52 protein-coding genes, 1 tRNA gene and 1 pseudogene (1 of these 54 running past the window's edge) are annotated in these 57,671 nt (G+C 43.9%); 30 read left to right on the top strand and 24 right to left on the bottom strand.

The window, feature by feature from the left end; translation table 11 throughout:
• Positions 1 to 90 precede the first annotated feature (90 nt).
• The 7 genes from CKO50_RS11510 to xerD form a co-directional block, all read right to left on the bottom strand.
• Positions 91 to 183: transfer RNA gene (locus CKO50_RS11510), tRNA-Ser, on the bottom strand.
• Between the two features lie 119 nt (positions 184 to 302).
• On the bottom strand, positions 303 to 485 hold the full coding sequence (locus tag CKO50_RS11515; protein ID WP_010375970.1) for a hypothetical protein: 183 nt from the start codon (positions 483 to 485) through the stop codon (positions 303 to 305).
• A 238-nt stretch (positions 486 to 723) separates the two neighbouring features.
• A complete protein-coding gene (gene lysS, locus CKO50_RS11520; RefSeq protein WP_095728263.1) occupies positions 724 to 2,274 on the bottom strand; it encodes a lysine--tRNA ligase in 1,551 nt (516 codons plus the stop codon).
• 27 nt (positions 2,275 to 2,301) lie between these two features.
• Positions 2,302 to 3,400 (bottom strand): peptide chain release factor 2 gene (gene prfB / locus CKO50_RS11525; protein WP_100053028.1). Its coding sequence is split into 2 segments (ribosomal slippage): positions 2,302 to 3,324 and positions 3,326 to 3,400, totalling 1,098 coding nucleotides; the frame shifts between segments, so codons are not numbered across the junction.
• A 173-nt stretch (positions 3,401 to 3,573) separates the two neighbouring features.
• Positions 3,574 to 5,304: a single-stranded-DNA-specific exonuclease RecJ gene (gene recJ / locus CKO50_RS11530; protein WP_095728264.1), complete on the bottom strand. Its 1,731-nt coding sequence runs from the start codon at positions 5,302 to 5,304 to the stop codon at positions 3,574 to 3,576.
• A gap of 101 nt (positions 5,305 to 5,405) precedes the next feature.
• Positions 5,406 to 6,143 carry a bifunctional protein-disulfide isomerase/oxidoreductase DsbC gene (gene dsbC / locus CKO50_RS11535; RefSeq protein ID WP_095728265.1) on the bottom strand — a complete coding sequence of 246 codons (738 nt, stop codon included), beginning with the start codon at positions 6,141 to 6,143 and terminating at the stop codon, positions 5,406 to 5,408.
• 98 nt (positions 6,144 to 6,241) lie between these two features.
• A complete protein-coding gene (gene xerD, locus CKO50_RS11540; protein ID WP_095728266.1) occupies positions 6,242 to 7,165 on the bottom strand; it encodes a site-specific tyrosine recombinase XerD in 924 nt (307 codons plus the stop codon).
• 80 nt (positions 7,166 to 7,245) lie between these two features.
• Between xerD and fldB the strand changes: the two genes are divergently transcribed.
• Complete coding sequence (gene fldB / locus CKO50_RS11545; protein WP_095728267.1) at positions 7,246 to 7,770, top strand: flavodoxin FldB; 525 nt, start codon at positions 7,246 to 7,248, stop codon at positions 7,768 to 7,770.
• Positions 7,771 to 7,819: 49 nt separating this feature from the next.
• Here the strand turns inward: fldB and CKO50_RS11550 are convergent, their stop codons facing one another.
• Both CKO50_RS11550 and CKO50_RS11555 read right to left on the bottom strand, forming a co-directional pair.
• Entirely contained in the window at positions 7,820 to 9,418 is a 1,599-nt protein-coding gene (locus tag CKO50_RS11550; protein WP_095728268.1) for a response regulator, read from the bottom strand.
• Between the two features lie 129 nt (positions 9,419 to 9,547).
• The gene (locus tag CKO50_RS11555; RefSeq protein WP_095728269.1) at positions 9,548 to 10,252 is read right to left on the bottom strand and encodes a tRNA1(Val) (adenine(37)-N6)-methyltransferase; all 705 of its coding nucleotides are present in this window, start codon (positions 10,250 to 10,252) and stop codon (positions 9,548 to 9,550) included.
• A 67-nt stretch (positions 10,253 to 10,319) separates the two neighbouring features.
• On the opposite strand from CKO50_RS11555, the gene srmB reads away from it, so the two are divergent.
• Positions 10,320 to 11,546: an ATP-dependent RNA helicase SrmB gene (srmB, locus tag CKO50_RS11560; RefSeq protein WP_010606189.1), complete on the top strand. Its 1,227-nt coding sequence runs from the start codon at positions 10,320 to 10,322 to the stop codon at positions 11,544 to 11,546.
• 372 nt (positions 11,547 to 11,918) lie between these two features.
• Here srmB and CKO50_RS11565 read toward each other — a convergent pair whose 3' ends face one another.
• From CKO50_RS11565 to CKO50_RS11580, 4 genes are all read right to left on the bottom strand, one after another.
• Complete coding sequence (locus tag CKO50_RS11565; protein WP_095728270.1) at positions 11,919 to 12,548, bottom strand: hypothetical protein; 630 nt, start codon at positions 12,546 to 12,548, stop codon at positions 11,919 to 11,921.
• A 1,048-nt stretch (positions 12,549 to 13,596) separates the two neighbouring features.
• On the bottom strand, positions 13,597 to 14,802 hold the full coding sequence (locus CKO50_RS11570) for an FAD-binding oxidoreductase (RefSeq protein ID WP_095728271.1): 1,206 nt from the start codon (positions 14,800 to 14,802) through the stop codon (positions 13,597 to 13,599).
• Positions 14,789 to 16,195 carry an NAD(P)/FAD-dependent oxidoreductase gene (locus CKO50_RS11575; RefSeq protein WP_095728301.1) on the bottom strand — a complete coding sequence of 469 codons (1,407 nt, stop codon included), beginning with the start codon at positions 16,193 to 16,195 and terminating at the stop codon, positions 14,789 to 14,791. Before CKO50_RS11575 ends, CKO50_RS11570 begins: the two co-directional genes overlap by 14 nt.
• A gap of 4 nt (positions 16,196 to 16,199) precedes the next feature.
• Entirely contained in the window at positions 16,200 to 16,511 is a 312-nt protein-coding gene (locus CKO50_RS11580; RefSeq protein WP_010371949.1) for a 2Fe-2S iron-sulfur cluster-binding protein, read from the bottom strand.
• Between the two features lie 392 nt (positions 16,512 to 16,903).
• On the opposite strand from CKO50_RS11580, the gene CKO50_RS11585 reads away from it, so the two are divergent.
• Positions 16,904 to 17,131, top strand: coding sequence for a helix-turn-helix domain-containing protein (locus CKO50_RS11585; protein WP_095728272.1), 228 nt, complete (start codon positions 16,904 to 16,906; stop codon positions 17,129 to 17,131).
• Entirely contained in the window at positions 17,115 to 17,732 is a 618-nt protein-coding gene (locus CKO50_RS11590) for a GNAT family N-acetyltransferase (protein ID WP_095728273.1), read from the top strand. The genes CKO50_RS11585 and CKO50_RS11590 overlap by 17 nt, the downstream gene beginning before the upstream one ends.
• A 9-nt stretch (positions 17,733 to 17,741) precedes the next feature.
• Here the strand turns inward: CKO50_RS11590 and CKO50_RS11595 are convergent, their stop codons facing one another.
• Genes CKO50_RS11595 through CKO50_RS11610 form a run of 4 tightly spaced genes read right to left on the bottom strand, consistent with a single transcriptional unit; the run spans position 17,742 to position 20,062 of the window.
• Positions 17,742 to 18,347 (bottom strand): SDR family oxidoreductase, encoded by a 606-nt coding sequence (locus CKO50_RS11595; protein WP_095728274.1) that lies wholly within the window; start codon positions 18,345 to 18,347, stop codon positions 17,742 to 17,744.
• Positions 18,344 to 18,793: an adenylyltransferase/cytidyltransferase family protein gene (locus CKO50_RS11600; RefSeq protein WP_010371961.1), complete on the bottom strand. Its 450-nt coding sequence runs from the start codon at positions 18,791 to 18,793 to the stop codon at positions 18,344 to 18,346. Before CKO50_RS11600 ends, CKO50_RS11595 begins: the two co-directional genes overlap by 4 nt.
• 6 nt (positions 18,794 to 18,799) lie before the next feature.
• Positions 18,800 to 19,546, bottom strand: coding sequence for an SDR family oxidoreductase (locus CKO50_RS11605; RefSeq protein WP_095728275.1), 747 nt, complete (start codon positions 19,544 to 19,546; stop codon positions 18,800 to 18,802).
• 27 nt (positions 19,547 to 19,573) lie between these two features.
• Positions 19,574 to 20,062 carry a winged helix-turn-helix transcriptional regulator gene (locus CKO50_RS11610; protein WP_095728276.1) on the bottom strand — a complete coding sequence of 163 codons (489 nt, stop codon included), beginning with the start codon at positions 20,060 to 20,062 and terminating at the stop codon, positions 19,574 to 19,576.
• 406 nt (positions 20,063 to 20,468) lie between these two features.
• Here CKO50_RS11610 and putA point away from each other — a divergent pair, with 406 nt between their 5' ends.
• The 3 genes from putA to CKO50_RS11625 all read left to right on the top strand — a co-directional run bounded on the left by putA (position 20,469) and on the right by CKO50_RS11625 (position 25,714).
• Positions 20,469 to 24,272 (top strand): bifunctional proline dehydrogenase/L-glutamate gamma-semialdehyde dehydrogenase PutA, encoded by a 3,804-nt coding sequence (gene putA / locus CKO50_RS11615; RefSeq protein WP_095728277.1) that lies wholly within the window; start codon positions 20,469 to 20,471, stop codon positions 24,270 to 24,272.
• 319 nt (positions 24,273 to 24,591) lie between these two features.
• Positions 24,592 to 25,227: a LysE family translocator gene (locus CKO50_RS11620; protein ID WP_069018981.1), complete on the top strand. Its 636-nt coding sequence runs from the start codon at positions 24,592 to 24,594 to the stop codon at positions 25,225 to 25,227.
• 28 nt (positions 25,228 to 25,255) lie between these two features.
• Positions 25,256 to 25,714 (top strand): methylglyoxal synthase, encoded by a 459-nt coding sequence (locus CKO50_RS11625; protein WP_010371978.1) that lies wholly within the window; start codon positions 25,256 to 25,258, stop codon positions 25,712 to 25,714.
• A gap of 44 nt (positions 25,715 to 25,758) precedes the next feature.
• Here CKO50_RS11625 and yegD read toward each other — a convergent pair whose 3' ends face one another.
• Positions 25,759 to 27,117 carry a molecular chaperone gene (gene yegD, locus CKO50_RS11630; protein ID WP_095728278.1) on the bottom strand — a complete coding sequence of 453 codons (1,359 nt, stop codon included), beginning with the start codon at positions 27,115 to 27,117 and terminating at the stop codon, positions 25,759 to 25,761.
• 234 nt (positions 27,118 to 27,351) lie between these two features.
• A complete protein-coding gene (locus CKO50_RS11635; RefSeq protein WP_176474651.1) occupies positions 27,352 to 28,293 on the bottom strand; it encodes a GGDEF domain-containing protein in 942 nt (313 codons plus the stop codon).
• A 287-nt stretch (positions 28,294 to 28,580) separates the two neighbouring features.
• On the opposite strand from CKO50_RS11635, the gene CKO50_RS11640 reads away from it, so the two are divergent.
• From CKO50_RS11640 to CKO50_RS11680, 9 genes are all read left to right on the top strand, one after another.
• Entirely contained in the window at positions 28,581 to 29,363 is a 783-nt protein-coding gene (locus CKO50_RS11640; RefSeq protein WP_095728280.1) for a sporulation protein, read from the top strand.
• A 290-nt stretch (positions 29,364 to 29,653) separates the two neighbouring features.
• Positions 29,654 to 30,592, top strand: coding sequence for a hypothetical protein (locus CKO50_RS11645; RefSeq protein ID WP_095728281.1), 939 nt, complete (start codon positions 29,654 to 29,656; stop codon positions 30,590 to 30,592).
• Positions 30,593 to 30,615: 23 nt separating this feature from the next.
• A complete protein-coding gene (locus tag CKO50_RS11650) occupies positions 30,616 to 31,515 on the top strand; it encodes a DUF350 domain-containing protein (RefSeq protein WP_095728282.1) in 900 nt (299 codons plus the stop codon).
• Positions 31,516 to 31,518: 3 nt separating this feature from the next.
• Positions 31,519 to 33,255, top strand: coding sequence for a polyamine aminopropyltransferase (locus tag CKO50_RS11655; protein WP_095728283.1), 1,737 nt, complete (start codon positions 31,519 to 31,521; stop codon positions 33,253 to 33,255).
• 81 nt (positions 33,256 to 33,336) lie between these two features.
• The gene (locus CKO50_RS11660; RefSeq protein WP_095728284.1) at positions 33,337 to 33,750 is read left to right on the top strand and encodes a DUF2170 family protein; all 414 of its coding nucleotides are present in this window, start codon (positions 33,337 to 33,339) and stop codon (positions 33,748 to 33,750) included.
• Positions 33,751 to 33,765: 15 nt separating this feature from the next.
• A complete protein-coding gene (locus tag CKO50_RS11665; protein WP_095728285.1) occupies positions 33,766 to 34,455 on the top strand; it encodes a PspA/IM30 family protein in 690 nt (229 codons plus the stop codon).
• Positions 34,456 to 34,520: 65 nt separating this feature from the next.
• A complete protein-coding gene (locus tag CKO50_RS11670; RefSeq protein ID WP_095728286.1) occupies positions 34,521 to 35,159 on the top strand; it encodes a DUF4178 domain-containing protein in 639 nt (212 codons plus the stop codon).
• Entirely contained in the window at positions 35,156 to 35,482 is a 327-nt protein-coding gene (locus CKO50_RS11675; RefSeq protein WP_039493660.1) for a hypothetical protein, read from the top strand. The genes CKO50_RS11670 and CKO50_RS11675 overlap by 4 nt, the downstream gene beginning before the upstream one ends.
• A gap of 68 nt (positions 35,483 to 35,550) precedes the next feature.
• Complete coding sequence (locus CKO50_RS11680; protein WP_095728287.1) at positions 35,551 to 35,781, top strand: hypothetical protein; 231 nt, start codon at positions 35,551 to 35,553, stop codon at positions 35,779 to 35,781.
• Between the two features lie 115 nt (positions 35,782 to 35,896).
• Here the strand turns inward: CKO50_RS11680 and CKO50_RS11685 are convergent, their stop codons facing one another.
• The 5 genes from CKO50_RS11685 to CKO50_RS11705 all read right to left on the bottom strand — a co-directional run bounded on the left by CKO50_RS11685 (position 35,897) and on the right by CKO50_RS11705 (position 42,847).
• Positions 35,897 to 36,376, bottom strand: a complete 480-nt coding sequence (locus CKO50_RS11685; protein WP_017216344.1) for an FKBP-type peptidyl-prolyl cis-trans isomerase — start codon at positions 36,374 to 36,376, stop codon at positions 35,897 to 35,899.
• Positions 36,363 to 38,792: a Lon protease family protein gene (locus CKO50_RS11690; RefSeq protein ID WP_095728288.1), complete on the bottom strand. Its 2,430-nt coding sequence runs from the start codon at positions 38,790 to 38,792 to the stop codon at positions 36,363 to 36,365. The genes CKO50_RS11685 and CKO50_RS11690 overlap by 14 nt, the downstream gene beginning before the upstream one ends.
• Before the next feature lie 69 nt (positions 38,793 to 38,861).
• Positions 38,862 to 39,320, bottom strand: coding sequence for a hypothetical protein (locus CKO50_RS11695; protein ID WP_095728289.1), 459 nt, complete (start codon positions 39,318 to 39,320; stop codon positions 38,862 to 38,864).
• Positions 39,321 to 39,454: 134 nt separating this feature from the next.
• Positions 39,455 to 41,590 (bottom strand): TonB-dependent receptor, encoded by a 2,136-nt coding sequence (locus CKO50_RS11700; protein WP_095728302.1) that lies wholly within the window; start codon positions 41,588 to 41,590, stop codon positions 39,455 to 39,457.
• Positions 41,591 to 41,770: 180 nt separating this feature from the next.
• Positions 41,771 to 42,847, bottom strand: coding sequence for a PepSY domain-containing protein (locus CKO50_RS11705; protein WP_255229646.1), 1,077 nt, complete (start codon positions 42,845 to 42,847; stop codon positions 41,771 to 41,773).
• A gap of 248 nt (positions 42,848 to 43,095) precedes the next feature.
• Between CKO50_RS11705 and leuS the strand changes: the two genes are divergently transcribed.
• From leuS to CKO50_RS11775, 14 genes and pseudogenes are all read left to right on the top strand, one after another.
• Positions 43,096 to 45,684, top strand: a complete 2,589-nt coding sequence (gene leuS / locus CKO50_RS11710) for a leucine--tRNA ligase (RefSeq protein ID WP_095728291.1) — start codon at positions 43,096 to 43,098, stop codon at positions 45,682 to 45,684.
• On the top strand, positions 45,668 to 46,180 hold the full coding sequence (gene lptE, locus CKO50_RS11715) for an LPS assembly lipoprotein LptE (RefSeq protein ID WP_095728292.1): 513 nt from the start codon (positions 45,668 to 45,670) through the stop codon (positions 46,178 to 46,180). Before leuS ends, lptE begins: the two co-directional genes overlap by 17 nt.
• Positions 46,180 to 47,223: a DNA polymerase III subunit delta gene (holA, locus tag CKO50_RS11720; RefSeq protein WP_095728293.1), complete on the top strand. Its 1,044-nt coding sequence runs from the start codon at positions 46,180 to 46,182 to the stop codon at positions 47,221 to 47,223. The genes lptE and holA overlap by 1 nt, the downstream gene beginning before the upstream one ends.
• On the top strand, positions 47,220 to 47,855 hold the full coding sequence (gene nadD / locus CKO50_RS11725; protein ID WP_095728294.1) for a nicotinate-nucleotide adenylyltransferase: 636 nt from the start codon (positions 47,220 to 47,222) through the stop codon (positions 47,853 to 47,855). The genes holA and nadD overlap by 4 nt, the downstream gene beginning before the upstream one ends.
• A gap of 52 nt (positions 47,856 to 47,907) precedes the next feature.
• Positions 47,908 to 48,225 (top strand): ribosome silencing factor, encoded by a 318-nt coding sequence (rsfS, locus tag CKO50_RS11730; RefSeq protein WP_095728303.1) that lies wholly within the window; start codon positions 47,908 to 47,910, stop codon positions 48,223 to 48,225.
• Position 48,226: 1 nt separating this feature from the next.
• Positions 48,227 to 48,697, top strand: a complete 471-nt coding sequence (gene rlmH, locus CKO50_RS11735; RefSeq protein WP_010372039.1) for a 23S rRNA (pseudouridine(1915)-N(3))-methyltransferase RlmH — start codon at positions 48,227 to 48,229, stop codon at positions 48,695 to 48,697.
• Positions 48,698 to 48,699: 2 nt separating this feature from the next.
• Positions 48,700 to 50,568, top strand: coding sequence for a penicillin-binding protein 2 (gene mrdA, locus CKO50_RS11740; RefSeq protein WP_095728295.1), 1,869 nt, complete (start codon positions 48,700 to 48,702; stop codon positions 50,566 to 50,568).
• Positions 50,565 to 51,671 carry a rod shape-determining protein RodA gene (gene rodA, locus CKO50_RS11745; protein WP_010606151.1) on the top strand — a complete coding sequence of 369 codons (1,107 nt, stop codon included), beginning with the start codon at positions 50,565 to 50,567 and terminating at the stop codon, positions 51,669 to 51,671. Before mrdA ends, rodA begins: the two co-directional genes overlap by 4 nt.
• Entirely contained in the window at positions 51,671 to 52,444 is a 774-nt protein-coding gene (locus CKO50_RS11750; RefSeq protein ID WP_095728296.1) for a septal ring lytic transglycosylase RlpA family protein, read from the top strand. The genes rodA and CKO50_RS11750 overlap by 1 nt, the downstream gene beginning before the upstream one ends.
• 41 nt (positions 52,445 to 52,485) lie before the next feature.
• Positions 52,486 to 53,644: pseudogene (locus CKO50_RS11755) on the top strand (serine hydrolase).
• Positions 53,645 to 53,808: 164 nt separating this feature from the next.
• Positions 53,809 to 54,087, top strand: coding sequence for a DUF493 family protein YbeD (ybeD, locus tag CKO50_RS11760; protein WP_095728297.1), 279 nt, complete (start codon positions 53,809 to 53,811; stop codon positions 54,085 to 54,087).
• Positions 54,088 to 54,105: 18 nt separating this feature from the next.
• The gene (gene lipB / locus CKO50_RS11765) at positions 54,106 to 54,759 is read left to right on the top strand and encodes a lipoyl(octanoyl) transferase LipB (RefSeq protein WP_095728298.1); all 654 of its coding nucleotides are present in this window, start codon (positions 54,106 to 54,108) and stop codon (positions 54,757 to 54,759) included.
• Positions 54,756 to 55,721, top strand: coding sequence for a lipoyl synthase (gene lipA / locus CKO50_RS11770; RefSeq protein WP_017216358.1), 966 nt, complete (start codon positions 54,756 to 54,758; stop codon positions 55,719 to 55,721). The genes lipB and lipA overlap by 4 nt, the downstream gene beginning before the upstream one ends.
• A 916-nt stretch (positions 55,722 to 56,637) precedes the next feature.
• Positions 56,638 to 57,671: the 5' portion of a hypothetical protein gene (locus tag CKO50_RS11775; RefSeq protein ID WP_095728299.1), read on the top strand. Its footprint extends 10 nt past the window's final position; 1,034 of the gene's 1,044 nt are visible here — the first part of the coding sequence; its start codon is at positions 56,638 to 56,640; its stop codon lies off the right edge, out of view.

The following is a 57,671-nucleotide window of genomic DNA, read 5'->3' on the forward strand; positions in this document are numbered from 1 at the left end:
GCAGGAGGATTCGAACCTCCGACCGCCTGGTTCGTAGCCAGGTACTCTATCCAGCTGAGCTATGCGTCCGTACAAGACAACCATTAAAAATGGCGGAGAGGGAGGGATTCGAACCCTCGATAGGGCTACAAACCCTATACTCCCTTAGCAGGGGAGCGCCTTCGGCCACTCGGCCACCTCTCCGTCTTGTGGGGCGTATAATATAGGTTAGAAAAAATATGTCAAATACTTTTCTTGTAAAAAAGCACTGAATGGTGATAGATTGTGCAGTCTGCTTAGTTACTCGGCACTAACGCCAATTTTTACTCATTTTGTAGAGGGTTAGGATCGCTGTAGGTATTTCTTAACGCACGTTGTTGACGCAAAACTTCGTCCAAAAATGCTTCTTGATAACCAAGCTGCTGAAACTCGGCGATACAAGCCCGATAATATAAAATTCTCGCTTGCTCGTGCTCATCGACATTTTCAAACTCATTATTGCTCATCTTATCGGATTCCCTATTTGTTATTTTTAACGCAGCATTAGAACTTGAAAAAGACTAGTTAGGAAATTGGGATAATCTAGTTTCAAAAGAGAAACAACTTTTATTATGAATAGGTGTTGGCAATAACTACATAATAAAGCTAAGCATTTAAAAATACTGTGAGATTTATCTTACGCAAATAACAGAAAAGCGCCATAAGGCGCTTTTCTAGATGTACTTTCAGATTACGTGAAAATACTTACTGTTCAGCTTGTACTTCAGGACGCATGTGTGGGAACAAGATAACGTCTTTAATAGTCGGTGAATCTGTGAATAACATCACAAGGCGATCGATACCAATCCCCTCACCTGCTGTTGGTGGTAAACCATGCTCTAGCGCACGAATATAATCCGCATCGTAGTGCATTGCTTCATCGTCACCTGCATCTTTTTCTTCCACTTGGCGAGCAAAGCGCGCAGCTTGATCTTCAGCATCATTAAGCTCAGAGAAACCATTTGCAAGCTCACGGCCACCAACAAAGAACTCGAAGCGGTCAGTGATAAATGGGTTTTCATCGTTACGACGCGCAAGCGGTGACACTTCCCAAGGATATTCAGTGATGAACGTCGGTTGGATAAGTCTGTGCTCAGCGACTTCTTCGAAGATTTCACATAGGAACTTACCTGGGCCCCATACACAGTTTTCAGGGATCTTAACGTGAACTTTCTTAGCGTATGCTGTTAGTGCTTCAAAGTGGTTTTCTGGATCTTTGAAGATTTCAGCTTGTGCTTCAGCATCTGGACCATATTGTAAGATAGCATCAGCCATAGACAAACGCTGGAACGCACTACCAAAGTCATACTCAATCGTCTCTGTCACTTCGCCTTCAGCATTCTTCACAGTATTAACAACCGTAGTAGTGCCTAACACGTCTTGTGCCACGGTGCGTAACATGTCTTCAGTCAAGTTCATCAAATCATTGTAATCCGCGTATGCTTGATAGAACTCAATCATAGTGAATTCTGGATTATGACGCGTAGATAAACCTTCGTTACGGAAGTTACGGTTGATTTCGAACACACGATCAAAACCACCAACCACTAAACGCTTAAGATATAACTCAGGCGCGATACGTAGATACATATCAATATCTAGTGCATTGTGATGCGTTACAAAAGGACGTGCAGACGCACCGCCCGGAATAACCTGTAGCATCGGCGTTTCCACTTCCATAAAGTCACGTTCAGCTAAGAAACGGCGAATACCTTCAATCACTTTTGAACGAATACGGAATGTTTCGCGCGTGTCCATGTTAGTGATCAAATCAACATAACGCTGACGGTATTTTGCTTCTTGGTCAGTCAGACCGTGAAACTTTTCAGGTAGTGGACGTAGCGACTTAGTCAGTAGTTCATACTCAACCATGTCGACGTAAAGGTCACCCTTACCAGATTTATGAAGCGGACCTTTAACACCAACGATATCGCCGATATCTAATTGACCATACTTCTCTTTTAGGTCTTTTTGTACGTCTTTTGAAGCATAAGCCTGAATACGACCTTTCATGTCTTGCAACACTAAGAAAGGACCACGTTTCGCAAGCAAACGACCCGCAACAGAAACATGATGATCAAGTTCTACTAGCTCTTCCTTCGATTTATCACCAAACTTAGCCTGTAGATCTTGTGTGTAGTCTTCGCGGCGGAATGAGTTCGGGTGGCCATTCGCAGGGCAATTTTCCCGGATCGCATCTAGCTTGCCACGACGCTCAGCAATAAGTTTATTTTCGTCTTGATTGTGATCTGTCATTGTTTAGCTCTTAGTTTAGCTTGTGGATTAAAGGCCTGATTTCAGGCTTGCTTCGATAAATTTGTCTAAATCGCCGTCTAGCACGGCTTGGGTATTGCGATTTTCAATACCTGTACGCAAATCTTTAATACGTGAATCGTCTAGCACGTATGAACGGATTTGGCTGCCCCAACCGATGTCAGATTTTGCATCTTCTTGGGCTTGCTTTTCAGCGTTTTGCTTTTGCAGTTCAAGTTCAAACAATTTCGCCTTCAACTGCTTCATCGCTTGATCTTTGTTCTTGTGCTGCGAACGGTCATTCTGGCACTGCACTACCGTATTGGTCGGTAAATGGGTAATACGTACCGCAGATTCTGTACGGTTAACGTGCTGACCACCTGCGCCCGATGCACGATATACATCGATACGAAGATCTGCTGGATTAATATCGATTTCGATATTGTCGTCAATTTCTGGGTAAACGAATACAGAAGCAAACGAAGTATGACGACGGCCGCCTGAATCAAAAGGACTCTTACGTACTAAACGGTGTACGCCCGTTTCTGTACGAAGCCAACCGTAAGCATATTCGCCCGTGACTTTAACTGTCGCGCCCTTAATACCAGCAACGTCGCCATCTGTCGCTTCAACGATTTCGGCTTTAAAGCCTTTCGCCTCAGCCCAGCGCAAGTACATACGCAGCAACATGTTACACCAGTCTTGAGCTTCAGTACCGCCAGAGCCTGACTGTAAGTCGATGTAAGCATCGTTGGCATCTTGCTCGCCCGAGAACATACGACGAAACTCTAGTTTTTCCAGCTGCTCAACAAGACCGTTGACCTCTTGCTCTGCTTCAGTGAAGGTTTCTTCATCTTCGGCTTCTACGGCAAGCTCAACCAGACCTTCCGCATCATCGGCACCAGCCACAAGATTGTCGATGGTTTCAACAATCACTTCTAAATTCGATTTTTCTTTGCCCAGTGCTTGGGCTCTTTCCGGCTCATTCCATACAGCAGGATCTTCTAATTCGGCATTAACTTCTTCTAAACGCTCTTGCTTTAGAGCGTAGTCAAAGATACCCCCTAAGAAGCTCTGTACGTTCGCGAATTTCCTTGATTTGGTTAATCACAGGATTCACTTCAAACATTTACCTTTACTCCAGAACTAAATTTGTCGGTTTGTGAATTCACACAAACAGGTCTGACAACGGGTCAGACCATAGATTTAAGCGACCAATAGTATCAAATAATAACCGCGCTTAGCATCCCTTAAAGTGAGAATTTTGGGAGTTTTTTAACAAACTCAGTACGCACATCTCTATTAATTCGATTGCGCCTGAAGTTCACGCACAATGAGCTGCAAATTATATTTACCACGAAACTCATTAATATCTAATTGATAAGCAAATAAAGCATGGGTTGCCTGGAGGTTTGGCCAAGCCCGAACGTCAACGTTAAATGCTATCGCATCAACCAATCGACCTGAACGATGCTTAAGCACAAGTTTTAGATGTTTGTCGCCAACAATACGTTGCTGCACCAACTCAAATACATCCTGAAATACCGGTTCATTAAATTGCTGCCCCCACGGACCTGCCTGCTGTAGTTCAAAAGCAAAATCCATGGTAAAGCAATCGCCCGGCAGTTCACCGTCCGTCAACAGAATGCTTTGCTTTGCTTCTTCGCTCAGCGTCGCACTGACGTTTTGTTCAAATACCTGTTTAAACCGCGCAAATTCAGACTCAAAAATGGTCAATCCTGCTGCCATCGCATGACCACCGAATTTTAAAATTAACTCTGGGTGCTGGGTATTGATTGACTCTAAGAGGTCGCGCATGTGTAGACCTTCAATAGAACGACATGAGCCCTTTATCTCGCCGTTATCGCCTTGCGCAAAAATAATGCACGGACGGTGATACTTCTCTTTTAAGCGTCCCGCCAGAATACCTATTACACCTTGATGCCAATCATCTTGATACAAACACAAGGCATCTGGTACTTCTTGGCTTTTAAGTACTAAACGCTCCAATACCGCTTGCGCCTCATGCTGCATACTTTGCTCAATCTCGCGTCGTTCTATATTTAGACTATCGAGCTCGGACGCAATACGGCGGGCTTGATTAATGTCTTTCGATAACAAGCAAGCAATACCTAAACTCATATCGTCAAGACGCCCCGCGGCATTGAGTCTTGGCGCTAACGCAAAGCCAAAATCACTGGCATTTAATCTAGCATTATTACGGTTAGAAACCTCGATAAGCGCTTGGATCCCCGGTCGCGTTTGACCACTGCGGATCCGGGCGAGCCCTTGGTGTACCAAAGTGCGGTTATTCGCGTCCAGCGCCACAACGTCAGCCACGGTCCCTAGGGCAACAATATCTAGTAATGCCGCCAAATTTGGCATCGCGATATTTTGCTCCACAAAATAGTTTTGCGCCCGTAAGTAATGCCTCAGCGCTATCAGCAGATAAAAGGCAACCCCGACACCCGCGATAGACTTAGATGGGAAATCGCAGTCAAGACGATTTGGATTAACAATCGCATCGGCAATCGGCAACTCATCACCTTGTAAATGGTGGTCAGTAACAATCACCTTTATACCCGCTTGCTTCACGATTTCGACACCGCGAATACAGGAAATACCGTTATCTACGGTGATCACCAAATCAGGTTTTATGGCAACGATTTGCTCAGCCAATGCTGGGCTTAGGCCGTATCCTAAGCTAAATCTATCCGGCACGAGGTAATCCACACGCCGAAAACCAAACTGAGGTAGGCCCTCCATTAATACGGCGGTGCTCGTTGCGCCATCGGCATCAAAGTCACCAACAATCAACACTTGTTGTTGCAAAGAAAGTGCTTCAGCCAGAATTTGGCTTGCAAGCTCGATGTCTTTAAATAATTTAAAATCATGTAAGGTTGCGGCGCTATTATCGAGTTCAACAACCGATTTCACCCCTCTGGCAGCATAAAGCTGCTTGATCACGGGATGTAGTGAAGCCGGTAAATGGCTGTCATCAACCCGCTCTCTTGGCTTAATTTCTGTATGCATACTTTTTCACAAAACAAAAAAGGCCAACATGGCCTTTTACATTCTTTATCTTGCTATCTTATCGAGTTCTCAACACGAACTCCATCGCTAAGCGTGAGTCATTATGACTTAGGGCTATTTGCGTCTAGCATTTGTGCGATAGCTGCTGCAGGTTGATAACCTGGGATCATAGAACCATCTTCAAGAATGATCGCAGGCGTTCCTGAAATGCCAAAACTTTGCCCAAGTTGATAGTGCTCAGCTACTGGTGCTTGGCAGTTTTCAACTGGTTTCACATCACCACCAGCTTTCGCCTCGGTAAGGGCAGCTGCAGCGTCTTTTGCACACCATACGTTTTTCAAATCTTCATAACCAGAGCCACGTAAACCACCACGTGGGAAAGCTAGGTATTTCACGGTAATACCTGCCGCTAAATAATCTTCTAATTCACGGTGAAGTTTGCGGCAGTAGCCACAAGTAATGTCTGTGAATACCGTTATTTGATGTTTTTCATTTTCCGCTTTATAGACGATCATTGAGTCTTCATATTCTGCAATGCCTTTTTGGCGCACATCACTTAACGCGTCTTCGGTAATATTACGACGGTTATCAAGATCAATCATAGTTCCCTGAATCAAGTATTTACCATCAGCACTTGAATACAGCACCCCTTTATCTGTGATCACTGTTTTTAAGCCAGCGAGCGGACTATCTTTGATTTGCTTAACCGTTATACCTAGTCCGCTAAATTGCGTCGTAATTGGGTCTACTTGTGCCGTTGGTGCGACAGGACCCTCAACTTGTTCAGCGAAAGCGCCAAAGCTCAATGCCAGTGAAGCGGCAACAATTAATTTTTTCATTATGTTCTCTCTAAACCTGTTATTTGAGGGGAGCACTCGCCCCTTTGTGTTACCCACTAAGACCGGAATAACCATAAATAATTCCCAAGCAACACAAATTAAGCTCTTGGGTGATGCTGCTGATGCAACGTCTTTAAACGTTCACTAGCAACATGTGTATAAATTTGAGTCGTCGACAAGTCGCTATGGCCAAGCATCATCTGTACAACTCGCAAGTCAGCGCCATGATTCAATAAATGTGTTGCAAAAGCATGACGTAACGTATGTGGCGATAACGGCGACTTAACGTCTGCCAAAATAGCATAGTGTTTTATGCGATGCCAAAAAGTTTGTCGCGTCATACCTATGCCTCGTTTAGATGGAAAGACAAAATCAGTTGCATGCTTAATCATTAAGCCCCGCCCTTTTTTGAGAAATTGTTCAATCCAATGCAATGCTTCTTCACCCATAGGCACCAAGCGTTCTTTGCCTCCCTTACCACGCACAAGTACAACAGCTTGTCTCATGTTAACTTGTTCCATTCTTAGCCCGACTAACTCAGTCACGCGCAACCCCGTGGCATACAAGAGCTCAAGCATTGCCTTATCTCTCAACCCCATCGGATCGTCACAATCCGGGGCATTAAGCAAGGCCTCAACTTCTTGCTCTGACAGGATTTTTGGCAGCGACGGGGTTGTTTTGGGTTGCGCAATAGTATCCAGTGGAGATTGCGCAATCTGTTTTTCTCGCAACCAATATAAATAAAATCTCTTTAATGCACTGATAGCTCGCGCGTTACTCTTTGCTTTTAAGCCCTTATCTATTCTGTGTGCTAAATAAGCCTCGACGTCCTGACTTGTGATCTCCAGTAAAGAAGACACAGAGGTTTCTGCTTTTATAAATAAGAGAAACTTTTCAAGGTCGCTGCGATAGGCTGCAATGGTATTTTCACTGAGCCCTTGTTCCAAAAATAGCGCATCTAAAAAGGCTTCTATATATTGCAGATCGGACAGTGTATGGGAAGTTGCTTGGTGTTCGCTCACAGAGTACCTGTATTAATTATCAACGTCATGATGTAGACTTGCCAACTATAATACCAGCCAAATTGAAAGTGATAAATACAATGCAAATTGGGTTATTTTACGGCTCGACAACATGTTACACAGAAATGGCCGCAGAAAAGATTCAAGAAATCATCGGCAAAGACACAATTACCTTATTTAATATTAAGGACGAGCCGCTAAAACAAGCAGAGAAGTTTGACTTCCTCATTTTTGGTATTTCCACATGGGACTTCGGCGAACTTCAAGAAGACTGGGAGTCTCATTGGGACGATATCGACAGCGTTGATCTGAGCAATAAAGTGATAGCGCTATTCGGCATGGGTGACCAACAAGGTTATGGTGAATGGTTTCAAGATGCTCTCGGCATGCTACATGAAAAAATTGCTCCTCAAGGCGTCACCTTTTTAGGTTACTGGCCAAATTCAGATGACTATGAATTTGAAGCGTCAAAAGCACTTACCGAAGATAAAAGTCAGTTTGTTGGCCTGGCACTAGATGAAGACAGTCAATACGATAAAAGCGACGAGCGTATCGCAACTTGGATAGAGCAAATCATGACGGAATACGCCGAATTAGATGTTTAGCGCAGTAAGCGTTAGCACTAATCCAAAGTGTTAACACCCATCCCTAGTATCATCTGTAAAACTGGCTCAATGCGGCCTCAATTTGAGATAGCTTGTACGGCTTATGGATCACATTATCAAAAACTTCATTTTGAGCTTGAGTTAAGAAAATATCAGCGGTTATCGCCAAGATCGGTAACCTTGAATTTTCTTGTTTGATTAAATGTGCCGCCTCTGTACCACTCATACCCGGAAGGTTCACATCCATAAAAATGATGTCAAAGTGTTTTTCTTTTGCCACTTCAAAATAGGCTTCAGCAGATTCGAAAATATCATAACTACAATTTAGTTTGTCGAGTATCGCAGTGATCAGTAGCTGATTAAGCGGATTGTCTTCTATTACACCAATTTGATGATAGAAAATGGCGATATGCTCTGTTTTTGGCGGCGAAGCGACTTTTACTCCACTTTCGCTTTTGCACGGAATAATAAACACCACCTCAGTTCCTTCGCCCTCTTGACTGGAGACACTGATCCGCCCCCCCATAATATCAATAAGTGCTTTAGTTACACATAAGCTTAACCCAACCCCTAAGTTTCCTCTGCCCTCAAACATACTAAAACGGTCAAATAGATTACTTTGCTCAAGCGCTGAAAGGCCTTTACCACTGTCTTTTACAATAAACTGTATTTCATTACCAATGACATATGCTCTGAGCACCACCTCTTGCCCAGCCTCACTGCTCTGAATTGCAGTGTCGAGTAAAGTCTCTATAACGCGCGACACTTTATCCTTATCGAGCATCAAAGCCTCACCTTTATAGACACCAGCAATAGAGTGCGTAATCGTAATATCGTGTTGTTTTGCCTCAGTAGCAAAGCGAGCAACTGACTGCTTGAGTAGATCGGATAATGAACAAAGAGTGGGCTCAAACTGAACTTTTTCATCTTCAATAAGCTCAAGCTCTAAAACGGAATCAATGACAGTAAGCAGTTTACTCCCTCCTGTTTCTATATTTTGCAGGTAGCTTGTCGTAGATTCAGAAAACCCTTCAGCTTCAGCAGAGTTGAGTAACACATCATTAAAGCCAATGATGGCGTTAAGATGAGTGTGTAATTCATGGCTGATATCAGATAAAAAACTGTCTTTGGAATCATTGAGCAGCTTAAGTACGTTTACTTCTCTGCGCAGTTCAAGTTGCCGAATTACCTGACGACCCAAAGTGGCGAGTGTTTTCCTTTGCAAATCGGTGAGTTTTTTGGGCTTATCACTGATAGCACAAATAGTGCCTACCTTATAACCGCCGGAACTAATCAGCGGTGCACCGGAATAATGGCGGATTTTCGGGCCGCCAGTAACCAGTGGATTGTCAAAAAAGCGTTCATCTTCTAGGGCATCTTGCACCTCAAATACATCTTCTTGCAAAATAGCGTGAGAACAAAAGGAAATATCTCGATGAGTTTCATCCACATCCAGCCCTACTTTAGACTTAAACCATTGGCGATTTGTGTCTATCAAGCTAATAAGCGCGATAGGCGTTTCACAGATCTCTGACACCAGCTTCGTAATTTCATCAAGATTTGCTTCTGCAGCAGTATCCAAGACCTTATAATCTCGCAGCACCCTGAGACGATTCTCTTCGTTATTTGGGATCTCGGCCTTTTTCATGAACACCTACACAAGCGAATTAAACCAACTAAGTACACGTCTATCAGACTACACTTTTGATACGATCATTCGGACTATCTCTCAACTAAAGTGTAGAGGATAAATCATGATACGAGCAAAAAATACCCATCACATTTTTAGGTAAAACTCACGACATAAAGAAGCAAAATCGTTCGTATATTGGTTATCTACGTCGTATATCACCAACGATTGCTCACAGCTTAGTTGTGCTAGGTTTTGTTTTCCGATCAGTAGCAATCTGCGAGAGTAAGATTTACTCGGAGTGGTTTTAATCGCACAGCTTGAAACAAGAAACCAATTTCGCGCTTTGGCAAGCTGGCAAAAAAGCAGACTCTCTTGATAGGGTAAAATTACCGCAAGTTGCCCAGCATCCGTTGTGAACTTTTCGAAGGCATCAAGCAACGCATCAAAACTCAGGCTGTCCGTGTGTCTCGCTCTATTTCTCGCTTGATTTTCTCCTTTCAAACTCGCGTTGAAATAAGGTGGGTTTGATACCATGAGGTCAAAGCGCAGCTCGCTATCAAACTCTTGTATTGCACAGCGATGTAGCTCAATATCAGGCCACGGGCTGTGCTTGATATTAAATTCTGCATCCTTTAACGCATCATCATCAAGCTCAACCGCATGGACTCTACTCGTTGGACTTCGCTGTTTACACATCAATGCGATAAGCCCAGTTCCCGTTCCAACATCAACAATTCGGCTGGCTTCAGCGAGTGGAACCCATGCGCCAAGCAAAATACCATCCGTCGAAACCTTCATTGCCGCATGATGCTGGGTCACCGAAAACTTTTTAAATGCAAACTGAGACATCCTATACCTTTGAGAAAATGCAATAGCAACGTATAATTCCGCTATTGTCCTTTATTTGTGATGCAATATGCAATTTACTGAATTTGATTTAGACAGCAAGCTGATTAGTGCGATTAAAAAAATGGGTTTCGATACTCCCACCAGCATTCAACAGATGGCTATTCCTGAAGCGCTAATTGGCCGAGATATTCTCGCCAGCGCACCAACCGGTACGGGTAAAACCGCTGCATTCTTGATCCCTGCGATTCAGTATTTGCTTGATTTCCCTCGCAAAGAGCCAGGCTTTGCCCGCGTACTTATCATGACGCCAACACGTGAACTTGCCTATCAAATACACGAGCAATGTGAACTCCTTGCCGCAGGTGTCAACCTTAAAATAGGCGTGGTAACTGGCGGTATCAATTACGGCAGTCACAAAGAAATATTCGAAAAGAACAATGATATTCTCATCGCAACGCCTGGTCGTTTGATGGAATATCTTGAAACCGAGAACTTCCACGCAGAAAACGTTGAGCTACTGATCTTAGATGAAGCCGACCGCATGCTAGATATGGGCTTTCGAAAAGAAATGCTACGTATTTGCTCTGAAGCAGTTAACCGTCGTCAATGCTTTCTGTTCTCTGCAACCCTTGAGGGCGAAAGCGTTGAGAAGTTTGCTGAACGTATATTACAAGATCCAGCACTACTTGAAGCCACGCCATCACGTAAAGAAAAAGGTAAAATTCATCAGTGGGTTCATCTTGCAGATAACTACGAGCATAAAGTCAATTTGCTCGCACAACTGCTTGATGACGAAGAAGTAACCAAAGCGGTTATCTTCGTAAAAACGCGTGAACGCCTAGAAACACTTGTTGGCGAGCTATTTGCCAAAGGCATTAAAACCACTTGGCTACGTGGTGAAATGCCACAAGACAAACGCATGGCTGCAATGGCAAGTTTTCACAGTGGTAAGACGAATATCTTAGTGGCAACAGATGTTGCTGCCCGTGGTATCGACGTTGCGGATATCAGCCACGTATTTAACTTTGATATGCCACGCACCGCAGATATTTATGTACACCGCATCGGTCGTACAGGCCGCGCTGGTAAAAAAGGCACCGCGGTTTCTTTGGTTGAAGCCCACGATGTTGAAATTTTAGGGAAGGTTGAGCGTTACACCGACCAAAAACTTAAGCGCCGTGTAATTAAAGGCCTCGAACCTAAACATAAAGAAGCAAAAGCACCGAAGAAGAAAAAAGATCCGGTGAAAATCAAGGCGAAAAAGAAAGCCGCTAAGGTTAAAAAGAAAAAATAATCCAAAAAACCAGCGTCAATACGCTGGTTTTTTTATGTCAATCTGAATAAGTGCTAAGCTGATAGCCCTTAACTTGCTATGTTAGATTTGATTGGTAGAACTTAGTTAAATCTAACGGTCGTATATGCGCCAATAGCAGGCTGTGGTAACGCCGGATTAAGTATTTACTTCACTTTCTCAGCTTTGATGTTAATAGTGATGGGTGTGACTTATTTTTATCTAACTTGAATACGCCAATTAGCCGCAAGCTCCCTATCTTACAGTGCTGAAAGGACCTGTGTGGTACCAACATTACATCTTCTACAAATAATAGTGGGTGTCATCGATGATGCTAATAATAGTGGGTGTCATCGATGATGCTTCCTATTTGTATTACATTTCAACCACAGTTGCTTTTAAGCTACTGCCAATCCACTCAATTTTATTTAATGTTAACTTGTATTGCTTTTTCTCAAACTCATATACCCAAGAGCTACCAGGTTTAACCCCTTTCTTTTCGAGACTTTCTTTGCCAGGCAGAAATAGATAAATATCAGCGGTATAATCTGATGCTATTTGAGAAACGCCAATGGTTGCATTAGTTAAAGGATCTGTAAAAGACTGCCCCATTACAAAGTTTTCCGAATATGAGTAAAGCTCTTTCTGATTGCTAGAATCATGAGCGTTCTTAGTAGAGCCTGCAGCATTCAGAGGTCTCTCACTGAGTTTTTTTTCGAGAGCCTGTATTTTATTTACCAAAGCTGGATACGAAGTTGCTTCACTAGAAAGCCACTCTTTAAGTTGCTTATTTTCATTTGATAAATCAAGAATCTTTCCCTCTAAAACACTTACTTTCGCTTGCAGCTGACGATTCACCGACTTTTCATTATCAACTTGGGACTTATATAGGTTTATTTTATTTTCGTCGATTACAAAGTAAGACGCAGCCCAAGTAGCTGCTATTACAACTAGCGTGTAACTAATAATTGACTTCGTCGGATTTTCTTCAAACCAATTAGACATTTCGACTCTCAATTTTCACATAACATTTTAGTATTTATGCGACACGCAGTTTGTGTTGCATAATCGCTTGTTGGACTGAGCAGCTACCCGCTCGATGTGGCTGGGTTGGTGTTATTTATGCTATGGACTTACTTAGAAAAAGTAGGCTTTTTATAGACATTAGCCAAATCAGTTGGTTTGAACAGCTAATCTATTATTAATTAAGCTTTCCCTGCATTGCTCAGCGCTTATTATGTATTCATTACACCTAAATTTGCCTTAATAAGCAATTAAATTTTTACGCGTACAGAAGCCGCTAGCCTGAGCAATTAAGCAGGTTAACTACTTGATTTTACAAAGCAGCCATAATCAAACATACCCTCCTTGGCTGCTATCAAAGCGCATCCATGCGCTTCTCGTTCATTCTTTTTAAACGACGCGATCGAGCGAACCAAGAAAACGTCGCCCCAGCATCACACTCAATCCTCAAACCCTAAGCTGATATAGTGCAACCGCCTTGTAAGGCACATCCCTATGCCAGACAAGACTTGACCGACATCCTGTCGGCACATTGCATATCGGCTCATGCTTTTCGGGTGTGATGGAGGGAGATTATTTTTGACTGCGAGTTCTAGTTTTTCTCTCAAAGCAGCAAATTTGCCTGCAAGCACCAAACAAAACTATCAGCACCGTTTTCCTCCCTCATCACACCCGAAAGTAAAGTGACAATGAGTCATTTCAACGCATGGATGCGTGAAAAGCTGTGACAGGGCCAAGGATGGCCCTTACACGGCGGTGACGTTCATATTGGCAATTTGCTTGAGGAGTCAGTGTGATGTTGGGAGTGCCCTTTCTTTTGCATACTTTTCTTTGGGCATCAAAGAAAAGTATGTCGTAGCCCATGGATGGGCGTCGAAATCAGTCAGGAGGACGGGCTGACTTGATACAATCGCAAGGGTATCACCTCGGTTTAGTTTTTTAGGCTTGCGTAATTGCACCTTCTATCTTGCCTTAATGGAATATTCATTAGTAACTAGATATATCCCATTAAGACAACAGAATCAAACGCTTATTCGAACCTTTCAACGCGAAATGGAGCCAAGTCAACAGAGGTAGGTTTGCCTGTCATGAGTTCAGTAATAAGCGTGCCAGTAATGGCCGACATTAAAATCCCCGTCCTAAAGTGTCCACACGCATTAATATAGCCTTCCACTCCATCGACAGGGCCCAAAATTGGCAGCTCATCCGGTGTACCGGGTCTAAGCCCTGCCCAACAACGTTTAATACTCGACTCTTTAAGAATAGGTAGACACTTCATAGCACCTTGTGACAACTCGGTGATTTTATCCAAACTATTGGTGGTGTCGAAGCCTTTTTCCTCCGTTGAAGAGCCAATTAAAATCTCGCCGTTGTCTTTTTGTGCAATGTAGCAATCACTGGTACTGATACAACCATTTAATACTTTCGGCATACGCTCAGACAGCACAATTTGACCCTTAACCGGGTAAACTGGCATGTGTTTCCCTGTCGCTTGATGGTAAATGTCATCCGCCCAGGCACCAGCGGCATTAATTAAGGTCTCACAATGCAGGCTTTGATCTTGCGTCCTCACGCCTATCACTTTATTGCCTTCACGCAGTACGTCTAGCACTTCGGTATTCAAAAATAACTCAACACCATTTTGACGCGCCCCCTCAGTGTACGCATCAACTAACCGGTATGGGTTTACCTGATGGTCGCAAATAAAATCTATTGCACCAATTGCATCTGGGGTGATGTAAGGTTCCTCTTCACGTAATTGCTGTTGGTCTAACCACCTGATCTGCGAGGACAAATTGGGGATCCCAGACACTATGCTATCTGCATATATTTCATCATCGCGATTGTACATAATGAATTTAAGACCGGTACGTTCAAACTTAAAGTCGACATCGTGTCTGGCCAGCATTTCTTCATGCAGTGCTGGATATAACTCATTTGATTTGAGTGCAAGTTCAAAAAAGCATTCTGGTAATTGATGCGGCCGCAATGTTTCCGCAGCTTCGGTATCGCCTTCACTTTGGAGCTTAGACAAGGTTTTGAAGAAGATCACACCACAGCCAAGTCCAACCGACTCACCAATTGCCCATAATCCACCCGCAGATGCACGAGACGCGTTACCCGGCTTCTTTAAATCCACTAACGCGATTTTTAGGTTGGTATCGCGGCTTAAAAAATAGGCACAAGCCGCACCAATTACACCGCCACCTGCGATAATGACATCATACTGCTTCATGGTTTTTCTCCAGTAAAGTAAATGGAATTGGGTCAAGTGGAAATCTTGGCCTTATCACGCCCAGCGTACCTAAGTGCCCTGCCGCATGCAGTCGATCTAACGCATAGCTAGAACACATTTTTCCTTGGCAGTCTCCCATGCCAATACGGGTTCTCATTTTCACGCTAGATAAATCTTTTGCACCTTGTTGCAATGCTAAATCGAGTTGCTGGCGCTTTACTTGTTCGCAGCGACACACCACAGTATCTGCCTGGGTTAACGCAAGCAGCCCCTCTCGGAGCGCCGAGAAGCGGTCAAATCCTGCTCTAAACTTCTGTGTTTGCTTACGCTTAGTTTTGAGCTTGCGCATCCGCGTGTGGAAGGTCGATTCGCTTAAACAGGCTTGTTCATAGGCAAGCATGGTTGCGGCCATTTTCCCTTCAATGATAGCCGCTTCTGCACCTAGCAAACCATTGGTGTCACCACAGACAAAAATTGAATTTAAGCTACTGCGTAAATTGTCATCTAATAAAGGCACATAACCATTCGTGGTGGTGTACTGATGAGAAACCCCAAGTAGCATGGCAAGCTGGGTGCGGGCAACAAAACCATAGCCAACCCCTAGACTATCCACGGCTAAATGCTGTGCTTTTGACAAGTCCGCATGCCAATGCTCATCGTAAGGCGCTACGGTAACACTAGAGAGTTTTTCTTGGCCTTCTGCTTTCACAATGCCATAACCATACTTGAACGGAATATTATGCTTTTTGAGATACGCCAACATACTCAATCCCGAAAGCGTAAGCTTAGGTTTATTGAGCAGCGCCACGGTCTCTTTCGCCAGTTCACTAAAGCGACTCGCTTCATATACGCCAACCACTTGTGCACCGGATTTATGTAACTGGCAAGCAACCAGTGGCAATAATGGTCCAGTTCCGACTAACGCCACTTTTTTCCCTGGTCGAACTAACCCACTTTTAAGCTGAAGTTGCATCCCGCCCATTAACATCACACCAGGTAACTGCCACCCTTCAAATGGCACACTGCGCTCATGACAACCAGTTGCCAAAACCAACTTGGTGTAATCTATTTGTGTTAACTGATTTTCTGTTTGCAACAGCAAACCGCTCTCACCCTCGGGCCCAAGCACTTTGGTTTGTAGTTGTAGTGTTATATCTTGTTTATGATGTTCGTAGCGTACCTTTAGTGCAGCCATCGCACGTTTAAGATTTTCATCTAAATGAGGAAGCTTACTTGCTTGTCGAAGTGGCCCGCGATAGATCACCCCACCAATTTTTGGTGCTTCATCCACTAAAGTGCTAGTAATGCCATATTTAGCCAGCTCAGCTGCACAGCTAACGCCTGCAGGTCCTGCACCAACAATAACGATTTTTTCTTTTTGACAACTAGGCATCACACTATACTCCAACCTGCTTGAAACGATTTTGTTTGGTTTCAACCTGCATATTGGGTTGTACTAAGGTTTGGCAAGCCTTTTGTTTATGTTGTTTGTTTATTGTTACCTGACAACAATGACAAACGCCCATACCACAATAAGCACCGGATACGGCTTCTCGATCGCTTTCCATGATTTGCTTGTAGTTCGCCGCAAGCAATACAGACAACACGGTTTCACCATCGCATGCGTTAACCGCAATGTCGTCAATTTGAATTTGGAACTGTAACCCCTCAGGGTCTGTAATATCTTGGGTTCTGGATAATTCAGACATGAAAAAATGCTCCTTCAATAAAGTCGCACAAAGCCTACTATCCAAATATTAAAAATAAACATTTTATTTACTTTATTCACCTTAATTTGATCCAAATTAACTTTTAAGCACTCTTTCGCTAATTCTGTTCAATTCGGTGCAAATGCTGCACCCACCTCACTAAAGCAGTGCAATGTGAACGTACTTACAGACCAACAAAAATCACATCCTATTGATATTAAATAATTTTAATTTCTGGCACAGTTTTTCCTTATCCACTGACACCACAAAGAAAGGAGCGTAATTATGTACACTTTATATCAAACGATGTACTTACTTTGGCATTTGGATGTGAGTATCTGGCCTGTGCACGATACAGCAACAAACCCAGTAGATGTTAAGGAGAAAGCGCAATGACACTTGGCAAACTAGACACAGCAGTGCACGCAGTAATGAACGATATGCTCACCCCATCACAAGCCGCAAAAGCCTATCATGTGCCGCAGCGAGCACTTTACGAAGCACTGCGACGCTCCCAAGAGAAACAGCAAACTCGATGGCAGAAATTAATGCATGAAAAGGCAAGGCTTGAGCAAAGTCTGGCTCGGATAAATAAGGAACTGCATGAACAACTTGTCTAATAGCGCTATGCAGCTTCGCATTATTCAGGCGCCTAGCTTGAAATACAATCGCTTAGATTGTCAGCTTTGGGTAAAACAGCTCAGCGCGCTGACGCAAGCCTGTATTAACCTTGGCGCCTCTATCGGCTTTTTGCCCTCTTCCTCTAGCAGAGCAATACAAAACTACTGGTGGCAGGTATTCGATGCTGTGATCAAGTCGCAAAAGACGCTTATTGTCGCTGAACTTAATGGCGTAATGGCAGGTTGTGTGCAACTCTCTCCAGCAACAAAAGATAATGCTCAGCACCGGGCAGAAGTTGAAAAGCTATTAGTGCATCCAAACAGCCGACGAAAAGGTGTGGCAACAAAGCTGATGCAAGCCATAGAGCAAGAATCTACACGGCAGCAGATATCGTTACTCGTCCTTGACACACAATCGGATTCGGACGCAGAAATCCTATATCAGAGTTTGGGCTTCAAAGTTGCTGGGCAAATCCCTCATTTTGTCAGTGATGAGCGCGGTGACTTCCATGCCACCACATACTATTACAAACTGCTTGCACCGACCTTGCGCAATCGTATTGAGAACGTAGCTCTAGTGCATTGTGCCAATGAATATTAGCAAACCAGTCTAATCAAGCGACTCGCTACGACTTTCGTTCAGGCGATAAAAAAACAGCTTACCGATGTGCTGTGGTGTAGTTACAGCCTCTAAGATTGGCGCAGCGCCTTGCGGTATGCTCATCACATTGGGATTATTGATAGTAAGTCCATCGCGCAGTTTAGTATCTATTGCCCCGGGGCACAGTACCGCTATTTTGTAGCCGTCCTTGTGAAGACCTTTAGATAAGGTCACCACGCCCGCTTTCGCCGCACAATAAGACGTCCAATCTTTGTAACTGTTAAATGCCGCCGTCGACGCCACATTGATCAAATGCACCGCTTTGTTTGCTTTAATTGCAGCACGAGAAATTAAATAAGTGCCGATTAGGTTTACTTCGATGTCACGGATCCAAAGACTTGGGTCAGAGTCTGCCACTAAACTTGAGTAAAGCGTTCCTGCCGCATTGATTACACAGTCATAAGATTTGTCGTCAAAAAAACGCTCAACTTCAGCTGGTTTAGAAACATCAAGCTGCGCGCGCGATGGCGCTTCCACTTCATATCCTAAGCGCTTCAGTTCATCGCTTAAATAAGCGGCAAGACCACCCTGTCCACCCGTTATCAACACTTTCATTTCTGTGGCTCTGGGATTGGATGATTGTCGCTTTGCTCAATCAGCTTTTTATACTGATCGTAGATTTTTTGCTTTAAGTTACTAGAGCTAACGCCAGCACCATAAGGAAAGTAAAATACCTGAACCCCAAGCTCTTTCAGATAATCATATTTTCCCTTCCAATCATCGCCAATCACGAACACATCAATATTTAGATTTTTCACCGTTTCACGATGATCTAAAGTACGTTGTGGAATAGCAAGATCTGGGTCTCTTAACCCTTCGATAATCGCCAAACGCTCTTCAAATGGCACTGCCGGTGGCTTTTTATAAGAACAAACAAGTTCATCGGTACTTACACCAACGATCAACGTGTCTCCTAAACCTCGGCCATAACTAATCATTTTTAAATGATTACTGTGAAATAAATCAAATGTTCCTGAGACATAAACAATTTTATTTTTCATAAATTGCTATTTCCCTCCAGCTAAATCAATAAAAGTTCCTGTAACAAAGCTTGCTTCGTCACTTAAAAGCCAAGCGATGGCATTGGCAACCTCAATTGCAGTTCCACCTCGCTTCAGCGGTAAAAAATCGGCTAGGCGATCAACTCGATTTGGTTCGCCACCGTCGCTGTGGATATCGGTATAAATGCAGCCCGGTCTCACGCAGTTCACACGGATCTGCTCAGCGGCCAATTCCAGAGATAAGCCTCTAGTGAAGCTGTCTATTGCACCTTTTGCAGCCGCGTAGTCAACATATTCATTAGCCCCACCTAAATAAGAAGCTGCCGACGAGACATTCACCATTGCACACTGTGCTGGATTGGCACTCAAACGCATGTGTTTAATTGCTTCGCGAGCACAAATAAAATACGGCGTAACATTATTAGTAAGCATATTGTTGATACGCGCTGCAGTCATGTGTTCAACTCGAGTCTGCGTGTTCAGCACCCCCGCGTTGTTGACCAAATGCGTAACTATGCCAATATCGGTCTTTATCTTTTCAAACATTGCCTCTACAGATTTTTCATCTGTGACATCTGCTTGTAACAAATGCGCTTTACCATTATTACTCAGGATGGTATCAGCAACCGTTTCTGCGGCTTGCACGTTCTGCTTGTAATTTATAACAACGGTAAATCCTTGTTGTCCCAGCAGTTGAGCCGTTGCCGCACCAATCCCACGGCTCGCACCGGTGATAAGTACCACTTTTTGCATCTATTATTCCTTAAACTGGGTCAACAGTTACTGATAGTTCAGCACCTCTACACCCATGTCTTCTTTGACGTGTTCTATCACCATATAAGTATGATTTGTGCCAACTCCAGGTATTTCAACGATTTGACCTAATACCTCTCGATATTGACGCATATCTTGGACTCGGATCTTAACTAAATAATCAAAGCCACCTGCTACCATATCACAAGAAACGACGTTGGGGATTTTTACAATGTGCTGTTTAAACACCTCAAATACCACTTCAGTCGAGCTTTTCAAGGTGATCTCCACATGCGCAACCAAATGCTGACCAAGTTTCGCGGCATTTAATCTTGCCGTATATCCTTCGATATACCCCTCGGACTCGAGTTTTTTTACTCGATCGAGACAAGGACTCGGACTCAAGTTTACCTCTTTCGCCAAGTTTACATTAGAGATCCGACCATTGCGCTGAAGCGCGTCTAAGATTGCTAAATCGATGCGATCTAATACCCGAGTTTTAATGGAAGTCGTCATATCAGCATAAAATTTTGTGAGGGTTTGAGATTACCCGCAAATTTACCGTATTCCTTGAAAATAAAACAGCATATTCTGCTGTCTTTTCGATAGAATGCCCGCGAAATTAACGATAAAGGGCAAAGCAGCTTATTTCAGTCTTTAACGCGGCTTTGTTCGAACATTTAGATTATGCATTCTGGCTAAAATTTGAACCCCCAAATGGGTGTGTTATGGTTAGCAATGTGACTGCATCATTTTGTCGTAATTGAGGCTTCCTATACAAATTAAACTACACTTTCAACCTTTGATTGCCTAGTTTGGCATCAGTTCAGATGTAGTTTTGTAATCTGCACATTAAGGTGTGTGATTCCATAGGCAGGCGCGAATTACATGTATTTTTGACTCCAATTTTTGAGGGTTGCTTATGCTTTATAACGGCGATTTGACAACTAACTGTCCTATCCGACAAAAGATCCGTGATTTTTACCGCATCGATGAGAACGCAGTAATTGATCATATTTTACCTTTAGCTGAGGTAGGCGTTACAGCTCGAAGCCGAGCATGGGAACGTGCACGTCAAATGGTATTGAACATTCGTAGAGATCAAGATGGTCAAAACGGTGTCGACGCGCTTTTAAATGAATTCTCTCTTTCTACCGAAGAAGGCGTGGTATTGATGTGTTTGGCCGAAGCTTTACTTCGTGTACCAGACAAAGCAACACAAGAAAGCCTGATCCGCGACAAACTCGCACAAGGCGACTGGAGTTCACACTTAGGCAGCAGCGACTCGTTATTTGTTAACGCTTCAAGCTGGGGTCTACTCGTTACCGGTAAAATGGTTAATTACTCAGACAAGAATAAAGAAGAACAATTTGGCGTGCTAAAACGCACAATTGGTCGTCTTGGTGAGCCAGTTATCCGTAAATCCGTTAACTATGCAATGAAGATCATGGGTAAGCAGTTTGTAATGGGTGAAACCATTCAAGATGCTATCGATCGTGCCGCTGATAAAGAACAAAAAGGTTATGTATATTCGTACGACATGCTAGGTGAAGGCGCACGTACGATGAAAGATGCAGAGCGTTACTTCCAAAGCTATATGAACGCCATTCACGCAATTGGTAAGGCAGCGAAAGGCCGTGGCCCAATTAAGAGCCCTGGTATCTCAGTGAAGCTTTCTGCTATTCACCCGCGCTACGAATTCACACATCGCGACCGCGTGATGGACGAGCTTGTACCTAAGCTAAAAGAACTTGCAATTGCTGCGAAAGAATACGATATCGGTTTCACGGTTGATGCGGAAGAAGCGGATCGTTTAGATATCTCACTAGATGTCATCGAGGCTGTATTCTCAGACGACGCACTTGGCGACTGGAATGGTTTTGGTCTTGCAGTGCAAGCATATCAAAAACGTGCCATTTTCGTTGTGGAATGGGTGGCTGAACTTGCTCGCCGCGTAGGCCGTAAACTGATGGTGCGTCTAGTTAAAGGTGCTTACTGGGATACAGAAATCAAAACCACTCAACAAGATGGTCTTGAGCACTTCCCTGTGTTCACCCGTAAAGCAACGACTGACGTTTCTTATAAAGCGTGTGCTATTAAGCTACTAGAAGCACGTGATGCACTTTTCCCACAGTTTGCAACGCATAATGCTTACACCGCAGCAACTATTCTAGAAGTTGCCAAAGGCGACAACAAAGGGTTCGAATTCCAACGTTTACACGGAATGGGTGAATCACTTTACGACCAAATCGTTGAAAACGAGGGTATTCAGTGTCGTGTGTATGCGCCAGTTGGTCAGCACGAAGACCTACTTGCTTATCTGGTACGCCGTCTACTTGAAAATGGTGCAAACTCATCATTCGTAAACGCGATTGTTGATACCACTAAGCCTGTTGAGTCACTACTTCCTGACCCTGTAGAAACACTGCAAGGCCTACGTAACCGTTACAATACGCAGATTAAACTACCTATCGAGCTTTATGGCGATGAGCGTCCAAACTCAAAAGGTAAAGACCTAACAGACATCAACGATTTAACACCGTTTAAAGAAAACCTAGACAACTGGTTTAACGAACACCTAATCGATGAAAGCCAAGTACCAGAAGGTCACCTTGCTGTTCGTAACCCTGCGAACCACAAACAAGTGATTGGATCTGTGCCTTTACACGATGAAGCACACATGCAAAGCGTGCTTGCCAATGCTGATGCGGCTTTTGAAAGTTGGTCTCAAACCTCTGTTGAAGAACGTGCAAACTTACTACGCCGTACTGCTGACATCCTTGAGCGTCACCATGACGAACTTGTTGCTATCTGTATTAAAGAAGCAGGTAAAGTAACCCAAGACAGCATCGATGAAGTACGTGAAGCCGTTGACTTCTGTCGCTACTATGCAGCGCGTGCAGAAGAGCTTTCTAAAGATGAGCGTTTTGAAGCTCGTGGCGTGATTTTATGTATCAGCCCGTGGAACTTCCCGCTTGCGATCTTCTTAGGTCAGGTAGCTGCTGCTATCGTGACGGGTAATACCGTTATTGCAAAGCCAGCTGAACAAACCAGTATGATTGCACTGCGTTGTATCGAACTAATGCACACCGTTGGCTTACCTGAGCACGTAGTACAACCGGTTATCGCACGTGGTAGCGAAGTGGGTAAACACATCGTGCCTGACGAGCGTATCCAAGCGGTTATGTTCACAGGTTCAACAGAGACAGGTACGCTTATCTCACAAATTCTTGCTGAGCGTAACGATATTCAGGTTCCTCTGATCGCAGAAACCGGTGGTCAAAACTGTATGATCGTTGACTCAACAGCATTACCAGAGCAAGTGGTTGACGATGTTATTTCTTCAGGTTTCCAAAGTGCCGGTCAACGCTGTTCAGCACTTCGTGTGTTGTTCTTACAAGAAGATGTTGCTGACGGTATCATTGAAATGATCCAAGGTGCGCTTAAAGAGCTACATATCGGCGACCCATCGCTACTATCTACAGACGTAGGCCCAGTAATCGACGAAAAAGCGCTGACCACTTTGACTAAGCACGTTGATTACATGAAGTCGAACGGTAAGCTACTATTCGAAGCTAAGATCCCTGATAACAGCGAGAACGGTGCTTACTTCTTCGCGCCTCGTCTATATGAAATTTCTGATTTATCAGTACTTAAGCGTGAAGTATTCGGTCCGGTAGTCCACGTTGTACGCTTCAAAGCAGATCAACTTGATAATGTGATCGACCAAATCAATGGTACGGGCTACGGTCTAACGATGGGCGTTCATTCACGCATTGAAGAGCGCTGCGAATACCTAGCTAAGATGTCTCGCGCGGGTAACGTATACGTGAACCGTAACATGATTGGTGCAATCGTTGGTGTGCAACCATTTGGTGGGCGTGGTCTTTCTGGTACAGGTCCAAAAGCAGGTGGTCCAAACTACTTAGTTCGCCTTGTGAAAGAAAAAGCGTCACCAGACAACGTACAAATGACAGATCTGACGCCTGATGAGCTAGAGATCCACCACTTCCCAGGTGCCGTTGAGCAAGTTGAAAAACTGATGCAAAACTCTAAGCGTGATGAGAAGATCTGGCGTCGTACTGCGCTTAATGACCGTGTTTCGGCAGTGCGTCAGCTACTTGCTAAAGTGGCAACAGTAGACATCATTGATGAGCTGGCGGATGATTTGTCATTAACGCTTTCTGATGCGCGTGCTCAGCTAAACCGCTTAGAAAAGCGTATGCGTACTTACACAACGCTACCAGGACCTACTGGTGAATCGAACACGCTGCACTTAGAAGCGCGTGGTTGTGTAGTGGTATATGCCGATAAGAGTACGTCGTTCAACTTTTGGGCGATTTCAATTATCACAGCACTTGCTGCCGGTAACACAGTGATCACAGTAGCCTCTGACTTGTTCTATGAAGAAGCATTGGCATTTAGAGATAAGTTCATCTCAACTGGCGTTGCTGAAGGCGTATTCCAAGTAGCGAAGCAAAACCAGCTACAAGCGATTTTGGCACACCCTCACCTTGCAGGTGCTGTTGTGGCTGCGCGCTCTTCACGCCTTGGTTACTTCTCACAGCAACTTGCAGAACGTAAAGGTGCTATCCTGCCGGTGATCAGTGCAGAGTACTACGATACGCTTATCAATCGTCTAGTGACTGAGAAAACCATCAGTATCGATACCACAGCTTCTGGTGGTAACACTTCACTGATGACGCTTGTTGAAGACGAAGAGTAAGAGAATATAAATCGCTATGCTAGACATAGCGGTTTTATCGAACAAAGCCAGCGTAAGCTGGAGCCAGCGTAAGCTGGCTTTTTTATAGTAAAAATCAAGGCTAACTACCATACACAATAGCAACTTTAAAAATTGATCAACTCAGAGGAAACAGCCACAATACAAAAAAGATGATTTAATCACAGTGAAAAGACCACTAATATTGTTGCTCTGCATAATAATGTTAGAATTTCAAAGTATAAAATAACCACAATAATACCAATTTCATGCATATTGGCTATTCACAAAAACGATATAAAAACCAATAACGAAAATAAAAATGTTAAACCTTGAATACTTATTCTCATTTTTAATTGCTAGCACGGTGATTGCCGTAGCTCCAGGTCCATCTAATGCATTTTTAATGGCGCAGACCTTTACTAATGGCCGCGTAGCTGGCATGCAAAGCGCATTAGGCTTTGCGCTAGGTGGGGTGATCCATACACTCTTTGCCGTTGTTGGCTTGTCGGCACTCCTAAAAGCTTCAGAGACTGCCTATACCACAGTGCAATACCTCGGCGCAGCTTACTTAGCTTATCTAGGTATAATGACTATCAAAGAGACGCTTGGGAAGGGGCAGATAGCTTGCGAGGAAAAACCACACGTGAGCACCAAAAAGCCTAAAAACGTGATGTTCCAAGCAATGATGACGGAAGTCTTAAATCCCAAAGTCGCCCTGTTTTTTATTGCTTTTATTCCTCAGTTTGTCGACAGTAGCTTGGCGACCTCGACAACGATGCAACTGGCCATGTTTGGCTTACTTTATCCTATTTTAGCTTTTCCCATCGACTGCATGTACATCTATGGTGGTGATAAAATCGCAGGCTATTTTAGGCAGCATCCCGCAGCACCGGTGTGGATTGATCGAATTTCAGGCTTAATTTTTATCGCATTGGCAGTCAATTTATTACTCTAAATAGTCACGCAAAATAGGAGCAGTACACATGCAAAAACGTTCACAGCCACTGCCAGCTAAAAAGCATATTGCTTTAGTTGCACACGATGGCATGAAACCAGCCCTACTTGAGTGGTGTCAGACTCACTTAGATAGCCTTAAGCAGCACAAGCTTTACGCCACGGGCACAACGGGTAATCTGATAGAAAAGCATACCGGTTTAGAAGTCACCAAACTATTTAGTGGTCCAATGGGTGGCGACCAACAAATTGGTGCCAAAATCGCGGAGCAAGATGTTCATGTCTTGATTTTCTTTTGGGATCCGCTCGCGTCACAGCCTCACGATCCGGATGTAAAAGCACTGTTGAGACTGGCTGCTGTTTGGAATATTCCCGTCGCCTGTAATGAAGCGACCGCAGATTTACTGATGGCGTGCGATAAAATGAGCCAGCCAATCGCAAGGCATTTACCTGATTATGAGCAGTACCTTGCTAGTCGCTTAGATTGATAAATAGAAGCGGTTTGTGACCGCTTCTCTGTTGATGACTTCGATTACTTAAATATTCTATCCGCCCACTTAGTCAAGCCTGCAGTAACACTACCAAAGTTATCCCCGTTCACCATTTCAATATCACCAATTTGCTGTGCAAGCGTTGCCTTGAGTAACGGTGATTGCGCGCTACCGCCAGTCAGATAAATTACATCGGGTTTTGATCCCGCTTGATGAATGGCTTCTTTCGCAAGCATGCCCATCTGTTCTAAGTTCGACATAACCGACTCGGCAAAGTCTTGCTGCGTAAATTCAGAGGCTAGCTGTGGTTCAATAAAACCAAGATCGGCATTAAACTTTGCTTGCTCAGAGAGTGCTATCTTACCAAGCTCACCTTCACGAACCACTTGATGGGTAAGTTTGTTCTGTTGAATGTGAAGTAAACGCGCCAGCTTTTGCGGCTCGGCGACGTCTCGCAACATGCTTTGCAATTCTCGCGCTAATTTATCGCTGTAGAAGTCTAGTTGAGACTGAATATCATTGATTTTACATGCCTGCCAATAGAGTTGACTAGGCATCGGCAAACCTGAGCTCATGTTAGATCCAAGACCACACAACGGCATTAATTGGTGATAAGCTAGCGCAATATCTAAGTCGTTACCGCCGATACGTTTGCCTGTATGCGCTAAAAAGTCTTGCTGGCGTTGTGTGTTATTGCGATAGCTTGGTCCCATTCGGACAAACGAACAATCGCTAGTACCACCGCCGATATCAACCACCAGCACAAGTTTATCTTGCAGAAGACGGCTTTCGTACTCAATTCCCGCAGCGAGCGGTTCGAAGAGAAAATCCACTTCCTTAAACCCAGCTCTTTTTGCTGCGGTGGTAAGAATATTAACCGCTTGTTGATTGCTTTCCTCTCCACCGACGGACTGAAAATTAACAGGTCGACCAATCACAGTGTCGGTAATGGACTGTTGCAGCTGCGACTCGGCACGACGCTTAATCTCCACCATCATCGCCGCAGCAATATCTTCAAAGAAGGCGATTTGTTGAGGTTTAAGTCCAACCGCCCCAAAGAAGGACTTGGGTGATTTTACAAAAAAACCTTCTTCGGGAAATTCGATATACTCAGAAATTGCCGCTTGACCAAAAAAAATGCCCGCTTCATGTGCTTCTAAATCAAGATCGCGCTTAGCTTGCTGTGCTACCGTTAGCAGCCCTTGGCGAGACTGCGTGTAGACTGGATCTGGCTCATTGAGATGACGATTAACAAATGCAGGAATTAACGCATTGTGCATCGCATACATAGTCGAAGGCAGGTAATATTTATCTTGCTCGAGACGCAGTAAGTCCACTTCACCATTTTGCATGACACCCATCGCACAATTAGAACTTCCGTAATCAAACCCGACTTTCATTCTCTACCTCAAACTGCTGAAAAGTCGCGAAGTGTATCATGGTTGNTCGTTATTGTCAGATGAATTTATCTAGGTTCCCACATCCTTAATAGGTTTGTCGTGGAATGATACCATTTTGCATAACACACTAAGCATTGCACAATGAGAGCTTCCGTAATCAAANTCCGACTTTCATTCTCTACCTCAAACTGCTGAAAAGTCGCGGAATGTATCATGGCTCTCAGATGAATTTATCTAGGTTCCAACATCCTTAATTGGCTTGTTGTGAAAAGCATAGCGCACATTGTCAGACTGCTTAGCTTGATACATAGCGGAATCTGCCTGTTGGATCCCAGTCTCAATGTCGAGGTTATTAAACAGACTGACACCGATACTAATCCGACAACTTAGCTTATTGCCTTCAAAGAGATATGGTTTATCTACCTTGTTGATTATTTGCTGGCAGATCCCAACCACATGAGATTCGGCTTGAGGCTGTTGTGGAGATAAGTGAGTGATTAAAATCACAAACTCATCACCTCCCCAACGGATCACTACATCATCCTGGCGTACGCTTGCACACAAACGCTGAGCAACTCCCTTGAGTAACTGATCCCCCACATGGTGGCCATACAAGTCATTTACTTTTTTAAAATCATCAAGGTCCAAAAACAGGATTGCGCTGTAACTACCAAGCTGTTGACCTACATGGAGTTGATCCGTCAACCCATGTTGAAGAACATGGCGGTTCGGTAATTCGGTTAATTGGTCATGATACGCCAGCTTCTCGGCTTCAAGATACTCCAACTTACGATCATTGATATCACGAGATAACACGATAAAGCGCGTTTTTGCATGATTGTCGCTTGCAGTCGCAACCTTACGAGCGATAGAGACCTCAAACCAACGCTCACCAACAGGTGTAGACAAGTGAATATGGCTACCATGTGAATAGCCGTTAGCTTTTGCTTCCTGTAATGCCTGCATCACTATTTTAGCGGCTTGTTCTGGCATCACCTCAGCCACCGTATGGCCAATCAATTGCTCTGCAGGCGCGACTAACAACTCAGGACGAAGTATTCTGGCATCCCAGTGCCGCCCCTCTTCATCCAGTTCAAACATCAAGTCCGGCATCGCACTTAATGTCGATGCCAATTCCTCATAGCTCGGTTGCGCCAAAGCTTGAGCACAGGCCATACGACGGTCCTTGACCATGAGGCGTTGCAACACCCTGTTCCATAATTCTATAAACTTGAACTTTACAATTTGAAGCATGCCAATGAACACAGCTCATCTACGGCTATCGTTATAAAAATAATATACCAATTTTGTGAATAATGACTAATTACCAACTGCATCATAAAAAATATTTTCAAGTCTTTGGCTTCGAACGAGAAAAGCAATTGACGAAAGGATAATAATTCCTATAATCGACACGGCAGCGCTTTCCATGATGGAAGGTAACAAGATATATAAGGATGACTATGTCTTTTTTCAAAAAAGCCCTTGGCGCAGTTGGTATCGGTGCAGCAAAAGTAGATACCATCTTAGAGACCCATCACGCCTCTCCCGGCGAAGACATTTCTGGAACGGTTAAAATCATCGGTGGCAAAGTTGCTCAAGAGATCAACAAAATAGATCTTAACGTAATGTGTAACTACACAGTTGAAAGAGAAGACAGTGAAGGTGAAACAACGACCATCACTAAAAGCCACACCCTTGCTAAATTTCAAATCAACGAACGATTTACTATCGAACCCGGTGATGAAAAGCACACTCCATTCACGCTTGCCCTCGCTGAAGAAACTCCGCTTACTGTTGGACAATCCAAAACTTGGGTTGCTACCAACCTTGATATTGATATGGCGCTCGACAAGTCAGATAGGGACTATTTACACATAGTACCTACCGAGCTACAACAAGCGGCTATCGATGCGATGGAAGCGCTTGGCTTTAAACTTTATGAGTCAGACTGTGAAGGCATTGATGAAGTGTCATTCTCACGCCTCCCATTCGTACAAGAACTAGAATTTAAAACGATCACAGGTGACTTCCATGGTCGCTTTGATGAAGTGGAAGTGGTTTTCTTTAATCGCGGTGAGCAACTAGAAATCATCTTTGAGATTGACCGCAAAGCGCGAGGCTTTAAAGGCTTTTTTGCGGAGGCGCTAGACCTTGATGAGTCAAAAGCCAGATTGCTGATAGATGAAGCAGATTTAGAAGACCTAGAAGATGCTATTTATGACATTCTAGAGGCAAATTGCTAAGGTATATTAACCTTGTAGTATCGATAGATTTATATTGATGCTTTGGTGATCGTTGCATTCATACGAATGCAACTTCTATATAAACAAACTCTATTATTATTCCAGTCCACCTAACGCTATGGTTTATGTTAAGACAAGTGTTAAGGTGTATAGATAATAACTCTCTAAACTGATTTATTGTTACAATTTAAGCCCCCTTTAACATGCCAATCACGGCACGTTTGAGTTGACTTAAGCTCAATAAAACAGCACATTAAAACGAATGGTCAAGGTAGATTAGGTGACAATGAATGTCCAACTTTAGAATTTGGAAACTGGTTAGCCTACTGTGTGTTTTGAGCCTAATGCTGGGCTGCGAATCGAAAGAAGAACGTATCCAGCAAACCATTACACATACACTTCAAGAAGCTTCAACAGCGATAAATACGCTGGGAACCGCCCTTGATAAAAAGCAGGTGAGAAATGCCAACCTTTTGACTGAGTATGGCAAAGTACTTAGTCAGCAAAAACCTCAGCTCAGTGAAATTGCGCAAATTATTGCCCAAGACGCAACAAGCAGTGGAACCTTATATCAGAGTTTATTGACTCGTTATCAGTCCCTCAAGTCCCCCGCTCCAAGTATGAACAGCGACGACATTATCAACCAAACAGTGTTGTTAAAAGAAGCCGCTTCCATCAGTTTGTTCAATGATGCGCTGACAGATCCAATCAATGTTTTAGCTGATATGTCAGATGGCAAGCTAGCGCGAGTTGGCGCTATTAGTCAGCAGGCGGAACAAGCGGCAAACGGTCAGACCATCGTCGGCAATCAGCTTGTTGGCAATGCCAACTATGGCGAATGGCAGACTAACTCTAACGGCACTAGCTTTTGGATGTGGTATGGCATGTATCGCATGCTTGGCGATATTGTTGGTGATGTGGAATATGGCCGCTGGAGTAAACACCGCAAATACAGTTACTACAGTGACTATGGTCGTCATAGATACACCAGTTATAAAAGCTACAAACGCCAAACTGAACTCGCCAAGCGTACTCAACAATCGTATCAACGCCAAGGCAAACAGTTTACCAGTCCCTATGCCAAGAAAAAGTCTGGCGCGTCAGGGTTAAGCCGAAGTAGTAATACCCCATCAGCAGTAACTCGAAGCAGCTACTCTCGAACCTCAAGCTACGGCTCTGTTCGCAATAGCTCAAGTAGAACCTCCCGTGGCGTAAGCCGGGGCAAATAGCGCATATATAGCGGAGTTAACACATGTACCAATTTAACGGATTAACAGCTTGGACTTTTCAAGCATTGCTAATAGATATGGCGGTGATCGTCGCGTTATTTGTTAGCTTAAAATACATCAAAGGTTGGGTATCTAACCTTCATGCAAACGATGAAATCACAGAAAAAGACAACTTTGCATTTGGCCTCAGTTTTGCTGGTGGTTTAGCAGGTTTGGCCATCGTAATTTCAGGTATTTCAAGTGGTGCTTTTGCCAGTTCTTTAGCTCAAGAAGCGCTACAAATGGCGGGCTATGGTATCGTTGGTATCATCCTTATCAAGCTCGGTCACTTTTTCCAAGACAAAGTCGCGCTACGCAAGGTAAACCTCCATGACGAAATCGTTAAGGGTAATGTCACCTCAGCACTGATTGACTTTGGCCATGTGGTGAGCGTTGCCATTGTGATCCGCTCAGCTCTACTTTGGGTACTCACAGAAGGCTGGTATGGCTTACCTATTGTGGTTGCAGCCTTCATTATTGGTAATATTTGTATGCTGCTTGTGAGCCAATACCGAGTACAACTATTTAAGCGCACCAACAAAAGTGGCGACTGTTTACAGCAGGCAATCAAAGACAACAATATCGCGGTTGGGATCCGCTACGCGGGCTTTTTAATCGGATCGGCTCTGGCACTGACTGCAGCGTCCGGTTTAGCGCCGTATGTAGCTGACAATATTAACTCAAGCCTACTTTACTGGAGTATTGCTGCACTAGGTAGCATTGTGCTTTTCATCGTCTTACACCTCGTCATGATAAAAATTATTCTGGCAGGTAAAGATATTTCCGATGAAGTGAACAGACAAAAGAATATTGGTGTTGCTGCAATCTCAGCCGCGCTTTCTTTTGCGATTGGTACGACTATGGCAAGTTTGTTAGGTGCATAACCCTTGAGCGCACCTGCACCACAAACTTCAACAAGAGTGACCGGCAACTGGTCGTTGTTCGGTCATGACACCCTACTTATTGGCGTCATGGCCATTTTGGCCGGTTGCGGCCTAATCTACGAATATTTGCTCTCCCATTATGCTGGCCGCGTTTTAGGCTCTGTAGAAAGCGCGATTTATGCTATGATAGGCACTATGATCGTGGCCATGGGCATTGGCGCATTTTTAGCGCGCTGGTTTAAAGATCCTTTTACCGCTTTTGCTTGGCTTGAAAGCCTAATCGCGCTACTCGGCATGAGCAGTATTTTGGTGATCGCCAGTGTTATTGCCCTTACCTATACCCTGCCCCACACGCTTTCTAGCCTTTACAGCCTGCCCCCCGATAGTGTCTTAGATGGCATGCCATTTGAGCAATTACAAGCATTTGCCCGATTTTTACCTTATGTTTTCGGCCTCATCCTAGGCATTTTAATTGGCATGGAAATTCCGCTGATTGCTAGGATCCGTCAACAAGTATACGGCCGCTTCCTTGAAAATAACGCAGGTACCATTTACGGTGCAGATTATATCGGTGCAGGTGTTGGTGCTGCTATTTGGGTCACGATTATGCTTGCGCTGCCAATAATGCAAGCAGCAGCGTGGACTGCACTATTTAATATCATTGCAGGACTTATCTTCCTATGGCGTTACCATGCTCATGTCCGTTTCGCTAAACTGCTGTTTGCTTGCCACTTTGTTCTGCTTGGTATCTTTTTTGTCATCCTGAGTCATGGCTCCCATTGGATGAAAGACCTCAGCAATGTGCTTTACAAAGACAAGGTGATCTATTCAGAATCAACAAAGTATCAACATGTTGTCATCACCGAGCGGTTGAGCCGCGCACAACCGATGCCAATTAACGATTTATTCTTAAATGGTCGATTACAGTTTTCATCTGTGGATGAACAGATCTATCACACTATGCTCGTTTATCCTGCAATGCTGGCTTCTAACCGGCGCGAAAAGGTATTAATCATTGGCGGCGGAGATGGTCTGGCACTTCGAGATGTACTGGAATGGCCTGTTGAAAATGCAACCTTAATCGATTTGGATGGACAACTACTTTCATTATTTGGACTACAAGGGCAACCCTACCCTGCTAGACCACATATCACCAGTCAATTAACCCGCTTGAATGGCAACGCCTTAAACGATCCAAGAGCAACGGTTATCGTTGCAGATGCATTTTTAGAAGTAGAAAAAATGCTCGACCAAGGTAGACAATTTGACACTATTATTATCGACTTACCTGACCCTAATCACCCTGATTTGAATAAGCTATATAGCGACTACTTTTATAATCATGTGCGTCAATTACTGGCACCCGATGGTGCACTCGCTATTCAGTCAACATCTCCCTATCACGCCAAAAAAGCGTTTATTAGCATAGCTAAAACGGTAAAACATGCTGGGTTTACGCATGTTGAGCAATACCAACAGAATATTCCCTCATTTGGCCAGTGGGGATGGACAATCGCAACGAGAGCAGGACAACCGGCAAGTGCTAGGATCAGGTCGGTCGAGTCTTTGCCTGTCCCAAGTAACTGGATAAATAAAGAGTATTTACTTGCGACTTTCGCTTTCCCAAATCGCTTTTTTGACGGAGCAAAAGATATTGAAGTCAACCAGTTAGGAACGGGCAGACTATACGATTATTATCGTCAAGCATGGCAAACAGAAGATGAGTTGTATAAAAATTAGCGCACGGCCATTGACATATTATGTCTTACGTGCAACTCTTAACTCAGACATAATATGTCAAAACAAAAAAGGTAAATGAAGATGGAATTAAATGAACTATCAATCAAATTAGCATCATTTGAAACAGAAGGTGCTAACTTCGAATCTTTCTTAATCGCCAATGAAGGCGAGCAAGATGTATTGCAAGTGATTGTTGACGGAAATGACGAATTACCAATTTTTGTGACTCAGACTGAAGAACAACTTGTATGCATTAGTTACCTATTTAAAGAGAGTGAGGTAAAGCCTGAGTTGCTAAACGAGTTAAATGAAGCACTATTAAAACTGAATGTGCCGATCCCGCTGAGTGCGTTTGCTAAAATTGATGAGCAGTATGCGATATTTGGTGCTCTAGCCGTTTCCTCCTCAATTGATGAGATCACGCACGAACTGGTCACCCTCGCGGACAATGCAATCGAAGCATTGGAAGCCGTGACTGTGTATTTGAATGAGTAATATTGGAGTTGTGAAATGAGTATTTTAAAGAAATTATTTACTGCTGTTCGTGGTGGCGCTAGAGAAGTTGGTGAGTCAATTGTTGACGCAAATGGCATTCGTATTTTTGAGCAAGAAATTGCTGACGCACAAAACGCATTAGCTAAAGCCAAAAAGAACTTAACAGAAGTAATGGCGAAAGAAATGCAGACAAAACGCAAATTAGCTGCACTTGACGAAAGCATTATCGAGCATGAAAACTATGCTGGACAAGCGCTCGAAAAAGGTAACGAAGCTTTAGCGGTAGAAATCGCAGAGAAAATCGGTGAATTTGAAGTTGAGCGCGCAGAGCATCAGCAAGTGTTAGACGGCTTTAGTAAACATGTGATCCTGTTAAAACAGCAAATTAAAGAAGCTGAAAAAACGATTAAAGAAAACCAGCGCCAGCTGACAATGGTAAAAACCACAGACAGCGTTCAAAAAGCAACTATGGCAGTAAACAGTACGCTGAATACCAATTCGTCATCTATGGTAAATGCACGTCAGTCGCTTGAGCGTATCAAGCAACGCCAGCAAGATAGGCAAGATCAACTGGCTGCAGCAAAAGAGCTTGAAGCCGCTGCAACGGGTGCAGATCTAAAAGCCAAAATGGCAGAAGCTGGAATTGGCGCTACGCAAAAGAGTAATGATATTCTTGAACGTATTAGAGCGAAACAAAGCAACTAATATTTGCCGAATAGAAAAAGGAGGCCTCGCCTCCTTTTTACCCTTTTTGATTATGTAGGTGCATTATGTTTGGCTTTTTTAAATCAAAAAAAACTCCTGAGCGACAACTTACTCATGCAAAAGATCTGAAAGTTGGGGATATGCTCACCATCATTGATTCATTTGCTTACCCTAGCTGGCTCAAGGGGCAAACCCTAAAAGTGGTTGGCGTACAAACTTACCAATTTGAGCGCAGCGCTGCATATGAATTTGTTCTCGAAAGTGATTCAGGTAACATTACTTTTTTGCAAATTGAACAAAGTGACGGTGAGGAATATGCGAATTTTTCTATCAAAATCCAAAGAGAAGACGTCGATGCTATTTTTACGCTTGATGAATTTGCGCGTATTTTCGATGAAGAAGCACTGACCCACATCGACACGCAGGCCACTCCAGAGATTTTCGAGCGATTTTTAGGTAAAAGCTATCAACAAAGTGAAGCGCCCTACGTTTGCTATTTTTACGATAGCGATTATCGCGGTCGCGCCTTGCCACGCTATCAAGATGAAAGTGGCGAAGTATGTGAAGTTATCGAGTTACTTAGTCCTGACGAAAAGTTCGCTATCAATATCGAGATCTGGGATGGGGGGGAAACTGACGTGTCACTAACCATGTGTCGTCCACTGAGCGATATTGTTGACCTATTTCCTGGAGCTAACTCGTGACCACAAGAGAAGACAAGTGGAAACGTCAAGAAGTGGCATTGAGGGCCACACAAATGGCCTTCGATTTAACCACGGAAGTACAAAAAAGCATTAAAAAACAGGCGATAGACGAAGAGCTAACGCCATCCGATATGATCAGAAAGATCCTTGATTTAGAAGTTAAATCGAAGAAAACTCGGCAACGCTTATCCTTCAATCTAACCGATGAAGAAATCGCACTACTGGCGGAGCGTTTTGGCGTTGACCCTAATGACAAACGGGCTGTTAAGCAACAGGTCGCCAATATGCTACTCAGTCGCTACTCAGATAAAAGAAACAAGTGAGCAGTAATACCAATCCATTAATTTTCCAACTATTTTAAATAGTTAAAGCTACAACCTAAGAGGGAACGATGACAGAAGCAGAGATTAAGAAAAGTATTGATAAACATAGTGTGAAACCACTTATTTTCGTAGTCATCATGATGTTACTAATAGCATTATTGAATAACTACTTATTGGAAGATGATCCACTATCTCCAAACCTACTCATTTTCGGAGCATTAGCTGCTGGCATACACATCTTCAAAAATGTTCTCTGTGACGTCCTTGTCACAAAATCAACACAGGATAGCTCTAAATAACCTGAGCTTAAATAACATCATTTCTCTCTAGCAGCCCACTTTAACAATTGTAGCGACGGTTTATCACGCTTGGGCAAATAAAGATAGCTGCTAGAGCCTCATAGCTTTGAGATCATCACTCTACCGCGAGCAGCTCAACTTCAAACACTAATAACGAACCCGGTTCGATTTTACCTGCAGCACGGTCACCATAGCCTAAGTCTGGACCAATCCAAAAGCGGTATTTATCCCCTTCGCTCATCAACTGCACACCTTCGGTCCAACCAGGGATCACTTGATTAAGTCCAAAGCTGATAGGTTGGTCACGCAGTACCGAGCTGTCGAATACGGAGCCATCAAGTAAAGTGCCATGATAATGCACTTTAACTTTGCTCGTTGCATTTGGCTGTTTGCCACCGTCAGTTTGAGTAATTATTTCGTACTGAAGACCTGAGTCAGTTTTATGTACCTCTGCGCGCTTTTCGTTTTCTTTCAAAAAGTCTGCCGCTTGAATTCGATTAAACTGCGCAAGCTGCTTCTGTTTCTGACCACCTCGAAAAAACACCACTGCAATCACCAGTGCAACGATAACGAGGATAATATTAGTTGTCGTCATGGTTTTCTTCTCCTTTGTCATCATCGCCGTTTACGACTTTTGCAATACGCTCAAGTTTCGCCATTGCAACTGCATTGATACTGTTTTCAGGATAGCCCTCTTCACTTAGCTCTCCGGCTGGTCTATCCATTAACAAGCTAAGCGCTTCATCTACCGTGGCAACGGCATAGACATGGAATAAGCCTTTTTCAACAGCTGCAATCACTTCATCATCTAACACTAAGTTGACCTTGTTAGATTCAGGGACGATCACCCCTTGCTTACCTGTGAGGCCTCGCATTTTGCAGAGTTTAAAGAAGCCTTCGATTTTTTCGTTTACACCACCAATGGCTTGTACTTCACCGTGTTGGTTAATTGAGCCGGTGAGCGCTAATGATTGATCCACGGGGAGTTGCGTCACCGCCGATAGCAGCGCACAAAGCTCTGCAAGTGATGCACTATCACCGTCAATAAAACCATAATTTTGTTCAATGGCGATATTTGCACTGAGTGTCAGGCTAAAGTCTTGCGCATATTTGTTACCTAGGTAACCCGTAAGCAGCATCACGCCTTTTGAGTGAATTGACTTACCTAAGTCTACCTCACGTTCAACGTCAATCACCCCGTCAGCACCTGCGTATACCGTAGAGGTAATACGCGCAGGCGTACCAAAAGCGGTGTCACCAATATGCAGTACCGTCAGGCCATTTACCTTACCAATTGCGGTGCCTTCGGTTGCAATCAAGGTATGCCCTTCTTGAATATCGCTGAGCATGTTTTCACTTAACTGTCCTGTTCGATATTCTTTTCCAGCTATCGCCTCATCAATGTGATTAGCAGCAATTTGGTTTACGCCATCTTGCTTGGCATAAAAACTGGCTTCTGCCACCAGCTCCAAAACATCAGCAAAGCGCGCCGAAAGCTTGCTGTGGTGTTCCGCTTGGCGATAGCTAAATTTAAGCATACGCGCCAGCGCCGCTGAGCTAAGCTCAATCTTCAAGGTATCATTACAGTATTCCATCACCTTAGTGATAAATTGATACTGCATTTTGTCCGAGCTTGGTAAATAGTAATCAAAATCGGCCAGCACTCTAAATAGCTCTGCAAACTCTTCATCGTATTCACCAATGGTGTAATACAGGTCTCGCGAACCCAAAAGAATAATTTTGACATCCAACGGAATTAGCTGCGGCTTTAAGGTAAAGCTGCTACCCACCGAATTATCTTGATACGGTAGGTCATTTTTAATTTGGTGGGTTTTTAGCGACAGTTTAAGGCCATCCCACACCTGCGCGTTAGCCATGACCTTTTCAGCATCCATGATCAGATAGCCGCCATTGGCGCGGTGCAATGCACCGGCTTGAATAGAGCGATAGCTGGTGATCAAATTACCTTGAGAGGTTGCATATTCCACCTTACCAAAAATATTACCAAAGGTCGGATTTGGCTCATACACCACAGGCGCAGGATCGTCTTCTTTAAACTCAACCAGAATATTGGGCGCAAAAAAGTCCGTGAGCATTCCCTTTGAGTCAAAGTCATCTTTGCTTTCGTCGCTGTTGCTACTATCGTCGTCTAGCCAATCTAATACCGCATCGACAATTTCAACCTTTAGATCTTTGAGATAACGCAGCACGCCAATGTGTGCCGCATACTTATGCTCAAGTGCTTTTAATAGCGGTTTGGTCGCCACTTCGATGGTGGTTTTTTTAAGATTACGTAAGCGCTCAGAAGATTCACGCTTCCACCTTGGCAGCTCAATAAGCGACTCAATTAGGGCATCTTCTAATGTTTCAATTGCGGTTAAAAAGTGTGCCTGAACATGCTCATCCAGCGCTGAAAACTCCGTATCACTGAGCTGCTTACCATCGACCACAGGAGCAAAGCCAACTGTCCCCGTATCTTCTATCAGTGCAACACTCATATTCATAGCTTGTTGCTCAACAGCGGTGATCGCAGCATCGTATTTTTGTTCGAATTCTTTATCTAGCGACTTTTTCTTGCGTTGATAACCCGGATTGTCAAAAGCTGCAGGAAAAGTATCTAAGATCTCATCGATAAAGGCGTCAATATCAGCCTCAAGCTGCTTACTTTCACCCGCCTGCATAAATAGCGCGATGGGCTCGCGGTGGTCGTCGTAGTTGTTGACGTACAACCATTCTTTGGGCGTTGGCTTAGTTTTACTATGTGCCTCAAGCTTGTCTTTTACCATGGTAAAACGACCTAGCGCCGCTTCTCCCATAACATACACATTATAACCAGGAAGCTCCATTCCCAAGGCAAAGTCTAGCGCGGTTTGAGCGCGCTGCTGGCCAATAAACGGTAGCGCTTCTGGGTAAGGGTTTTGGATACAATTTTCTATGTGAGTCAACGAAACTGATGGCGCGAGCTGGCTCGCAGGCAGTGCTTTTTCAGACGACAATTTAGATTTGGTCATTCTAACTTCTTTGTATTATTCGCATACGTTAGTCTACTCAACTTGGTGCTTCCAAGCTGAGCGCCCACTTTAGGGCGCTAATGCTTTTCTAGTATATTCCCCATGCCCGCACTCGCTGCAAGCTGGGATCTTGATGGCATAATAAACATCTAATTTATAGCCACAATTCTTACATACTAATTGTCCCAAAGCTATCCATTCACCTTCTTTATAAATGCCTTGGTGTTCAAAATCTTTTAAAAGTGCGGACCACTCAAGTTGAGTTCTATCTTCTAATTGGGATATTTCAAATAAGATGTTGGCTTTGAGCTCACTCCAAGCCGCTTCATCATAGAAGGATTTGTTTTCGAGAAGATGTTCCAAGTCACGTTTTAGATAGTAACTATAATCATCATAGGTTTGTTTGGCGTAGTCTTTCAGTACGCTCTGCGCTTCCCAGAATCGTTTAGATAAATCGTCAATTTCATGTTCTTTGACGTCTTTGAGCCAATCGGAAAATTGATCCAGCCATTTTTGATAATCCGCCATTGCTACACTCCTGTTTCGCCAATAGATTAAGTGTAGACCAGATATACCATTCATTGTATTAGGGTTTGCTGAACTTGGTGCTCAGCAAACCCATTTGGCTTCAGATTATGAAGCCAAAAGTCATTGCTATTAGCTTAGAAGCGATACTTCACGCCAACGGTTGCTGTTGTACCAAGGCCTTTAATATTATAACCGCCGTACGTATAGGCTTGTGCGCGAGCTGGGTAGTAGTCTGAGTTAAATAAGTTCTCAATACCAACAAACGCTTGCCAGCTTTGGTCGAATTGATATTGACCACTAAAGTTAACCACGTTATAGCTATCAATTGGACCTTGATCCCCAACATAATTGCCCTTATCGTTCCGCTCAAAACGTTTACGGTCGCCCACATGTAGCCAGCTTAACGTCATCGATAACGCATCAACTGGCTGCCAGTTTAGGTTTGCCGTAAGCTTTGGTGGGCTAATTTGTCTAGAGCCAAGATAAGTATCGGCTTCAGTATCTTTACCCTCGACATAGCTATATGTCGCAATGAGTTTTAGCGTGTCGTCGATCTTGTAATCGACAAGTGCCTCATAACCCCATATTTTCTGTGGTGCTCGAACAGGCTCATAGACTCCAGTTACTTCATTGAATTTATTCGTTGTGCCAAACTCAGATGTACTTCTATATGCCGCAAATTCAAATCGTAACGTCTCAAATTGAGAATTAAAACCGATTTCATAGTTATCAACAATTGATGCTTCTGTTTGAATTTGACCAATGTCTTCTACCGTTGCACTGCGCAGCAGGCGGCCAATATCGGAGATATCAGAGCCCTGTGAGTAACTGGCGAATGGGCTGAACTTTTCATTTGCGTTATATTTAATACCCACATTGTAAGTTGTGGCGTCATAGTCAATGGTGTCGCCTTTCACGTTAAGTGGCACAGAGCACTGATCCACTGAACGGCAAAGTTTTAGTGTTTGGTAATCTGCTACCGCAAGATCAATACTTTCTTGTCTCACTCCCACTTTTAACACTAGGTCATCGGCAACAATCCACTTGGTCTGTAGGTAACCTGCGATGCTTTCCATGTCCATTTCTGGCACCCAAATACGACCATCAACAAGTGGCTGTGAGGTCACATCATTCAACGCATCGATACCATAAATGAAGGTAGCTTGAACATTGTCAAAATCAACCAAGGTATTAAATGTCGCACGCGCGCCCTTTTTTTCAGAGCGAATGATAGATTGACCGCCACTGTACCCTTCATCTGGGTTTGCTAAGCTTGGTGAGAAGAAGAACACGTTTTCAATATCTTGCATATACGCATCAAGCGTCATTTGTGTATTAGCAAAAACTTCTATATCGGTGTATTTCAACGTAATGTTTTCATTACCTTCTGGCCCTTGCGGCTTACCTTGTTTTTGCTGAGCGGGTGGCACGTGGATAGCGTAAGATTTTTCACCTAAATTGATGTTGCCAAACACATCACCTAGGTCCGTTTTTTGCTGTGAACTATAGAAGTTATAGCTAAACTGCAGTTGTTTATCTTCATCAAAGTCATAGCCAAGCTTAGTAAAGTAGTTTTCTGTCACGGTATCCGACAGACCATACTGTAAACCTAGAATATCGCCTTCAGCATCACGCTGAACACCATTTTCTTCATAGCTTGCCGTGACTAAATAACTAAACTGGTCAATGCGGCCATTAATCGCACCCGCAATTCGAGCACCGGCACTCTCTGCAAGCTTTACTGCGCTAAAACGGCTAGATAGGCTAATTTCACCTTCTGGTTCGCCATCGCTTTTAGCTTGCTTGGTGATGTAGTTAATGATCCCGCCTGAAGCACCATTACCATAAATTGAGGTTGCTCCTTTGATTACTTCTATGCGCGCGATGGCACTTGGATCGAGTGTTTTTACACCCAAAGAACCATTTCGCAGTGGTGTAGACTGAGGTACTCCGTCAATCATCACCAGAGGCGCACGTCCACGCAATGATTGCCCTGTGTTACTTGAACTACCTGTATCAGGAGCAAGACCAGGAACAATTTGAGATAACAAACTTTGTAGTTCTGGATTTACTTTTAAATGCTCTTCGATTTGTTTTTGATTAATAATCGTAATAGAAGCAGGCACTTCATCGATGCTTTCAAACACACGACTGCCCGAGACCACGATATGCTCCATATCTGCAGCTTGAAGATCTTTAACATTGGTATCGTCTGCAATGGCTGCTGCGCTAACAGCCAACGCTACCATACTGAGAGTAGTTTTTAACATGGTTATCCTTGCTGGATTTAGAATAATAATAATGTAAAAAGCGGCAATATAATATTGCCAAACCTCAGTAAAAACAAGGCAAATGTGAATGGTTTGCATTACCCTTTACTGTAAAGCTATTCTACTTTACACCATTTTTTGCAATTATATCTACATAACAGCAACTTAGAGTGAAGTTAATTACCGCTTCCTGCGATGACGTTGTAACCAAAAATACAAGCCGGATACCGTGAAAAAGGTCGGAGCTAAGGCAAGCATTAACCAGAAAAATTGCACGATGGGGCCAGCAAAATCACCAATATGAAACTTGTACTTAAAGTTCCAAACTTGCGTAGCGACTCCCGCTTTTGATGCATCATATTGCGCTACCACCTCACTGTTATAGGGATTTACCCAAACCCAGCTATAGGCATGACTTTCGCCCGGATTTTGAACTCTGAACGCGACACTGTCGGATGCTTTGTCAGGCATATAGATACGGAACAGCTGACTGTCTGGGAAGGTAGATTTTACGCGCTTTGTAGCGCTATTTAAGTCGTAGGGTAAGCCGTGAAAATTAACCGCAATAGTGGGTGGTTTTGGCCTTACTTCGACCTCGTCAAAGCTTAACCACTCAACCACAGCCTTAGTTTGCGGCTGCCAGTTAAACGCCATACCACTGAAGGCAATGAGCAGTATCGGTAAAAGCAAATATACCCCCAATACGGTGTGTAACTGATAAAGCAGGATCCTTAGCTTAGCTTTTGGTTTTATCACTAGCCGCTTCAAGCGATTTTTAGGCTTTACCCAAAGATAAAAGCCCAACACTAACTCAATTATGAGTACAAGTGCACAAATAGATACCCAGTCTCTAAGCGGCTTTTTGTTGTCAGCACCTTCAAACAACAGCCAACGATGTAGCGCCATCGTAAAACCATATAGCGTAGAGTAATACTCGTAGCGATGAAGGACCTTACCACTGTAGGGGTTAACGCTAACATAATCACCGCTAGACAACTTCAATTGCCATGCCAAATCCGGTTGCTGCTCAGGCATAAATAGTGAAACTCTTTCAGCGGTCGTAGATTCAACCGAGTTGACTATTTGCTCTACCCCAAGAGGTTCAGACTGTGGCTCAACTCGCCACAACTGAGGCTGAGTAAGATATTGAATATCTTTGGCATATATAAGCAGTGCCCCAGTTACGCTTAAGCAGATAATAAACGCACCAGCCACTAGCGCCATTACTAGGTGAGCACGGCGTAACCACAATTTTATCAAGGGAATTCTCAAACTTCTTTCGATATTTAGCAATAGTAAGTGATAATAACTCTTACTTGCAACAGCACAAAATTTACCCTTTTACCGAGGCTTGTCTTCGCGTAGTTTATCTTTACTTCGACATACTCTTTAGTCCGCAGCAATCGACTAAAATAATTCCACTTTAGGTGCTGTGATTGCTGGCCAATTTCGGGTATGCTATCGAGCAATTTTCTATTAATTTTGCCAGATGTTTGGAAACCTAGATGCAAGAGCAATATAACCCGCAAGATATCGAAGCCAAAGTACAGTCGTACTGGGAAGAAAACAATACCTTCAAAGTTGTCGAAGACGAAAGTAAAGAGAAGTACTACTGTCTCTCAATGTTCCCATATCCAAGTGGTCGCCTCCACATGGGTCACGTACGTAACTACACCATTGGTGATGTGGTTTCTCGTTTCCAACGCCTACAAGGCAAAAACGTTATGCAACCTATGGGTTGGGATGCGTTTGGTCTTCCAGCTGAAAATGCGGCAATTAAAAATAATACCGCACCGGCTAAATGGACCTACGAAAATATCGACTACATGCGCAACCAGCTCAAGTTGCTTGGCTTTGGTTACGACTGGGATCGTGAAATCGCAACTTGTCACCCAGAATATTATAAGTGGGAACAGTGGTTCTTCACTAAGCTTTACGAAAAAGGCTTAGTATACAAAAAGATGTCAACGGTAAACTGGGATCCAGTTGACCAAACGGTATTGGCAAATGAGCAAGTTATTGACGGCCGTGGTTGGCGCTCTGGTGCCATTGTCGAGCAAAAAGAAATTCCACAATGGTTCATTAAAATCACCGATTATGCACAAGAGTTACTGGATGACTTAGACAAGCTTGACCACTGGCCTGAGCAAGTTAAAACCATGCAGCGTAACTGGATTGGTCGCTCAGAAGGCGTTGAAATCGACTTTAAACGTGCCGACAACGACGAAAGCTTCACCGTATACACTACCCGCCCTGATACCTTTATGGGTGTGACTTATGTGGCAGTTGCGGCAGGTCACCCGATCGCTCAAGAAGCAGCGAAAAACAGCGATGCGATCTCTCGTTTTGTTGAAGAGTGCAAGAACACCAAAGTTGCCGAAGCGGATATGGCAACGATGGAGAAAAAAGGCATCGCGACAGGCTTTACGGCTATCCACCCACTCACAGGACAAGAGGTGCCAATTTGGGTAGCTAACTTTGTACTGATGGATTACGGCTCAGGTGCCGTGATGGCAGTACCAGGTCACGACCAACGTGACTATGAGTTTGCAACCGCTTATGGTCTTGAGATCAAACAAGTTATTCAGCCTCTAGCCGGCGCAGAAGTAGAAGCTAATCTGGCTGAAGCAGCGTTTACCGAAAAAGGCACGCTTATCAACTCTGGCGAGTTCGATGGCCTAGACTTTGAAGGCGCATTTAACGCCATCGCAACTAAACTAGAATCACTTGGCGTAGGTAAACGTAAAGTAAACTTCCGTCTTCGCGATTGGGGTGTGAGCCGCCAGCGTTACTGGGGTTCGCCAATCCCAATGTTAAACAAAGAAGATGGTTCTGAGCTTGCGGCACCTGAGGACATGCTTCCTGTTCGTCTACCTGAAGACGTAGTCATGAATGGAGTAACTTCACCGATTAAAGCAGATCCAGAATGGGCAAAAGCAACAATAAATGGTGAGGCGGTATTCCACGAAACCGATACATTCGACACCTTTATGGAATCATCTTGGTACTATGCACGTTACTGTAGCCCACGCTATGATGAAGGTATGCTTGAACCAGGTGCAGCAAACTACTGGCTACCAGTAAACCAATATATTGGTGGTATTGAGCACGCTATCTTGCACTTGTTGTACTCACGTTTCTTCCACAAGCTGCTACGTGATTTCGGTTTAGTGAACTCTGATGAGCCATTTGAGCGTCTACTGTGTCAAGGCATGGTACTTGCGGATACTTACTACCGTAAAGACGAGAAAGGCGGCGATATTTGGATCGCACCAACTGACGTATTAACTGAGACTGACGACAAAGGCCGCATCACTAAAGCGTGGCATAAAGAAGACGGCGAGCCGGTATTCTCTGCTGGCATGAGCAAAATGTCTAAGTCGAAGAACAATGGTATTGACCCGCAAACGGTTATCAAGCAATACGGCGCTGACACAGTTCGCTTATTCATGATGTTTACGGCTCCACCAGAGCAAACGCTTGAATGGTCTGACTCAGGCGTTGAAGGTGCGCACCGTTTCCTTCGTCGTATTTGGAAGTACGCGGTTGACGTAAAGCAAGCAGGCACTGCCGAGCTTGATTTAAGCAAACTAAATGCAGCACAAAAGACGCTACGTCGCGACATCCACAAAGCCATTGCAAAAGTGACAGATGATATCGAACGTCGCCAAACGTTCAACACGGCAATTGCCGCGGTGATGGAGCTGTCAAACAAGCTTATCAAAGCGCCACTTAGTGATGAGCAAGACATTGCGCTAGCAAACGAAGCACTAGAAGCTATGGTGATCATGCTGGCGCCTATCACACCGCACATGTGTCACGAGCTGTGGACTGAGCTTGGCAAGGCTGGTGATATTCTTGATGCGGCATGGCCTATCGTCGACCAAAGCGCACTAGTTGAAGATGAAAAGCTTATCGTTGTACAAGTCAACGGCAAGCTGCGCTCTAAAATCACCGTGGCGGCAGATGCAACGCAAGAACAAGTTGAAGCGATTGCATTTAGTGAAGAAAACGTCACTAAATTTACTGACGGCAAGACCATCCGTAAGGTGATCTATGTTCCTGGTAAACTACTTAATGTGGTTGCAAACTAAGATGCGTAGCCTATTTTGGCACACCAGCAAGCTAGCAGTTTTGCTAGCTTGCTTCTTCGTGGCGAGCTGCGGTTTTCACCTCAAGCAAGCCTCTTACCTTCCTGACGATCTAAAAGAAATCACCTTAAGTGGTGACGACAAGCGTTCAGCCTTGTTTGAACAGTTACAGTCTGATCTTCAGCGTGCTCAGGTATCCCTTACACCAAAAAATACCAAACAAGCTGCTGAGTTGTACTTGTACAATGACTCACTTGAACGGCAAACACTCAGTTTGTTCAAAAATGGTCAGGTTGCCCAGTATGAACTGGCGTATCGCGTATCGTACCGATTGACTCGTCCAGGCCAAGAACCCGTTAAACAAATGTTCGAACTGTATCGTAACTATCAGGACGACCCAGACAACGCGCTAGCAAAGGCAAAAGAGCTTGAGCTGATCCTAACCGAGATGCGCCGTCTTGCAAGCCAACGTATTATTCGAGAGTTGTCGCAACTGTAATGCGTTGTTATGCCAATCAACTCTCCAATTACCTGAGTAAAGGGCTTGCGCCTTTTTATCTGGTCTTTGGTGAAGAACCCTTTCAGCAAGGCGAATGTGCACTTGCCATACGAACTGCAGCCAAACAGCAAGGTTTTGACGAAGTCATTAAGTTTGCTCTACTTCCGGGATTTGACTGGCAAGAGCTCAGTGCACAGTACAACAGTATGTCTTTGTTCAGTGCGCGTACGCTCATCGAATTCGACTTTAACGAGCAAAAAGTCCCTACCCAAGGTGTCGCGGTTTTAAAGTCTTTGACCGAACAGGTCAATCCTGATGTCGTTGTTATTTTTAAAGGGCTGGGCGCGGGTCAAGACATTCAACGTACTGCGTGGTTCAAAGCATTAGAGCCTAAAGGCCTGTTTGTCCCTTGCTATGCGTTAACGGGCCGTCATCTTGAACGCTGGTTTGATGATGAATGTAAGCGGCTGAAGCTTTCTGTCTCACCACAAGGCAAGCGCGCCCTGCTCGTCGCCACAGAAGGCAACTTGCTTGCAACGCATCAGGAGCTCGAAAAGCTCTCCTTACTATTTGGTAAAAACCCGGTTGATGAACAGCAATTGCTGAGCGGCTTATTAAATCAATCTAAGTTCGATATTTTTGATTTAAATACCGGATTGCTAAGTGGCAACCCTAAACAAATTATCAAAGTATTGAATAAGCTCGCCAGTGATAATGTAGAGCCCGCGAGTATTCTCTGGACCTTGCAAAACCAAGCACGCACCTTGCTGGGTGTTAAAACCTTGTGGCAAACCGGCGCTACGCTTGCGGATGCCTATAAAAAACATAATGTCTGGAAAAATCAGCAAACCATCACGCAGCAAGCGTTAGACAGATTAACGCTAGAGCAGATAAAACAGTTGCTCTGTATGATGGCAGACTTTGATACCGCATATAAAGAAGCAAGGCTCACTGCGCCATATCAAGCTCTGGCACACATTGCTCTAGCCTTTGCCACCCCCATCGCAATGCCGCTACCAATTAGCCAGAGTGAGCATGTATGATTGCTTTGTTTGGTGGTACTTTCGATCCTCCGCATTTGGGCCATTTAAATATGGCGATGCGCTGCGTCGACGAGCTAAGTCTGGCTGAGTTAAAATTTTTACCTTGTGCCATACCGGTTCATAAACAAAAGCCCAGCATCAGTGACGAACATCGCCTAGCGATGCTTGCAAATTTGCTATCAGGGCAACAGAAACTGGTTATTGATAGACGTGAACTTGACCGACAAGGACCCTCTTACAGCCTGCTAACACTGCAAGAGCTGCGTAACGACTATCAGGATCAGCCGATTTTATTTTTAATGGGTATGGACTCGTTTAATAGCCTATACACTTGGTATCAATGGCAAGAAATCACAAAGCTGTGTCATCTAGTGGTGTATCAACGCCCAAAAGAACATTGCTCACCAGATGCTAAAGTCTCGGCTTATTTAGCCAAAGCACGCACAGATAGCTTAAATAAGCTCCAAACCACCAAGGCTGGACACTGCTATTTCCTTCACGGTGAGCAAAAAGACATTGCATCGAGTACAATAAGAGCTGCAATTGCGCAGCATGACAAAGAATATTTGGAACATTGGCTGCCCGCTTCTGTCATAGATTATATAAATAGCCATGGCTTGTATGCTGATTAACCCCATAAAGCATGTTAGAATCGCCGATTATTTGAAATACAGAGACAAAAACTTGGATTCACAACAGTTATTAGATTTCGCGCTAGACAAAGTAGATGATATGAAAGCGCGTGATATTGTTAAGCTCGACGTTCGCGAAACTTCTTCAATCACCGATTACTTAGTGATCTGTACAGGCACCTCAAAACGCCATGTCCAATCGATTGCCGATCATGTTGCTAAAGAAGCACGTCATGCTGGAGAAGCACCAATTGGCCAAGAAGGTCAAGACATCGGTGAGTGGGTATTGGTTGATTTGGGTGACGTTGTTGTTCACGTAATGCAAGACCAAACCCGTGATTTTTATGACCTAGAAAAGCTGTGGGGCTAATGTGAAGATCCAACTCATTGCTGTAGGTACCAAAATGCCGAAGTGGGTTGAAACTGGCTTCACCGAATATCAAAGACGCTTCCCCAAAGATATGCCACTGGAGTTAATTGAAATTAGCGCTGGCAAACGGGGGAAAAATGCAGATATTAAACGCATTTTGCAACAAGAAGGTGAGAAAACCTTAGCCGCTATCCCAAAAGGAAATCGGATCGTAACCTTAGAAGTGACTGGCAAGCCATGGGATACACACCAACTTGCGAGCAATATGGAAAAGTGGCAGCTGGACGGTCGCGATGTTAGCTTACTGATTGGCGGCCCTGAAGGGCTTGCACCAGAATGTATTGCTGCGGCTGAACAAAAGTGGTCATTATCAAACTTAACCCTACCCCACCCTTTGGTGCGTATAGTGGTTGCCGAGAGCTTGTATCGCGGCTGGAGTTTAAATAACAATCATCCTTACCACAGAGAATAATAATGATAAAAAAACGGCCGACGATTAGGGATCATTCTGCCGAGGCTAACCTCTTTGCGAGACGGGCCTTTGTCGGCTTTGTTTTTGTCGTCATTATTGTTGGGATCTTGTTTCACAATGTCTACAAGCTTCAGGTGACCGAGCACGAGACCTATCGTACCCGCTCCAATGATAACCGTATAAAAGTCATTCCGGTCGCCCCTAATCGGGGTTTGATTTACGACCGCAATGGTGTCTTGCTCGCCGAAAATCGCCCCGTTTACAACCTTGAAGTGATCCCAGAAGATGTCGAAGATCTCGAAGCATCATTAGCTTCTGTACGTCAACTCATCGAAATTTCTGAGCAAGAAGTAGAAGATTTCAAAAAGGAAATCAAGCATAACCGTCGCTTCAAAAGCCAAGTACTAAAGGGTCGCTTGAATGAGGAAGAAGTCGCAATTTTGTCGGTGAACCAACACCGCTTGCCCGGCTTTAGCGTTGAAGCTCGATTGTCCCGTTATTATCCTTATGGCGATACCCTCACTCATGCCCTAGGCTATGTCGCAAAGCTCAATAAAGAGGAACTCTTTGACTTAGAGCTAGAAGGCAAAGACACGAACTATCGTGCTACCCATGATATCGGTAAGCTCGGTGTCGAGAAGTTTTATGAAGAACAGCTACACGGTATTGTGGGCTCTCGCCGCGTCGAGGTGAATAATCGCGGCCGTATCATTCGCACATTAAGCATGGAAACGCCACAACCAGGTAAAGACTTGGTGCTAACGCTTGATATCGGCTTGCAACAAATCGTCCAGCATGTGCTAAAAGACACCCGAGGCGCGATCATCGTTATGGATCCACGCGACGGAGGAATTTTAGCGCTCTATTCTAACCCAAGTTACGACCCGAATCTGTTCGTTCACGGGATCAGCGGCAAAGACTACCGAGCCTTGCTCAACCCAGACAGACCACTTATCAACCGTGCAACTCAAGGCCGTTATGCTCCCGCTTCCACAGTGAAACCTCATCTCGCTGTGCTTGCACTGGAAGAAGGTGTTGTCACCGAAACAACCAAAATTTGGGATCCCGGCTTTTTTCAAATTCCCAATGTAAAACATAAATGGCGTGACTGGCGCCCTTGGGGTCATGAACATGTTGATGTGTATAAGGCTATTGAGCAGTCTTGTGATACCTATTTTTACGAAACCGCATATAAACTCGGCATAACCAAAATTAGCGACTTTATGAACCAGTTTGGCTTTGGTGAGCTTTCGGGTATCGATATTCATGAAGAAACCTCCGCCATTTTGCCATCCGTTGAATGGAAAAGAGAACGTTTTAAAGAGTCGTGGTACCCGGGAGATACGATTTCTGTTGGGATAGGACAAGGCTACTGGACTGCCACTCCAATGCAAATTGCGAACTCACTGAGCATTTTGGTCAATAAAGGCATACACCGCCAGCCGCACTTAGTACAAATTTCTAAGCAAGACACTGAAGTGGAGCAACTATTTACGGAAGAAAAACCACCCGTTGTGTTGAAAAACCCTTATCACTGGGATATTGCATTAAAAGCCATGCACAACACAGTAAAAATAGGTACCGCAAAAAGTGCATTTAAGGGCGTGACCTATGACCACGCAGGTAAAACAGGTACCGCACAAGTTGTCAGCATTGCTCAGGGCGAAAGATACGATGCCAAAAAGCTAAAAGAAAAACACAGAGACAATGGTATCTACGTAGGTTTTGCACCTTTTGATGACCCTCAAATTGTTATCACTGTGGTTGTCGAAAACCAAGGTGGTGGTAGTGCTATCGCAGCGCCAATGGCGCGACAAGTGATGGATTATTACTTTTCAGCCTACCCGCTTGAGAAGGAGCAACAGCAATGAGCCCGCTGAATAAGCCGCGTTCGCTATTTGAAAAAGTCCATATCGACCTACCGTTATTTGCAGCCTTGCTCACTATGATGATTGGTAGTCTCGCGATTGTGTATAGTGCTAGTGGACAAGACATGGGCATGATGATGCGTCATGGCACACGCATGTTTGGTGCATTAGTTGCCATGCTATTTATGGCACAATTTTCCCCAAATACACTTAAGCGCGTGGCAATTCCCGTTTACCTCTTAGGTCTTGGCATGCTCGTCGCCGTGCTGTTTTTTGGAGTCAGTAGTAAAGGGGCTCAGCGCTGGCTCGACTTAGGTGTTACCCGCTTTCAACCTTCTGAAATAATGAAACTAGCAGTGCCCATGACGGTCGCTTGGTTTATTGGCCGCTCTCACTTACCTCCTAGTATTTTGAATTTGACAATCGGCTTTGTGATTGTGTTAGTGCCAACTATCCTGATCAAAGAGCAGCCCGACTTGGGTACTTCTATCTTAATCGCCAGCTCTGGTATATTTGCGCTCTTTTTAGCTGGGTTAAGTTGGCGTTTAATCGGCTCTGGTTTATTACTTGCGGTCCCCGGTGGCTATGCGTTTTGGCATTACGGAATGCATGCCTATCAAAAGCAGCGTGTACTGACCTTTTTAGATCCAGAAAGCGATCCGCTGGGTTCTGGTTACCATATTATCCAATCGAAGATTGCGATAGGCTCCGGTGGCGTTGAGGGTAAAGGCTGGCTGCATGGAACCCAATCTCAATTAGAATTTTTACCCGAGCGCCATACCGACTTTATCTTTTCGGTGTTGAGCGAAGAATTTGGCTTGTTGGGTGTCACCATTTTACTCAGCTTGTATCTCTTTATAATCGGTCGCGGATTGTATATCGCGGTGCAAGCACAAGATGCTTTCAGTAAGCTGCTTGCAGGAGCACTAACTTTGACCTTCTTCGTCTATGTCTTTGTAAATATCGGAATGGTTTCTGGTCTCTTGCCAGTAGTCGGTGTACCTCTGCCCCTAATTAGCTATGGTGGCACATCAATGGTGACCTTAATGGCCGGTTTTGGCATTATTATGGCAATCGCAACAGATAAGAGGATGTTGTTAAAATAATGACAGTTCGTATTACCCTAATTTCAAAACTGGTTCTAGTATTTGCCCTATTAAGCGTGCTCAGTGCTTGCGGTAGCCGTTATCATATTCGTCATGATAAAGCGCCACTGCGCGAGCCTACCGAACTGGAAATGCAGGATGCTATTGTCACCAACGAAAAAAAGAGCGTGAGTGCCAATCGCCCCTATACTGTTCTTGGAAAACGTTACACACCAATCTCAGACGAACATGGGTATCAACAACAAGGCACCGCCTCGTGGTACGGCCGTAAATTCCACGGTTACCACACCTCCAATGGTGAAATTTTTAATATGTTCGATATGACAGCGGCACATAAAACGCTGCCACTCCCTAGCTTTGCCAAAGTAACAAACTTAGACAACGGACGCTCCGCCATCGTTAGAATTAACGACCGAGGTCCATTCCACGACGATAGATTAATCGACCTATCTTACGCTGCTGCCTATAAGCTAGGCTATCACCTTCAGGGTACAGCGCGCGTTAAGGTCGAAGCCATTACTCTATCGCGCGAGTCTCCAAGGCTAACCTATGTACAAGTTGCTGCTGGCAGTAAACTTGAGAACATACAGTTATTAGCAGGTCAGTTAAAACAAGAATTGGGGTTAGCTACACCCATCACGTTTGAAAACAACCTATACAAGCTTAGAGTCGGCCCAATTACCGACGACAATCAAGCACAGTCTTTACTAAAAACCTTACAACAAGGTCAATTTAGTCGTGCTTTCTTGCTTTACAGTGAGCAGGAACTTTAGAATAACCGCAATGAATGCCGATAAACAAAAAAGCGAGCATAATGACTTCTATCAAACCAAAAATCGTTAAAAAAGTCCTTGGACTGGTGTGCACTTTCTCTATTATGAGTGCCAGTGCACAAATTATTCCTTCACCGCCGCAGATCAATGCGAAAGGCTATTTCCTTGTAGATTTCACAACTGGAAAGGTGATTGCAGAGGGTGAAGCCGATACTAAGCTAGCGCCAGCAAGTTTAACCAAAATGATGACCAGTTATGTTATTGGTACTGAAATAGCAGCAGGTAACATTAGTCCATCTGATCAGGTCACCATTAGTGAAAAAGCGTGGGCTAAGAACTTTCCTGGTTCATCGGTGATGTTTATCGAAGTGGGTAAGCAGGTCAGTGTTGATGACTTAAACCACGGGATCATTATTCAATCAGGCAATGATGCTTGTGTTGCAATGGCCGAGCACATTGCTGGTAGTGAAAGTGCGTTTGCCGATCTGATGAATGCACATGCTGAAAAGCTAGGCATGACGAATAGCCACTTTATCAATAGCCATGGCCTAGACACCGATGAGCATTACACAACTCCAAGAGACATGGCGACTCTAGGTGCAGCGCTTATTCGTGATGTACCTGATGAATACGCTTTATACAAGAAAAAGTCTTTTTCTTACAACGGCATAAAGCAATATAACCGTAACTCACTACTTTGGGATGCAAGCCTTGAAGTGGATGGCATTAAAACCGGCCACACCTCAGATGCCGGCTATAGTCTAGTTACTTCAGCGATTAAAGATGATATGCGTCTTGTTGCGGTAGTCATGGGCACAGAAAGTGAGCGTGCACGTAAAGTTGAAAGCAAAAAATTGCTTAACTACGGCTTCCGTTTCTTTGAAACCATTACTCCTTACCAAGCCGGTGACGCTTTTGCCGATCAGCGCGNTGGGTAACAAAGAAACCGTATCGCTTGGCATTATGGAAGACACGCCAATCACTATTCCACGAGGTCAAAGCAAGAACTTAAAGGCTAACTTTGAGTTAGATAAAACACTCGAAGCGCCGCTAGCAAAAGGTACTAAAGTTGGTACTTTGTTCTTACAGCTTGAAGGTGAAGACGTAGCACAATACCCGCTGGTTACGCTTGAAGAGATCCAAGAAGGTGGATTCTTTAGCAAGATCTACGACTACCTACGTTTACAGATCTCGCAATAACCCCATTTTATGTAAGTGAACGCCTCATCATGAGGCGTTTTTTTTTGCGCCAAAAATGATAGAATGCGGCCAATAAATGACGACCTTGGCAACTCAAGGCTTGAAAGAGCCGCTAAGTGACCAAATAAAGGCGTCAGCAAGTAGTTCGTTGTGAGGATACCGTCGTGGTAAAACCAGTTAAAAATACTAAGTTTGATGAATACTTAGAATTTCCTTGCCCATTTACATTCAAGATTATGGGCCTTGCAAATGTCGATTTGACGGATCAGATCCTAACTAAACTGCAGGTGATTGCACCGGGTGATTATGCACCAAAGGTTAAACCAAGCAGCAAAGGCACCTATGAAGCCGTATCTCTTGTCGTTACCGTAACCAGCAAAGAGCATATCGAGCAGATTTATACCGAGATCGGTGGCATCGAAGACGTCCGTTACATTCTGTAGTTGGTAAGGACCCTAGTTATGGAATCTCGTAAGTTAATTGTGCGTCAACTCGGCCTTTGTAGTTACGAGCCAATTTGGCACAAAATGCAATCTTTTACCGATGAGCGTGATGACACCACAGCGGATGAAATCTGGCTGGTGGAACATGAGCCTGTTTTTACACAAGGTCAAGCCGGTAAAGAAGAGCATGTCTTGGCGCCAGGCAATATTCCCGTCGTAAAAGTAGATCGCGGCGGTCAAGTTACCTACCACGGTCCTGGGCAACAAATGCTTTATGTACTGCTCAACTTACGACGATTGAAAATAGGGGTACGTGAACTCGTCACTTGGCTAGAAGAAAGCATTATCGACTCCCTTAAAGAATATGGGATAGAAGCTTACGCTAAAGCCGATGCACCGGGTGTATACGTCAACGATAGCAAGATAGCATCTCTTGGACTTAGAGTCCGCCGAGGCTGCTCGTTTCATGGACTCGCACTCAACGTTAATATGGACCTTGGTCCATTTTTACGAATCAACCCTTGTGGTTATGCGGGCATGAATATGGTGCAAAGTAGCGAAATTAATGGACCTCAAACCGTCGCTGATGCGGGGGCTGGTCTGGTAAAACACATGCTAAAACGCGTTAATGCTGAGCATGTCGAATACACTGAAGGGTTTGAAAACGTATGAGTAAACCAGTCAAAATGGAGCCAGGGGTAAAGCTCCGCGATGCAGAAAAAATGGCATTGATCCCAGTTAAAGTCATGCCAACAGAACGCGAAGAAATGCTGAGAAAGCCTGAGTGGTTAAAGATCCGTTTGCCAAAATCAAGTGAACGTATCGATGGCATTAAACAAGCAATGCGTAAGCACGGTTTACACTCTGTTTGTGAAGAAGCATCTTGCCCTAACCTGTCTGAGTGCTTTAATCACGGTACAGCAACCTTTATGATTTTAGGTGCAATTTGTACTCGCCGCTGTCCATTCTGTGATGTGGCCCATGGTCGTCCACTAAAACCTGATGCACAAGAGCCGGAAAAGCTTGCGCTTACGATTAAAGACATGAAGTTAAGCTATGTTGTTATTACCTCTGTTGACCGTGATGATTTACGCGACGGTGGTGCGCAGCACTTTGCCGACTGTATTCGCGAGATCCGTAAGCACAATCCAGGTATTACAATCGAAATTCTCGTACCTGATTTCCGTGGTCGTATGGATAGAGCGCTTGAAATCTTAAGCGAAACCCCACCGGATGTATTCAACCATAACCTTGAAACTGCACCAAGACTTTACAAGCTAGCGCGTCCTGGTGCCGATTATAAGTGGTCGCTCGAATTACTACGCCGCTTTAAAGAAGCGCATCCAGAAGTAAGGACTAAGTCAGGCCTGATGGTTGGACTAGGCGAAGAAATCTCTGAAATTGAAGAAGTCTTAAGAGACTTGCGCGAGCATAACGTAGATATGCTTACTGTAGGCCAGTATCTGCAACCTTCAAAGCACCACTTGCCGGTAAAACGCTACGTGCCACCGGTTGAGTTTGATGGGCTAAAAGAGTATGCCGACGAAATAGGCTTTAGCCACGCAGCTTGCGGACCATTTGTACGCTCTAGCTACCATGCAGATCAGCAAGCCGCCGGTAAAGAAGTAAAATAAATTCTTCGTAAAACTGCTAGTTACAACTTAAACGCGGCTAAACGACACTATTTGTGATTTCAGTATTGTTGATAAAACACTAAAATCAATCGTATTGTCGCGGGAAAATCTAATGCTAGTAATACCAATTCTCTTAATTAGTTGATCAATTTTGAGTCGAGAAAAGCTTGTGATAACAAGGCAAAAATTTTGCTATTTAGCTGTTCTAAATGAGAAATTTTTAACGCAGTTGGCAGCAGGTTTTATCTCTCAAATTGACCAGATATTTAAGCTGATTGGTATAAATTGCCTTGTGGCTATATCATTAGTGGAGGGGCGTTTGGTTTGGCGCTATCGAGCTAAAATCTAAACGTCCCCTCTAACCCTTCCTTACAAATCGTAATACTCTCTATTCAAAATGACAGAACGTACTCAAAAGCAAGCTTTTTGCTAACCAGCAGCTTTGATTCAATCATAGTCAGAAGTCCAATATAGGTCTTAAAAAATAAATGTCGGTGAAAGTGCCCCTCTGCTACCTACTCAACCTGAGCTTCGGATAATTAATGCCTTTCTAGCAGCCAGTTTTAGCGCTACCTGCGTTGAATTCACTTCCAATAGCCAGCTATTGGTGTGTAAATTCGCCTTGCCTACAGGATGTAGGTAGCAGGACGCGAGAGCGGAGCTATCCCCAAAACTCTCTGGCTAGATAAGGAAATAATTTAATATGATTTTAAAAATAATGAGTTAGCTNCATTTCTTATCCAAACCTCAGGTTGCTCAAGTTGAAGGCACATGCTTCTCATGTTATAAAAAAGCTAACAACATTGTAGAGCAATTGAGTCAGTCCTGTTAGCAACCATTGATATCAGCTTTATATAGCAATGCCACTACCCTATTGAATTAGTTGAACTTATTATGAAATCACTTTAGGTTTTAAATGTTTATTCGCCCACAAGCTTACGGAGGAATAACTGTGGATTCAACAAAACTCCCTTATTACAAGATAGAGGTGCCTGAGCCTTTACCATTCAAGTTTAAACCAATACCCAGAAAGTATGAGCCAAACAGCAAACCTCACAAAAAGATAATAGTTTTCTCAGCAATCGTCTTTAGTGTAATTCTCATGGGCTTAATTCTAAGTATTATAGACTCTCGAAATAACTTATTACTGAAACTGATACTTCTAGGCGTAACTTGGTTTTTTTGGGTAAAAATAGTCCGCTACTTTGAAGCTAAGGAGAAAGAGGTAGATGCAGAAGTAAAGTCTAGCTCAGACTATATAGCTCGTATTCGCAATGAAGTTGCCGAAGAGAAAAGTGAATATCATAAAAAAAATAAAGAAGTTGAAGAATCACTAAAGGAAAACGAGTATCAAGCCAATATGCTCTTAATTGATGTTAACGATATTCTCGACACTGATATTCCTCGATCACTCAAAGAGGCCAGTACCTATATCTCACAAGCCGAGATCACCTATCAAAAAAATCTCTATTCTCAATATTGGGATAATTTAGACGATGCAATACTAAAAATTGAATTAGCAAAAAAGCAGTTCAACGCTGTAGAGAGTAAGTCAAAGAAATATCAAGCAATTTTACGAGGGCAGAAGCATAATTTCCCTCCGCTTTTTCAACAGCGAGATTTTAAATTAAACCCCATTGCTGTATTTAAGGAGTACTGCCGCATAAAAGAATTGGGAGAATCAAATTATCAATTTGCCAAAATTGAAGAGATGCGAAAAACTAGAAAGGTCATTGCTGCGGGGTTTGGCTCTTTCAACCATATGTTTAATGCACAGATGAATTCAATCAACTCGTCATTTAACTACTTTAGGGATAGCGTTGACCAACAATTTCATGAATTTAAAAAAGAAAGTAAAAAGTCGAATCAAGATCTTGAACAAGCACTTAAAGAGCAAAAGGAATACTTTGAAGAAGTTATTGCTGACTTAAAGCAAACATTTCAAACTGG

The sequence above is a fragment of the Pseudoalteromonas sp. HM-SA03 genome (assembly GCF_002289345.1).
Taxonomy (GTDB): domain Bacteria; phylum Pseudomonadota; class Gammaproteobacteria; order Enterobacterales; family Alteromonadaceae; genus Pseudoalteromonas.

Coding starts and splice junctions, on each gene's coding strand:
- CKO50_RS11680 (WP_095728287.1), top strand. CDS start 35,551: ATGACAGAAGCAGAGATTAAGAAAAGTATTGATAAACATAGTGTGAAA.
- CKO50_RS11635 (WP_176474651.1), bottom strand. CDS start 28,293: ATGGCCTGTGCTCAAGCTTTGGCGCAACCGAGCTATGAGGAATTGGCA.
- CKO50_RS11565 (WP_095728270.1), bottom strand. CDS start 12,548: ATGTCTAATTGGTTTGAAGAAAATCCGACGAAGTCAATTATTAGTTAC.
- fldB (WP_095728267.1), top strand. CDS start 7,246: ATGCAAATTGGGTTATTTTACGGCTCGACAACATGTTACACAGAAATG.
- CKO50_RS11620 (WP_069018981.1), top strand. CDS start 24,592: ATGTTAAACCTTGAATACTTATTCTCATTTTTAATTGCTAGCACGGTG.
- CKO50_RS11750 (WP_095728296.1), top strand. CDS start 51,671: ATGACAGTTCGTATTACCCTAATTTCAAAACTGGTTCTAGTATTTGCC.
- holA (WP_095728293.1), top strand. CDS start 46,180: ATGCGTTGTTATGCCAATCAACTCTCCAATTACCTGAGTAAAGGGCTT.
- CKO50_RS11605 (WP_095728275.1), bottom strand. CDS start 19,546: ATGCAAAAAGTGGTACTTATCACCGGTGCGAGCCGTGGGATTGGTGCG.
- rodA (WP_010606151.1), top strand. CDS start 50,565: ATGAGCCCGCTGAATAAGCCGCGTTCGCTATTTGAAAAAGTCCATATC.
- CKO50_RS11585 (WP_095728272.1), top strand. CDS start 16,904: ATGACACTTGGCAAACTAGACACAGCAGTGCACGCAGTAATGAACGAT.
- CKO50_RS11575 (WP_095728301.1), bottom strand. CDS start 16,195: ATGCCTAGTTGTCAAAAAGAAAAAATCGTTATTGTTGGTGCAGGACCT.
- CKO50_RS11550 (WP_095728268.1), bottom strand. CDS start 9,418: ATGAAAAAGGCCGAGATCCCAAATAACGAAGAGAATCGTCTCAGGGTG.
- leuS (WP_095728291.1), top strand. CDS start 43,096: ATGCAAGAGCAATATAACCCGCAAGATATCGAAGCCAAAGTACAGTCG.
- nadD (WP_095728294.1), top strand. CDS start 47,220: ATGATTGCTTTGTTTGGTGGTACTTTCGATCCTCCGCATTTGGGCCAT.
- CKO50_RS11700 (WP_095728302.1), bottom strand. CDS start 41,590: ATGTTAAAAACTACTCTCAGTATGGTAGCGTTGGCTGTTAGCGCAGCA.
- CKO50_RS11595 (WP_095728274.1), bottom strand. CDS start 18,347: ATGAAAGTGTTGATAACGGGTGGACAGGGTGGTCTTGCCGCTTATTTA.
- lipB (WP_095728298.1), top strand. CDS start 54,106: ATGGAATCTCGTAAGTTAATTGTGCGTCAACTCGGCCTTTGTAGTTAC.
- CKO50_RS11555 (WP_095728269.1), bottom strand. CDS start 10,252: ATGTCTCAGTTTGCATTTAAAAAGTTTTCGGTGACCCAGCATCATGCG.
- dsbC (WP_095728265.1), bottom strand. CDS start 6,143: ATGAAAAAATTAATTGTTGCCGCTTCACTGGCATTGAGCTTTGGCGCT.
- yegD (WP_095728278.1), bottom strand. CDS start 27,117: ATGAAAGTCGGGTTTGATTACGGAAGTTCTAATTGTGCGATGGGTGTC.
- lysS (WP_095728263.1), bottom strand. CDS start 2,274: ATGACAGATCACAATCAAGACGAAAATAAACTTATTGCTGAGCGTCGT.
- CKO50_RS11640 (WP_095728280.1), top strand. CDS start 28,581: ATGTCTTTTTTCAAAAAAGCCCTTGGCGCAGTTGGTATCGGTGCAGCA.
- CKO50_RS11690 (WP_095728288.1), bottom strand. CDS start 38,792: ATGACCAAATCTAAATTGTCGTCTGAAAAAGCACTGCCTGCGAGCCAG.
- lipA (WP_017216358.1), top strand. CDS start 54,756: ATGAGTAAACCAGTCAAAATGGAGCCAGGGGTAAAGCTCCGCGATGCA.
- CKO50_RS11515 (WP_010375970.1), bottom strand. CDS start 485: ATGAGCAATAATGAGTTTGAAAATGTCGATGAGCACGAGCAAGCGAGA.
- CKO50_RS11625 (WP_010371978.1), top strand. CDS start 25,256: ATGCAAAAACGTTCACAGCCACTGCCAGCTAAAAAGCATATTGCTTTA.
- lptE (WP_095728292.1), top strand. CDS start 45,668: ATGTGGTTGCAAACTAAGATGCGTAGCCTATTTTGGCACACCAGCAAG.
- CKO50_RS11650 (WP_095728282.1), top strand. CDS start 30,616: ATGTACCAATTTAACGGATTAACAGCTTGGACTTTTCAAGCATTGCTA.
- CKO50_RS11665 (WP_095728285.1), top strand. CDS start 33,766: ATGAGTATTTTAAAGAAATTATTTACTGCTGTTCGTGGTGGCGCTAGA.
- CKO50_RS11600 (WP_010371961.1), bottom strand. CDS start 18,793: ATGAAAAATAAAATTGTTTATGTCTCAGGAACATTTGATTTATTTCAC.
- CKO50_RS11670 (WP_095728286.1), top strand. CDS start 34,521: ATGTTTGGCTTTTTTAAATCAAAAAAAACTCCTGAGCGACAACTTACT.
- CKO50_RS11580 (WP_010371949.1), bottom strand. CDS start 16,511: ATGTCTGAATTATCCAGAACCCAAGATATTACAGACCCTGAGGGGTTA.
- CKO50_RS11695 (WP_095728289.1), bottom strand. CDS start 39,320: ATGGCGGATTATCAAAAATGGCTGGATCAATTTTCCGATTGGCTCAAA.
- putA (WP_095728277.1), top strand. CDS start 20,469: ATGCTTTATAACGGCGATTTGACAACTAACTGTCCTATCCGACAAAAG.
- CKO50_RS11660 (WP_095728284.1), top strand. CDS start 33,337: ATGGAATTAAATGAACTATCAATCAAATTAGCATCATTTGAAACAGAA.
- CKO50_RS11645 (WP_095728281.1), top strand. CDS start 29,654: ATGTCCAACTTTAGAATTTGGAAACTGGTTAGCCTACTGTGTGTTTTG.
- srmB (WP_010606189.1), top strand. CDS start 10,320: ATGCAATTTACTGAATTTGATTTAGACAGCAAGCTGATTAGTGCGATT.
- CKO50_RS11590 (WP_095728273.1), top strand. CDS start 17,115: ATGAACAACTTGTCTAATAGCGCTATGCAGCTTCGCATTATTCAGGCG.
- mrdA (WP_095728295.1), top strand. CDS start 48,700: ATGATAAAAAAACGGCCGACGATTAGGGATCATTCTGCCGAGGCTAAC.
- CKO50_RS11570 (WP_095728271.1), bottom strand. CDS start 14,802: ATGAAGCAGTATGATGTCATTATCGCAGGTGGCGGTGTAATTGGTGCG.
- CKO50_RS11685 (WP_017216344.1), bottom strand. CDS start 36,376: ATGACGACAACTAATATTATCCTCGTTATCGTTGCACTGGTGATTGCA.
- recJ (WP_095728264.1), bottom strand. CDS start 5,304: ATGCATACAGAAATTAAGCCAAGAGAGCGGGTTGATGACAGCCATTTA.
- CKO50_RS11610 (WP_095728276.1), bottom strand. CDS start 20,062: ATGACGACTTCCATTAAAACTCGGGTATTAGATCGCATCGATTTAGCA.